The sequence below is a fragment of the Streptomyces sp. NPDC042002 genome (assembly GCF_055588305.1).
The window spans coordinates 57,672-113,588 of the sequence record NZ_JBVJCT010000022.1 but is presented as its reverse complement, the minus strand read 5'-3'; the positions used below and the strand labels follow the sequence as shown (position 1 = coordinate 113,588).

Here is a 55,917-nt window from a genome sequence, read left to right as displayed (position 1 = left end):
TGGAGCTGACCGTCGAGCGCGGTCGCGGCTACGTCTCCGCCGTCCAGAACAAGCAGGTCGGTCAGGAGATCGGGCGCATCCCGGTCGACTCGATCTACTCGCCGGTGCTGAAGGTCACGTACAAGGTCGAGGCGACCCGTGTCGAGCAGCGCACCGACTTCGACAAGCTGATCGTCGACGTCGAGACCAAGCAGGCCATGCGTCCCCGTGACGCCATGGCGTCGGCCGGCAAGACCCTGGTCGAGCTGTTCGGTCTGGCCCGCGAGCTCAACATCGACGCCGAGGGCATCGACATGGGCCCGTCCCCCACGGACGCCGCCCTCGCCGCTGATCTCGCCCTGCCGATCGAGGAGCTCGAGCTCACCGTTCGGTCGTACAACTGCCTCAAGCGTGAGGGCATCCACTCCGTGGGTGAGCTCGTCGCCCGCTCCGAGGCCGACCTCCTGGACATCCGCAACTTCGGCGCGAAGTCCATCGACGAGGTCAAGGCGAAGCTGGCCGGCATGGGCCTGGCCCTCAAGGACAGCCCGCCCGGATTCGACCCGACCGCCGCCGCCGACGCCTTCGGCGCCGACGACGACGCGGACGCGGGTTTCGTGGAGACCGAGCAGTACTGAGCCAGTACTGGGACGGCTTCCGTCCTCCGGGGTCCTCCGGGACCCCGGATCTTCGACGGGCAATCGCCCGCTCGGACACTGTCCCCGGTACCTGATACGGCCGGGGCAGACACCTAGGAGAAACCATGCCGAAGCCCGCCAAGGGTGCCCGTCTGGGCGGCAGTGCCGCGCACGAGAAGCTGCTCCTCGCGAACCTCGCGAAGTCGCTCTTCGAGCACGGCCGCATCACCACCACCGAGGCCAAGGCCCGTCGTCTGCGTCCCTACGCGGAGCGTCTGGTCACCAAGGCGAAGAAGGGTGACCTTCACAACCGCCGTCAGGTGCTCTCGGTGATCACGGACAAGAGCATCGTGCACACGCTCTTCACCGAGATCGGCCCGCGCTACGAGAACCGCCCGGGTGGCTACACCCGTATCACCAAGATCGGTAACCGCCGTGGCGACAACGCGCCCATGGCTGTCATCGAGCTGGTGGAGGCCCTGACCGTGGCCCAGCAGGCCACCGGTGAGGCCGAGGCGGCCACCAAGCGTGCCGTCAAGGAGACCGAGGCTCCGGCCAAGGTCGAGGACACCAAGGTCGAGGACGCCGCTGAGGCTCCCGCCGAGGAGTCGAAGGACGCCTGAGGCACTGCCTTGCTGTGAGCGGGTCCGTCCCTTCGGGGGCGGGCCCGCTTTCGCGTCGCCGGGGAGATGCCCGGGCTTGAGAGGATCTAGGTGTGAGTGACGAAGCGGAGCCCGGGTTCGTGCGGGTGCGGTTGGACCTGTCGTACGACGGGAGCGAGTTCTCCGGGTGGGCCAAGCAGGCCGGGGGACGCAGGACCGTGCAGGGCGAGATCGAGGACGCGCTGCGGACGGTGACGCGGACGAAGGACACGACGTACGAGCTGACCGTGGCCGGGCGGACCGACGCCGGGGTGCACGCGCGCGGCCAGGTGGCCCATGTCGATCTGCCCGGGGAACTGTGGGCGGAGCACCGGGAGAAACTGCTGAAGCGGCTGGCCGGGAGGTTGTCGAAGGACGTGCGGGTGTGGTCGCTCACCGAGGCGCCGGCCGGTTTCAACGCGCGGTTCTCGGCGGTCTGGCGGCGCTACGCCTATCGCGTCACCGACGAACCCGGCGGTGTCGACCCGCTGCTGCGCAGTCATGTCCTGTGGCACGACTGGCCGTTGGACGTGGACGCCATGAACGAGGCGGCCGAACGGCTGCTGGGGGAGCACGACTTCGCCGCGTACTGCAAGAAGCGCGAGGGCGCGACGACCATCCGTACGCTCCAGGAACTGAGCCTGGTGCGCGGCGAGGACGGGGTCATCACCGCCACCGTGCGGGCCGACGCCTTCTGCCACAACATGGTGCGGTCGCTGATCGGGGCCCTGCTGTTCGTGGGGGACGGGCACCGGGGGCCCGAGTGGCCGGGGAAGGTGCTCGCCGCCGCCGTACGGGACTCGGCCGTGCATGTCGTACGGCCGCACGGGCTGACGCTCGAAGAAGTCGGTTACCCCGCGGACGAGTTGCTGGCCGCGCGGAACAAAGAGGCCCGGAACAAGCGGACGTTGCCGGGCGCGGGCGGCTGCGAGACCTGCTGACACCTGGGCGGTACCGCCGGGGGGAGCCTCGGCTGGGAGAACCTCAACTGAGGGAGTCTCAGCTGATAGCGCTTCAACTGCCCGGTACCGGGATCCACTTGATGGCCGTGAACGATCGCGAGTGATCGTGGGCGGCGGAGCGGGGCGGCGGCCGGTGTTCGTCGGCCGCCGCCCGGAACCGCTACTGGTTGGCCGCGGCCGACGCCTGGGCCTGGCCCCGCCGGCTGATCTGGCGGAAGGCGAACTCCGCGAGATCGTCGCCGGTCGTGAACACCGCCGTGTCCTTCGCCGTCACGTCCTTGCCGTTGGTGAAGCCGGCGAGGGTGAAGTAGGCGTAACGGCCGTAGGCGTTGGTGGTCGAACGGCAGACCGCCGAGTCGCAGAACGCCTTGATGCCGTTGCCGGGCAGCGAGGCGATGATGCTCTTGGTGTCCGCGTCGGCCTTGGCCTTGTTCGCCTGGGCCTCGGTGTCGAAGACCGCGACGCCGACCGTCACCGCCACCCCGTCCTTGACGTAGGTGACGCGCATGAAGCGGGTGCAGCCGTCCTTGGTGAGGACCGGCGGCAGCGTGCCCTTCGCGGCCGAGGCGCAGTTCTTCGTGTCGGCCGTCGGACCCTTGCGGTACACGCGGTCGCCCATGGTGAGCTGCGTACCGGGGAAGAGGATGTCCGGGCTCAGCGGCGCGGTGTCCTTCTGCGCGCTGGCTATGAACTGCTTCGGATCCAGCGGCGGCGGAGCCGAGGTCGGCGCGAAGGACGGAGCCGGCGTCGTGGCACCCGGGATGTCCGCGCTGGCGGGCAGTTTGGACGGCTGATTCCCCGCCTGGTTACTCCCGTTCGCGTTGGCGACGGCCATGGCCACGGCCGTGCCGACCGCGACGGTGGCCAGGGCCCCGCCCACGATGAACAGCACTTTGCGGCGCCTGTTGCGCGTTTCGGAAGCCTCTGCCATTGCGGCCCAGTCGGGATTCCCGGCAGACCGCTGATTGCCCCACTGAGGCGGTTGCTGAGACCCCGGCTTCCAGGGGTCCCACGGGGGCTGCCCCTGCCCACCCTGCCCATAACTCATGCGCCGCATCTTAGACGGGCGTTGGGGGGTGCCGGTCCGCTCCACCGGGCACTTGAGCCCCTAGCGTGATCTGAATGCGTACGGGCAAAAGCGGCATCTCCGGGTGGTTGGTACGTAGGGCCTCCTGGCGCGCGTGGGCGGTGTCGGGTGCGGTGCTGTGCGCGCGTGTCGTGGGGGCCGCGCGCGACACCGCCACGGGCGGGATGGACAACGCGATCGTCGTACTGGCCGCGCGCCTGGCTGGACGGCGGCTCGCCCTACGCCGACCGGCGCTTCCTCTATCTCCCGAGCGCTGTGCTCGCCGCGGTGCCGCAGACGCTGCTCCCGGCGTACGCGCTGCGGGTGCTGGTCCCTTCGACCGTGACCGCTCTGCTGGTGGCGGGCTGGGTCTGGGCACTGCGGGTGCACGGGGTCCCCTTGCGCAGCCGCCTCGGGGTGCTCGGCCCCGCCGGGCTCGCGCTGGGCTTCGCGCCCTTCGGGCACCTGGTCTCGCTCGGCAACTGGAGGGTGACCGCCGCCGCGCTGCCCCTGGCCCTGCTGCCGGCCGCGCGGGAGCGGTGGGGGTGGGCGGGCGTCGTCATCGGCGCGGCCCTCGCCCTGAAGCCGCTGCTCGCGCCGGTGGCGCTGCTCTTCCTCTTCGCGCGCAGGTGGCGGGGGCCGGCCGCGGTGGTCCTGGTGCCGGCCCTGGCGTCCGGCGGGGCGGCACTGCTGATGCCCGATACTGCGGCGTTCGTCACACGGACGCTGCCGTTCCTGTTGCGCGGCCATGATCGATTCGTACACCTTTACGAAGCTTCTCCGGTGGCCGTGCCGCCGCGGCTCGGGGTGCCGTCCTGGGCGGCGGTGGCGCTCGCGTGCGCGGCGGCGGGTGCCGGGGCCGTGGGCGCGTACCGGCGCTGGTCCCGCGGAGTTCCCGGGCCGCTGCGGCTTGTTGAGAGCGCGGTGCTGCTGATGCTCTCGGCGTTCCTGGTGTCCAGGCCGTCGTACGACCACTATCTGCTCGTCGTGATGCCGCTGCTGCTCGCGGGGCTGCCGTATCCCGGTTCGGCGGCCCGCGGACCGTGGTTCTGGCTGGCTCTGGTGCCCCAGGTGCCCGGCGCCGACTGGCCCTGGCTGGAAGCGGCGACCCGGCGTTCCTTCCGGGACTGCTTTACCCTGTGTGTATTGACTGCATCGGTGGCGCTCCGGCGTCCCCGGCATCTGCCGCTCGGCGGCCCCGAACACTTCGTCGCTCCGCGACAGGGACGACGGGTGTCGAGGGTGTGAGCACTCGCGTTTTGACCCTTCCGGGGCAGCGCGGGTAAGCTTGCAGTTCGTTATGTGTATTGGCTTGCTCATTCTCACGTGAGGGGCCCTTACACCGGTCCACCGGGGCTGATGACCAGCGACCAGCACGCGGTATGCGTCACCGCAGTGCGGTCAGGGCTGTCGTGATCGTCCGTGGTGGCCATGTCAGGACCCACTCACTGAAGAAGCGAAGGCTACGACCGTGCGTACGTACAGCCCCAAGCCCGGCGACATCACTCGCCAGTGGTACGTCATCGACGCCCAGGATGTCGTCCTGGGTCGTCTGGCGACCACTGCTGCGAACATTCTGCGCGGCAAGCACAAGCCGATCTACGCGCCCCACGTCGACGCTGGTGACTTCGTCATCATCATCAACGCCGACAAGGTGCACCTCTCCGGCAACAAGAAGACCCAGAAGCTGGCGTACCGCCACTCCGGTTACCCGGGTGGTCTGCGCTCCGTCCGTTACGACGAGCTGCTGGCGAAGAACCCCGAGAAGGCCGTCGAGAAGGCCATCAAGGGCATGGTTCCCAAGAACACCCTGGGCCGTCAGGTGCTCTCGAAGCTGAAGGTCTACGCGGGCGAGAACCACCCGCACGCTGCGCAGCAGCCGGTCCCGTTCGAGATCACCCAGGTCGCGCAGTAGTTCCGGCCACCCCCTAAGACGAAAAAGAATCTGAGGAGAATCGTGGCCGAGACCACCGTTGAGCAGCCGGTCGAAGAGACTGAGACCGAGCTTGTCGACATCGAGAGCTACACCACCGAGTCCGAGGTGCCCGTCGAGGGCGAGTACACCTCGGAGTCGCTCGCGGGCCGCTTCGGCGACCCGCAGCCGGCCGCCGGCCTGGGCCGTCGCAAGAACGCCATCGCCCGCGTCCGGATCGTCCCGGGCACCGGCAAGTGGAAGATCAACGGTCGCACCCTTGAGGACTACTTCCCCAACAAGGTGCACCAGCAGGAAGTCAACGAGCCCTTCAAGGTGCTCGAGCTCGACAACCGCTACGACGTCGTCGCCCGTATCTCGGGTGGCGGTGTCTCCGGTCAGGCCGGTGCCCTGCGCCTCGGCGTGGCCCGTGCGCTGAACGAGGCCGACGTGGACAACAACCGCGCCGCCCTCAAGAAGGCCGGCTTCCTCAAGCGCGACGACCGTGCGGTCGAGCGCAAGAAGGCCGGTCTCAAGAAGGCCCGCAAGGCCCCGCAGTACAGCAAGCGTTAATCTTCGCTGCTTGCTTCTGCGCGTCAGTACGCGTAGCTCCGAACGCCCCGGCGGCACACCACAGTGCCGCCGGGGCGTTCGTTTATCACAGTGGTTGGGCGTATAACGGCACAAGGTGCTCAAAGGCTCATGTGATCGGATGACATCCGTATCCTTCGGGGGAATTCCGTACTCTGCAGCTTTCTCAGGAGGACAAGTGGGACGACTCTTCGGCACGGACGGCGTGCGCGGTGTCGCCAACGCGGATCTGACGGCCGAGCTCGCGCTCGGGCTCTCCGTGGCAGCGGCGCACGTACTCGCCGAGGCGGGCACGTTCGCGGGCCACCGGCCCGTGGCCGTGGTCGGGCGGGATCCGCGCGCGTCCGGGGAGTTCCTGGAGGCCGCCGTGGTCGCCGGCCTCGCCAGCGCCGGTGTGGACGTCCTGCGCGTCGGTGTGCTGCCCACCCCGGCGGTGGCCCATCTCACCGGGGCGCTGGGTGCCGACCTCGGCGTGATGCTCTCCGCCAGCCACAACGCCATGCCCGACAACGGCATCAAGTTCTTCGCCCGTGGCGGGCACAAGCTCGCCGACGAGCTGGAGGACCGGATCGAGGGCGTCTACGAGGAGCACCGCACCGGCGCTCCCTGGGACCGCCCCACCGGCTCCGGCGTCGGCCGGGTGACCTCCTACGACCAGGGCTCCGACCAGTACATCGCCCACCTCATCGGTGTTCTCCCGAACCGCCTCGACGGTCTGAAGGTCGTCCTCGACGAGGCGCACGGCGCGGCCGCCCGGGTCTCGCCCGAGGCCTTCGCGCTGGCCGGTGCCGAGATCATCACGATCGGCGCGGAGCCCGACGGGCTCAACATCAACGACGGTTGCGGCTCCACCCATCTGGAGCTCCTCAAGGCCGCCGTCGTCGAGCACGGCGCCGACCTCGGCATCGCGCACGACGGCGACGCCGACCGCTGCCTCGCCGTGGACCACACGGGCGACGAGATCGACGGCGACCAGATCCTGGCCGTCCTCGCGCTGGCGATGCGGGAGCGTTCCGCACTGCGCTCCGACACCGTTGTCGCGACGGTCATGTCGAACCTGGGGTTCAAACTCGCCATGGAGCGCGAGGGCCTCGCCTTCGTCCAGACGGGGGTCGGCGACCGCTACGTCCTGGAAGAGATGAAGCGGCACGGCTACGCCCTCGGCGGCGAGCAGTCCGGGCACGTCATCATCCTCGACCACGCCACCACCGGCGACGGCACGCTGACCGGCCTGCTGCTCGCCGCCCGCGTCGCCCAGACCGGCCGTACGCTCCGCGACCTCGCCTCGGTGATGGAGCGGCTGCCGCAGGTCCTCATCAACGTGCCCGACGTCGACCGGTCGCGGGTGAACTCCTCCGCCGAGCTGGCCACCGCGGTGGCCGACGCCGAGCACGAGCTCGGCACCACCGGACGCGTGCTGCTGCGCCCCTCCGGCACCGAGCCGCTCGTCCGTGTCATGGTCGAGGCCGCCGACATCGACCACGCCCGGTCGGTGGCCGCCCGCCTCGCCGACGCGGTGAAGTCGGCGCTCGGCTAGTCCCTCCGCCTGAATACGTGAGGCCCGGCACCCCCAGGGGAGCCGGGCCTCACTGCTGGGAGCGGCGGGTACCGCAGGGCGGTCCGCTACCGGGCGGGTTCCGGCCGGACGACCCGGCGCCTGCGCTGCATCGCCCAGAACCATTTCTGGGCCATCAGCGTGAGTGTGCCGGCGACCACGATGCCGAGCAGGTTGAACAGCAACTGCTTGGTGGAGCCCCAGGTCTGGCCCATGTCGCCGTAGCTCAGGGCCACCGCGGCGTTCGCGGCGGCCGGGACCGTCGTCACGGAGATCGCCACACCGACCAGGGCCCCGGACTTCGCCGAGGTCAGCGACAGCATGCCGGCGGCGCCCGCGAGCACCGCGACGACGAAGGAGAACCAGTCCGGGGCGTAGACGAACCCGGTGTTGGGGCGCGGCCCCTCCAGTTTCGCCTCGCTGAACAGCCCCACCCCGTCCATGAACAGGCTGAAGAGGACCGTCATCGCCATGGCGATCGCGAAACCGGCCAGCAGTGCCGTCAGGGAGCGCAGGGCAAGGCGCCGCCCCCGCTGCACGATCGCCGTGCACAGCCCGGCCAGCGGGCCGAACTCCGGCCCCACCGCCATGGCGCCCACGATCAGCACCGCGTTGTCGAGCACCACACCGCAGGCCGCGATCATCGTGGCGATCGTGATGAAGGCGACGTAGGTGACCGACAGCGTGGACTCCTCGTGCGTGGCCTCCTCCAGGTGCTCCCAGAGCACCGCGTCGACGCCCTCGCCCGGAGCCTCCTCCTCGGCCTTGTCGGCCCGCTTCGACAGGGACAGGTCGATGTCCTCGACCGCGATCGAGCCCGTGCGGTCGATCCCCATCTCCCGCAGCCCGCCGATGAGCTCGTCACCCGCCTCGCGGGCGACGTCGCACATCACCACGTCCCCCACCGGACTGCGAGCAGCGCCGGGGAGCACCACGAGGTGAGCGGTGCCGACCGTGCGCTCGATGAGGCCGACGACGTCGTCGGTCAGGTCCGGGGGCGTGATCAGGCGCAGGTGCAGCATGGCCGCACAGTAGCCGCACGTGCCGGAGCCGGTCCCGGGGGTCTACAGCTTGCGCAGGCTCAGGCGCTGCACCTTGTGGTCCGGGCCCTTGCGCACGACGAGGGTCGCCCGGCCGCGGGTGGGGGCCACGTTCTCCAGCAGGTTCGGCTTGTTGATGGTGCGCCAGGTCGTGCGGGCGTAGTCGAGGGCCTCCTCCTCCGAGACCTGGGTGTACTTGCGGAAGTACGAGTCGGGCTTCTGGAAGGCCGTCGCGCGGAGCTTGCCGAACCGGTTCAGGTACCAGCGCTCGATGTCCTCGGGGCGGGCGTCGACGTACACACTGAAGTCGAAGTAGTCCGCGAGGCCGACGCGGGTGCGGCCGTCCTTGCCGGGCAGCGCCGGCTGGAGCACGTTCAGGCCCTCGACGATGAGGATGTCCGGGCGGCGGACGGTGAGCCGCTCGCCGGGCACGATGTCGTAGATCAGATGCGAGTAGACAGGCGCGGTCACCTCGTCCTTGCCCGCCTTGATGTCGGCGACGAACCGGGTCAGCGCCCGGCGGTCGTACGACTCGGGGAAGCCCTTGCGGGACATCATCCCGCGCGCTTCGAGCTCCTTGGTGGGGAGCAGGAACCCGTCCGTGGTGACCAGCTCGACGCGGGGGTGCTCGGGCCAGCGGGAGAGCAGCGCCTGGAGCAGCCGGGCGACGGTGGACTTGCCCACGGCCACGGAACCGGCGACGCCTATGACGAAGGGGGTGCCGGACTGCGAGCCCTTCTCACCGAGGAAGGTGTTGAGCGCGCCTCGGAGCCTGTCCGTGGCGCCGACGTACAGATTCAGCAGCCTGGACAGCGGCAGATAGATGTCCCGCACCTCGTCGAGGTCGATGACATCGCCGAGGCCGCGCAGCTTCTCGAGCTCCTCCGCGTTCAGCGTGAGCGGCGTCTTTTCGCGCAGCGCGCTCCACTCGGCACGGGTGAGATCGACGTAGGGAGTCGCCTCCGGCCTGGACCGGTGGGCGCTCCGCGGCAACGGGGAGACCGGAGAGATCACAGTCCATTGTTAACGGAGTTTGAACGAGGTGGGAGGTGGGGTGCGTCACGTGGGTGCCGGGCCCCCGACGTGCGGGGGTGCGTCACATGGGTGCCGGACCCTCGACATGTCGATCGCTGGGGAGCCTCGTGGCTGCTTGGAAATTTCCGATATCGGGCACGGTCGGCCTGATTCGGGAGGGCGATGAACCGTACGCTGCCGCCATGTGCGGAATCGTGGGTTATGTGGGGTCGCAGTCTGCGCTCGACGTGGTGATGGCCGGGCTGAAGCGGCTGGAATACCGGGGATACGACTCGGCGGGTGTCGCCGTCCTGGCGGACGGGGGGCTCGCCGTCGCGAAGAGGGCCGGGAAACTGGTCAACCTGGAGAAGGAGCTCGGCAGTCGGCCGCTGCCGGCCGGAACGACGGGGATCGGGCACACCCGCTGGGCCACCCACGGGGGACCCACGGACGCCAACGCCCATCCGCACCTCGACAACGCGGGCCGGGTCGCCGTCGTCCACAACGGCATCATCGAGAACTTCGCCCTGCTCCGCGCCGAACTGGCCGAGCGGGGCCACGACCTGGCCTCCGAGACGGACACCGAGGTGGTCGCCCATCTGCTCGCCGAGGAGTTCTCCTCGTGCGCGGACCTGGCGGAGGCCATGCGGCTGGTGTGCCGGCGCCTGGAGGGCGCGTTCACGCTGGTCGCGGTGGACGCCGACGATCCGGACGTGGTCGTCGGCGCCCGCCGGAACTCGCCGCTCGTGGTGGGCGTCGGAGAGGGCGAGGCCTTTCTCGCCTCGGACGTCTCCGCGTTCATCGCCCACACCCGCTCCGCGATCGAACTGGGCCAGGACCAGGTGGTCGAACTGCGCCGCGACAGGGTGACCGTCACCGGGTTCGACGGCAGCCCCGCCGAGGTCCGCTCGTACCACGTCGACTGGGACGCGTCGGCGGCGGAGAAGGGCGGCTACGACTACTTCATGCTCAAGGAGATCGCCGAGCAGCCCAAGGCGGTCGCCGACACCCTGCTGGGGCGGATCGACGCGGCCGGTTCGCTGACGCTCGACGAGGTACGCATCCCGGTCCGGGCACTGCGCGAGGCCGACAAGGTCGTCATCGTCGCCTGCGGGACCGCGTTCCACGCCGGGCTGATCGCCAAGTACGCCATCGAACACTGGACGCGCATCCCGTGCGAGGTGGAGCTGGCCAGCGAGTTCCGCTACCGGGACCCGATCCTGGACCGCCGTACGCTCGTCATCGCGATCTCGCAGTCCGGCGAGACCATGGACACGCTGATGGCGCTGCGGCACGCCCGCGAGCAGGGCGCCCGGGTGCTGGCGATCTGCAACACCAACGGCTCGACGATCCCGCGCGAGTCCGACGCGGTGCTCTACACGCACGCAGGTCCCGAGGTCGCCGTCGCCTCCACCAAGGCGTTCCTGACCCAGCTCGTGGCCTGCTACCTGGTGGCGCTGTACCTGGGCCAGGTGCGCGGCACCAAGTGGGGCGACGAGATCCAGGCCGTGATCCGGGAACTGTCCCGCATCTCCCGCGAGGTCGAGCGGGTCCTGGAGACCATGGAGCCGGTACGGGAGCTCGCGCGCTCCCTCGCCCACAAGGACACCGTGCTGTTCCTCGGACGACACGTGGGCTATCCGGTCGCGCTCGAAGGCGCCCTGAAACTGAAGGAGTTGGCGTACATGCACGCCGAGGGCTTCGCGGCGGGCGAGCTGAAGCACGGCCCGATCGCGCTGATCGAGGAGGACATGCCGGTGGTCGTCGTGGCCCCCTCGCCGCGCGGGCGCTCGGTCCTGCACGACAAGATCGTCTCCAACATCCAGGAGATCAGGGCCCGGGGCGCCCGCACGATCGTCATCGCGGAGGAGGGCGACGAGGCGGTCGTCCCGTACGCCGACCACCTCATCCGCATCCCGGCCACCCCCACTCTCCTCCAGCCGCTGGTGTCGACGGTCCCGCTCCAGGTGTTCGCCTGCGAACTGGCGACGGCCCGCGGCAACGAGGTGGACCAGCCGCGCAACCTGGCGAAGTCGGTGACGGTGGAGTGAGCGGGGCCCCGGCGTGAGGCCGTGCCGCGGCCCCGCCCTCTAGGGTGCGGACATGAGCATCATCGGGGTCGGTATCGACGTGGCCGAGATCGACCGGTTCCGGGCTTCGCTGGAGCGGACGCCCGGGCTGGCCGAACGCCTTTTCGTGGAGCGTGAGTTGCTGCTGCCCAGCGGTGACCGGCGGGGCATCGCCTCGCTCGCGGCCCGCTTCGCGGCGAAGGAGGCGCTCGCCAAGGCGCTGGGTGCCCCGGCGGGACTGCACTGGACGGACGCCGAGGTCTACGTCGAGGACAGCGGCCAGCCGCGACTTCGCGTCAAGGGCACGGTGGCGGCCCGCGCGGCCGAACTGGGCGTGCGCTCCTGGCATGTGTCGCTCAGTCACGACGCCGGGGTGGCCTCGGCGGTGGTGGTGGCGGAGGGGTAGCCGGGGCGGTCCGGGGGCCGGCGGTCTGGCGCTCTGGCAGTCCGGCGCTCCGGGAAGGCGCGGCAGGGCCCAACAGGCGCCCAGGAGCGCGGGTATGACGAGGTCCCGGGCCCGTGGTCCGGGACCCGACGCTGTCGTCCGGCCGCGCGCCGGGACCGAGGTCGCCGGCGAAGGGGCGAGGGGGCGAGCGGGCGAGGGGGCCGGTTCGGCGGTCCCGCTCCACCCGTCCGTCCCCGCCCCGGGCGCGGCCGGGTCCGGGTAGGTGTTCTGGACGGGGCGCACGGCGTGTGCCGGTGGGGGAGACTCGGCTGCATGCGTACTGCGTACAGCGTGGAGACCGTGAGGGCCGCCGAGCGGGAGCTGATGGCACGGCTCCCCGAAGGGGCGTTGATGCAGCGGGCGGCCGCCGGGCTCGCCGCCGCCTGCGCGGACCTGCTCGGCCGGGTGTACGGCCGGCGGGTGGTGCTGCTGGTCGGCAGCGGGGACAACGGCGGCGACGCCCTCTACGCCGGGGCGCGCCTCGCCCGGCGCGGCGCCGGCGTCACCGCGGTGCTGCTCGCCCCCGAACGGACCCACCCGGGAGGACTCGCGGCGCTGCTGCGCGCCGGTGGCACCTCGGCCGCGCCCGGCGCCGCCGAACCGCTCGTGCGGCGGGCCGATCTCATCGTGGACGGCATCCTCGGGATCGGCGGCAAGGGCGGCCTGCGGCCGGATGCCGCGCGGCTCGCCGAACTCGCGCACGCGTCCCGTGCCGCCGTCGTCGCGGTCGACCTCCCGAGCGGGGTCGAGGCGGACACCGGAGAGGTGCTCGGCGCGGCCGTCCGCGCCGACCTCACCGTCACCTTCGGCACCCACAAGCCGGGGCTGCTCGTCGATCCGGCGCGCGGGTACGCCGGTTCCGTACGCCTTGTCGACATCGGGCTCGACCTGCCCGACCCGGCCGATCTGGAGGCTCTCCAGCACACGGACGTCGCGGCCCGGCTGCCGCTGCCTGGGGCCGAGAGCGACAAGTACCGGCGCGGAGTCGTCGGGATCGCCGCCGGGTCCGCCCGCTACCCCGGAGCGGCGGTGCTCGCCGTGTCCGGGGCGCTGCGGGGCGGGGCCGGGGCCGTTCGCTACGTCGGGCCCGCCGCGGACGCCGTCATCGCGCGCTTTCCCGAGACGCTGGTGTCCGGCACGGGGCCGTCGAAGGCGGGCCGGGTGCAGGCCTGGGTGGTGGGCCCCGGGGCCGGGGACGACGCCTCGGCGGTCGCGGAGGTCCTGGACGCGGACGTGCCGGTGCTGGTGGACGCGGACGGGCTGCGGCTCGCCGAGCGGGAGGCCGTACGGGCCCGCAGCGCGCCGACGCTGATGACTCCGCACGCCGGGGAGGCCGCCGCGCTGCTCGGGGTGGCCCGGGAGGCGGTGGAGGCGGCCAGGCTCGCTTCCGTACGGGAACTGGCGGGGCTGTACGGGGCGACCGTGCTGCTCAAGGGGGCGACGACGCTGGTCGCCGATCCCACCGGCGGCGCGGTGCGCGTCAACGCCACGGGGACGGCGTGGCTGGCCACCGCGGGGAGCGGCGACGTGCTGTCGGGGCTGGCGGGCTCGCTGCTCGCGGCGGGGCTCTCCGCGCTCGACGCGGGAAGTGTCGCCGCGTATCTGCACGGGCTCGCCGGCCGCTTCGCCGCGGACGGCGCGCCCGCCGGCGCCCACGACGTGGCCGCCGCCATCCCGGAAGCCTGGCGCGACACCCTCGGCTGACCGCCGCCCCACGAGGCTCGGCCCTCACCGCCACGAGGCTCGACCCTCCTCGCGGTCCGACGCCCACACGGTTCACGCCTTCGCCGTCCCGTCGTCCCCCGAGGCTCGGCCTTCGGCGTCCGCTGTCCCACGAGGTTCGGCCCTCGCCGTCCCACGCCCGCGAAGGTTCACTTCCTCGGCGTTCGTGGCCCCGCGCGGGGCTTGTCCGTAGGTGTGGGGCGGGTCGGGGATCGGGTGGGCGGACGCGTTGCCCAGATCGGGGGACCTTTTCCGCGCGGCTCACCCGGGGGCGGCGCGTTGTTGCGTATGGCTGTTCGCATGATGAGCAGACGAAGGGTGTCCCGGGGGATCGCGGTGCTGCTGGCGGTGGTGGCGGCCGTGCCCGTGGGGACGGTGGCGGCCGCGTCCGCGCCGCCGGTGCCCGCCTCCGGGCCCGTCGGCGAGAAGCTGCCCGGTGCGGCGAGAGGACCGTTCCCGTCCTGGCAGGGCGAGATCCCGGGCCTGCCGGTGCCGCCACCGGCCGTGGACACCGACGTGGACACCGGCATGGACTCCGCCGGGGAGAACGCGCGGGACGCGCCCGAGGGAGCGGACGTGCCGATCACGTACGTGCCCGTCGAGAAGGCCGGAGCCCGTCCGGCGGCGGCGTGCGACGGGCGGAAGGGCCCGTACCAGCGGCAGGTCGAGCGGTGGCTGAAGCTGCGGGTGGACGGGAAGCAGTCGGCGGCCGACTGCCGGGCCATCCGTGCCTTCCAGAAGAAGCACGGCATCGAGCCGGTCACCGGAATCGCCGGCCCGGTGACCTGGGCCCGCATGCGGGTGCTGGACGCGCGGAGCGCCCCGCACGTCACCCGCGGCTGCCCGGCCCGCTCCTACCGGGTCGCCTGCGTCGACCTCACCCACGGGCTCACCTGGGTGCAGAAGCGCGGCCGGATCCTGTACGGGCCGGTGCCGATGCGCAGCGGCGGAGTCGGGCACCGTACCCGGACCGGCTGGTTCAGGATCTACTGGAGGCACCGGTACCACTGGTCGACCCTGTACAACACCCCCATGCCGTACGCCCAGTTCTTCAGCGGCGGGCAGGCATTCCACGCCGTCTACGGCAGCATCCGCACGGTCGGCGGCTCGATGGGCTGCGTCAATCTGCGGCTCGCCGACGCCCGCGCCCTCTGGAAGGTGCTCAGGACGCGCGACCGCGTCTACGTCTGGGGCCGAAGGCCCGGCAGCTAGGCCCCGCAGCTGGGCCCGGCAGCTAGGCCCGACCGACCGGACAGGTCCCCGTGCCGTCGGTCGGGCCGAGACCGGCACGGGACGTCCCGGGACCGGTGCCGGAGGGCTGTCCCGCGCCTCTGAGAGACTGGGGCGCGATGACAGACACAGCACACCCGCGGACAGCGCCCCTGCGCGCCCGCGCCGAGATCGATCTGGCCGCCCTGCGAGCCAACGTGCGGACCCTGCGTGCCCACGCGCCGACCGCGGCCGTGATGGCCGTGGTCAAGTCCGACGCGTACGGCCACGGCGCGGTCCCGTGCGCCCGCGCCGCGCGCGAGGCGGGCGCCACCTGGCTCGGCACGGCCACCCCGGAGGAGGCGCTCGCCCTGCGGGCGGCCGGCCTGCCGGGGCGCGTCATGTGCTGGCTCTGGACCCCGGGCGGCCCCTGGGCCGAGGCCATCGAGGCCGATGTCGACGTGTCGGTCAGCGGGATGTGGGCGCTGCGGGAGGTCACGGCGGCCGCCGAGGCCGTCGGCGCGCCCGCCCGGGTGCAGCTCAAGGCCGACACCGGCCTCGGCCGCGGCGGCTGCCAGCCCGCCGACTGGCCGGAGCTCGTCGCCGAGGCCCTGGGCGCCGAGGCACGCGGGCTGATCACCGTCACCGGCCTCTGGTCGCACTTCGCCTGCGCCGACGAGCCGGGGCACCCCTCGATCCAGGCCCAGCTCGCGCTCTTCCGCGAGATGGTGGCGTACGCCGAGGAGCAGGGGGCACGCCCCGAGGTGCGGCACATCGCCAACTCGCCCGCGACGCTGACCCTCCCCGAGAGCCACTTCGACCTCGTACGGACCGGGATCGCGGTCTACGGGATCTCGCCGAGCCCGGAGCTGGGCACCCCGGCCGACTTCGGACTGCGCCCGGTGATGACACTGAGCGCGTCGATCGCGCTGGTGAAGCACGCCCCTGCGGGCCATGGCGTCAGCTACGGCCATCACTACGTCACCCCCGGCGAGACCACCCTCGGCCTCGTCCCCGTCGGTTACGCGGACGGCATCCCGCGGCACGCCTCCGGCACCGGCCCCGTCCTGGTCGGCGGCAAGTGGCGTACGGTCGCGGGCCGGGTCGCCATGGACCAGTTCGTCGTCGACCTCGGCGGTGACGAGCCGGAGCCCGGCGCCCGGGCGGTCCTGTTCGGGCCAGGCGACGGCGGTGAGCCCACCGCCGAGGACTGGGCACGCGCGGCGGGCACGATCGCGTACGAGATCGTCACGCGCATCGGAACCCGCGTTCCGCGCGTCTACGTGAATGTGAAAGAGGAACAGGACGGGTAACACCCTTTAGCCGAACAGGCGCGCGGGGCCCGGCGAGCGGAGAGCGGCGGGCGGCCGGCGGCACCCGGTGGGCGAGAGCCGCACCGGCGCGCGCACAGCCAGAGTCGACAGCGGACAGCGGACAGCCGACAACGGACGGCCGACAGCCGGAGCGAAGAGGAGCGGGACGTGAGCGAGAGCAGCGCGGAGGCCGTCGTGAGCGCGGCCTCGGCGGCCGCCGCCTCCGCCGGGAACTGGCGCAGGGCCGGAGTCGCCGGCGCCGCGATAGGCGTGGTCGCGGCGGGTGCCGCGGCCGGGGTCGCGATCGAGCGGCTCACGGTCGGCCGCGGCATACGCAAGAAGGCGCGCCTCGCCCTCGACTCGACCGGCCCGTACGGCTCGCTGCGCGGCATGCCCGGCAAGGCGTACGCCGACGACGGCACCGAGCTGTACTACGAGGTCGACGAGCCCGAGCCGGAGGCCTCGCTCGCCCCGCGCCGGCGCAGGCTCTTCGGCCGCAAGGCCCCCGCCCCCGTCACGGTCGTCTTCAGCCACGGCTACTGCCTCAACCAGGACTCCTGGCACTTCCAGCGTGCCGCGTTGCGCGGTGTCGTGCGCACGGTGCACTGGGACCAGCGCAGCCACGGGAGATCCGGGCGGGGTGTCGCCCAGCTGGAGGACCGGTCGCCCGTCACCATCGACCAGCTCGGCCGCGACCTGCTGGCCGTCATCGAGGCGGCGGTGCCCGAGGGTCCGATCGTGCTCGTCGGGCACTCCATGGGCGGTATGACCGTGATGGCGCTCGCCGATCACTTCCCCGAGCTGATCCGCGACCGGGTCGTCGCCGTCGCCCTGGTGGGTACGTCGTCGGGGCGGCTCGGCGAGGTCAACTTCGGGCTGCCCGTCGCGGGCGTCGCCGCCGTGCGGCGCGTGCTCCCCGGTGTGCTGAAGGCGCTCGGGCAGCAGGCCGCCCTGGTGGAGCGCGGACGACGGGCCACGGCCGACCTGTTCGCCGGGGTCATCAAGCGGTACTCGTTCGCGAGCCGGGACGTCGACCCGGCCATCGAGCGGTTCGCCGAACGGATGATCGAGGGCACGCCGATCGACGTGGTCGCCGAGTTCTACCCGGCGTTCACCGAACACGACAAGACCGCCGCGCTCGCCCGGTTCACCGAGATGCCCGTCCTCGTCCTCGCCGGGGTCAAGGACCTGGTGACGCCGAGCGAGCACAGCGAGGCCATCGCCGACCTGCTGCCGGACGCGGAGCTGGTGCTCGTCCCCGACGCGGGGCACCTGGTCATGCTGGAGCATCCCGAGGTCGTCATAGACCGCCTCGCCGACCTCCTCGTGCGCGCGGGAGCCGTGCCGGCAGGCGCTACCGTGGGCGGCTATGGAAGCACCAGCAGCAGCGCACAACCCGGCTGAGCCCGCCCAGGACGGCGTCGGCGCGCAGATCACCGTCAACTCGCCCGAACAGATGCAGGAGTTGGGCCGCAGACTGGCCAAGCTGCTGCGCGCGGGCGACCTCGTGATGCTGAACGGCGAGCTGGGCGCGGGCAAGACCACGCTGAGCCGCGGACTCGGTGAGGGGCTCGGCGTCCGCGGCGCGGTCACCTCGCCGACCTTCGTCATCGCCCGCGTGCACCCCTCCCTCGGCGACGGGCCGCCGCTCGTGCACGTGGACGCGTACCGCCTCGGCGGCGGGCTCGACGAGATGGAGGACCTCGACCTCGACGTCTCGCTCTCCGACTCCGTGATCGTCGTGGAGTGGGGCGAGGGCAAGGTCGAGGAGCTGACCGACGACCGGCTGCACGTCGTCATCCACCGGGCCGTCGGGGACACCACCGACGAGGTGCGGCACGTGACGGTCACCGGACTCGGGCAGCGCTGGGCCGCCGCCGATCTGACCACGCTCGCGGCCTGACGGCGACACGCTCGCGGTGCCACCGGGGTTTCGCGGCGCGGGTGCCTTTCGCTCGTACATTCGGCCAACGTTTCCGACAGGGCGTCGGCAAAATATTGCGTTCGGCGTCCCGGCCGTGGTCACATGGACATCAGTACGTAGTTAGGTCTACCTAACCATGCTTGCCCCCGAAGCCCGAGGAGGCGTCCATGTCGGCATCAGAGTCGGCTGCAGTGCCGGCTTCAGAACGTGACGTGCCGGCCGCGCCGCGCGCGATGGCCGGGGTGTCGATGCGGGATCTGCTGGCGGCGTGCGCCGCCGCCGAGGCGGTGTCCAGGCCGCCCCGCGCGCCCCTGAGTGAACCGGACGCCGTGGAACGCCCCCGCAAGGCCGCCTGACGCCGACGCGGGGCTGGAAGGTTCCTGGACTCGATTGGCCGCCCGGGCGCCGACGCGGCAGAGATCGCCCGGGCGCCGGCACGGCAACGTGCCGTTACTTGATGACGACGACCTTGGCGCCCACGGTCGCGAACGCCCACATCGCGTCGCCGTCGGCGCGCGAGGCGCGGATGCCGCCGAGCTTCTTGTCCGGGTCCGGGGCTTCCGTGGAGCCGTCCACCGCGGCGCTGAAGCCGATCGCGATGCCGTTGACGAACGTGAACCGTACGACGTGCTCGATCTGCGTGCCGTCGGACCCGGGGACCGAGCCCGACCGCGACGTGACGTCGTAGGTGCCGACGTCCGGGTCGACCGTGCCCGGGGTGACCTTGAAGGTGCGCCGCACCTTGTTGCCCGAGCCGACCAGCCAGACGCGGTCGCCGCCGGTCGAGTAGACGACCCGCACACCGGTGCCGGACGGGGCCGGCAGCGCGGCCGGGTCCTTCTTCTTCCGGGATGCCTTGGGGGCGGAGGACTCGGCCGACGCGCTCGTGGCCGGTTTGCCCAGGTTGTCCGGAACGTTCGCCGATGCCTGGAAGGCGAGGAAGCCGACCGCCGCGACCGCTGCCACGGTGAGCCCGGCCACGATTCCCGAGCTGCTCCTAGCCACCTTGTGTGCCCACCTCTCGACCTTCGTACGTACTTGCTGTGACGGTAGCAGCCGAGGGACGGGAGTCCCGGGCGGCCTTGCGTCAGGCTCCGGCGCCGTACGCTGTTTGCGTGCTCTTGCTCGCTCTGGATACCGCCACCCCCGCCGTGACCGTCGCCCTGCACGACGGCACGTCCGTCATCGCCTCGTCGAGCCAGGTGGACGCCCGCCGGCACGGGGAGCTGCTGCTGCCGGCCGTCGACCGGGTGCTCACCGAGGCAGGCCTCAAGCTGGACGCCGTCACCGGCATCGTCGTGGGCGTCGGCCCCGGCCCGTACACGGGGCTGCGCGTCGGCCTCATGACCGCCGACACCTTCGGACTCGCGCTCGGCGTGCCCGTGCACGGCGTGTGCACCCTCGACGGGCTCGCGTACGCGGCCGACGTGGAGGGTCCCTTCGTCGTCGCCACGGACGCCCGGCGCAAGGAGGTCTACTGGGCGCGCTACGCCGACCGTCGTACCCGGCTGTCGGAGCCCGCCGTGGACCGCCCCGCCGAGATCGACGGGACGATCACCGCGCTGCCCGCCGTCGGCGCGGGCGCGCTCCTGTACCCCGACACCTTCACGGACGCCCGCGCACCCGAGTACGTCTCGGCCGCCGCGCTCGCCTCCCTGGCCGCGGAGCGGCTGGCCGCGGGTGAGGAACCGGAGCCGCCCCGGCCGCTGTATCTGCGCCGTCCGGACGCCCAGGTGCCCAAGAACTACAAGGTGGTCACCCCCAAGTGACCGTCGTGCTGCGCGAGATGCGCTGGTGGGACATCGATCCCGTACTGGAGCTGGAGAAGGAACTCTTCCCTGTGGACGCCTGGTCCCGGGGCATGTTCTGGTCCGAGCTGGCCCACTCCCGCGGGCCGGAGGCGACCCGGCGCTATCTGGTCGCCTCCGACGGCGACCGGCTCGTCGGATACGCCGGGCTCGCCGCCTCGGGAGACCTGGGCGACGTGCAGACCATAGCGGTGCGGCAGGACCAGTGGGGCACCGGCCTCGGCGGCCGGCTGCTCACCGAACTGCTGCGGGCCGCGAGCGACTTCGACTGCGCCGAGGTGATGCTCGAATGCCGCGTGGACAACGTCCGCGCGCAGAAGCTGTACGAGCGCTTCGGCTTCGAGCCCATCGGCTTCCGGCGCGGCTACTACCAGCCGGGGAACGTGGACGCCCTGGTGATGCGCCTGCGCGACCCATCGACCTCCGTACAAGGAACAGAGACCCATGGCTGACGAACCACTCGTCCTCGGCATCGAGACCTCCTGCGACGAGACCGGTGTCGGCATCGTCCGCGGGACCACCCTGCTCGCGGACGCCATCGCGTCGAGCGTCGACGAGCACGCGCGCTTCGGCGGGGTCGTGCCGGAGGTCGCGTCCCGGGCGCACCTGGAGGCGATGGTCCCGACCATCCAGCGGGCGCTGAAGGACGCGGGGGTGTCGGCCGGGGACCTGGACGGCATCGCCGTCACCGCCGGACCCGGGCTCGCCGGGGCGCTGCTCGTCGGGGTCTCGGCCGCGAAGGCGTACGCGTACGCGCTGGGCAAGCCGCTGTACGGCGTCAACCACCTCGCCTCCCACATCTGTGTGGACCAGCTGGAGCACGGCGCGCTGCCGGAGCCGACGATGGCCCTGCTGGTGTCCGGCGGCCACTCGTCGCTGCTGCTGTCCACCGACATCACCTCCGACGTACGGCCGATGGGCGCGACCATCGACGACGCGGCCGGCGAGGCCTTCGACAAGATCGCGCGGGTGCTGAACCTCGGCTTCCCGGGCGGCCCGGTCATCGACCGGTACGCGAAGGAGGGCGACCCGAAGGCCATCGCGTTCCCGCGCGGACTCACCGGGCCGCGCGATCCGGCCTACGACTTCTCCTTCTCCGGTCTGAAGACCTCCGTGGCCCGCTGGATCGAGGCCAAGCGGGCGGCCGGGGAGGACGTGCCGGTGCGCGATGTGGCCGCGTCCTTCCAGGAGGCCGTGGTGGACGTGCTCACCCGCAAGGCCGTCCGCGCGTGCAAGGACCAGGGCGTCGACCACCTCATGATCGGCGGCGGCGTGGCCGCGAACTCCCGGCTGCGCGTGCTCGCCCAGGAACGCTGCGAGGCCGCCGGGATCCGGCTCCGGGTGCCGCGCCCCAAGCTGTGCACGGACAACGGCGCGATGGTCGCCGCGCTGGGCGCCGAGATGGTCGCCCGGAACCGGGCCGCCTCCGACTGGGACCTCTCGGCGGACTCCTCGCTGCCGGTGACGGACCCGCACGTGCCGGGGCGCGGGCATACGCACACGCATGCGCACTCGCACGATCATGTGCACGAGGTCGCGAAGGAGAACCTCTACCCGTGACCGTCGCGCTGATGTGGGAGGCGCGGGCCGTCGCCGGCCGGGGCGAGGAACTGCTCGCCTGGGTGCGGGGGCAGGAACTCCCGGGGAACCCGGTGCGGCGGGAGATCCTGCGGGCGCCCCAGGACCGGGTCCTCGTCATCACCTGGTGGGAAGCGGACTACGACGCGGAGCTGCCCGAACTGCCCGAGCCGGACGGGGAGTTGGTGACCCGGGCGGTACACAGGTGGCGCTTCGAGTCGGCGGACTGACGGCGGGCGGCGGCTGGTTCCGGTCGCGGAGTACCCGATCGCGCGACCGGAACCCGGAGTGGTCCGCCCGCCAGGTCACGACATCCGCGTGACCTCCGTCTCGCAGCGCATGCGCCGGTCCGTGCCCAACCGCCGTACCGGACCCGTCAGGTTCAGCCGGGCCGTGTGGCGCGTGTCCGCGCTGGAGGCGGCGAGCCGCAGCTCCAGGGCGCCCGGTTCGACGATCCGAGTGCCGGTGCGGTCGGTGAACGCCGAGAGGTCCGCGTGGAAGCGGAAGGTCACCCGGCGGGCCTCGCCCGGTGCCAGGTCCAGCCGCCGGTAGCCGATCAGCCGCACGTCCGGGCGGGTCACCGAGGCCACCGGGTCGTGCAGGTACAGCTGGACGACCTCGGCGCCCGCGCGCTCACCGGTGTTGCGGACGGTCACCGACACGTCGTACGAACCGTCGGTGTCGATCTCGGCCCCGGGCGTCTCGTCCGGCTCCCAGTCGAAGGACGTGTACGAGAGGCCGTGGCCGAACGGGTACAGCGGTGTCGGGTCCAGGCTGCTGACCTCGCCCGCCAGGCCCAGCGGCGGCTGGAGGTACGTCCACGGCTGGCCGCCCGGGTCGCGCGGCACGCTCACCGGCAGTCGGCCGGACGGGCCGACCCGGCCGGACAGCACGCCCGCCACCGCGGGCCCGCCCTCCTCGCCGGGGAAGAACGCCTGGACCACGCCGCTGAGACGGTCCTGCCAGCGGCCCAGCGCGTAGGGGCGGCCGGTGAGCAGCACCAGGACCACCGGCACGCCCGTGGCGACCAGCGCGTCGAGCAGTTCGCCCTGCACGCCCGGCAGGCCGAGGTCGGCCACGTCGCAGCCCTCGCCCGAGGTACCCCCGCCGAACAGTCCGGCACGGTCACCGAGCACCGCCACGCACACGTCGGCCTCGGCGGCCCGTGCCACCGCCTCCTCGAAACCGGACCGGTCCGGTTCCGAGACCCCGCAGCCCTGCGCGAACGTCACCTTGGCGTCCGGCAGTTCGGCGCGCAGCGAGTCGAGCACGGTCGGTATGTCCACGCCGGTCGGGACCTCGGGGTGGTGCGTGAGCACGTGCGAGGGGAACGAGTAGCAGCCGAGCATCGCCAGGGGGTCGTCCGCGCGCGGGCCGATCACCGCGATGCGGGTGTCCGGGGCCAGCGGCAGCACGCCGTCCGCGTTGTCCAGCAGGATCACCGACTCCTCGGCGAGCCTGCGGGCGAGCGCCCGGTTGGCCGCGGAGTCCAGGTCGACGGGGCGGCCGGTCTCCGGGCGCCAGTCCTCGTCCAGCAGGCCGAGTTCGCACTTCTGGAGCAGTACCCGGCGGGCCGCCCGGTCGATCAGCGACTCGGGGACGGTGCCCGCGCGGACGGCGGCCACCAGCGGCTCGCCGTAGCACTTCAGCGTGGGCAGCTCGACATCGATGCCGGCCTCCAACGCCTTGTGCGCCGCCTCGGCCTCGGTGCCGGCCACCCGGTGCAGCGTCTGGAGGAAGCCGATGCCGAAGTAGTCCGAGACCACCGTGCCGGTGAAGCCCCACTCGTCGCGCAGCAGCTCGGTCAGCAGATACGGGTCGGCCGACGCCGGGACGCCGTCCGTGTCGTTGTAGGCGGCCATCACCGAGCGGGCGCCGCCCTCGCGCAGCGCCATCTCGAACGGCGGCAGGGTGATGTCGGAGAGCTCGCGCACCCCGGCCCGCACCGGCGCCAGGTTCCGGGCGCCCGCGGAGGCCGCGTACCCGGCGAAGTGCTTGAGCGTGGCCACGATCCCGGCCGACTCCAGGCCCCGCACATAGGCGGTGGCGACGGTGCCGACCAGGTACGGGTCCTCGCCGATCGTCTCCTCCACCCGGCCCCAGCGCAGGTCGCGGACCACGTCCAGGACCGGGGCGAGGCCCTGGTGGACGCCGACCGAGCGCAGGTCGTCGCCGATGCGCCGGCCCAGCTCCTCCACCAGCTCCGGGTCGAACGTGGCACCCCAGGACAACGGGACCGGGTACGCCGTCGCCTGCCAGGCCGTGAAGCCCGCCAGGCACTCCTCATGGGCGACCGCCGGAATGCCGAAGCGGCCCGCCTCGGCGATCCGGCGCTGGGCGCGGGCAAGGGCCTGCGCGCCCAGCGCCGGGTCCACGGGGGCGGTGCCGAAGGAGCGGGTCAGCTGGCCGAGCCCGCGGGTGATCAGCTCGTCCCAGTCGTACGAGGAGGCCATCTCGCTCTGGAGCGGGGCGACTCCGCCGCCGTCCGTGGCGGCGCCGACCCACACGCCGTACAGCTGGGCGGTCTTCTCCTCCAGGGTCATCCTGGAGAGCAGGTCGTCGACGCGGGTCGCGGCGGGCAGGGCGGGGTCGCGCCAGGGAGGGGTGGTCATGGAACTCCTGTCGGGGAAAGGGGGGTTCGGGCGCCCCTGGTCGTACACGTTCACTTGCCGCCCACACCCATGAGGCCGCCGACCAGCGAGCGGCGGGCCACCAGGTACACGATGAAGATCGGGACACCGGAGAGGACGACCGAGGCGAGGATCGCGGGAATGTTCACGCCGAACTCGCTCACGTAGTCGAACAGGCCGAGGGTCAGCACCCGTGGCCCGTCGGACTGGGTGAAGATCAACGGGAAGAGGAAGCCGTTCCAGGCCTGGAGCGCCGAGTAGATGACGACGGTGCTGATGCCGCCCTTGGACATCGGGATGACGAGCTGGAACAGCATCCGGGTGGTGGACGCGCCGTCCAGTGCCATCGCCTCGTACATCTCCTCCGAGATGTCCCGCAGCGTGCCGGTGAGGATCAGCACCGACACCGGCATCGCGAACGCGGCCGTCGGCAGGACGATCGCGAGCAGACTGTCGTACAGGTTCAGCTTGGCGATCATCAGGTAGAGCGGCACCACGACGGCCTGCGCCGGGATCGCCACGCCCAGCAGGAACAGCCGGAACGCGGCCCCCGACCAGACGCTGCGGGTCCGCACGGCCACGTAGGACAGCGGGACGCACAGCACCAGGACGATCAGGACGACCCCGGCCGCCGCGAGCACGGTGTTCCACAGCAGGTGGCCGAAGCCGTTGTCCAGGACGGTGCTGTAGTTGTCCAGGGTCGGATGGGACGGCGGCTTCAGGGCGTTGTGGCCCAGCGCCTCGTCCTGGTGGGTGAGCGAGGCCGAGATCATCGCGTAGATCGGGATGATCACGACGGCCAGCCAGACCAGCGTGCCGGCGCCGGCGAGCGGGTTGGCGCGCCGGGACCAGTGCCGGCGGCGGCGCGGGGGCCGCTCGGCGGCCGGGGCGGAGTCCGTCCTCACGGGACGGGGCAGTGTGTCGTGTGACATGTCGTCACATCCCTTCCCGGGTGCTGCGCATCGTGCCGAAGCCGGACAGCTTCACCATCAGCAGGGACAACGCGGTCGCGGCGAGCACCAGGAAGGAGGCGACGGCGCTCGCGTAGCCGAAGTCGTAGCTCTTGAAGCCGGCTTCGTACATCAGGTACGGCAGGATCGCCGTGTCGGTGCCCGGACCGCCCTGGGTGAGGATCAGGACCGTCTCGAAGTACGTCAGCGAACCGACGACCATCAACACCCCTGATGTCGTCGCCGTGTTGCGCAGCTGCGGCAGCGTGATCGAGAAGAACTGCCGCAGGCGCCCGGCCCCGTCGATCGCCGCCGCCTGGTAGAGCACCTCGGGGATCTGTCGCGCCCCGCCCTGGTAGATCAGGGTGTGGAAGGGGATGAACTGCCAGCCGCCGACGAACACGATCGCGAGGAACGCGCCGCTGGTCGTGCCGAGGGTGTCCTGGTGGATGATGCCGAAGTTCGGGTCCAGCAGGGCGTAGAACAGCAGCGAGATCGCCGTCGACGACAGCAGGAACGGCACGAAGAAGATCGCCGAGAGCACCGCGCGGTTGCGCTGCCGCCCTGCCGCCCAGACGCCCAGCAGCAGCGAGATCACCGTCTGGAACGCCCAGCTCACCACGGTCAGCGCGACGGTGACCGTCAGCGACTGGGTCAGCCGTTCGTCGCCCAGCAGCTTGCGCCAGTTGGCCAGACCGGTCGGCTGCGGGTCGCCCAGGCCGTTCCACTTGGTGAACGACAGGTAGAAGGCGAGGAGCATCGGGGCGATGGCGAAGAACGCGAAGAACAGGACGCCGGGGACGGCCAGCGCCGCGCTGGGGCGGCCGGCCCTGTTGCGCCGGGCGGAGCGGGGGCGGCCGACGTCGTTCCGCGAGCCGCCCTTGACCTGCGTGACGCTCACTTCAGCTCCTTGAGCGCCGCCACGAACTGCGTCGGCGAGGACTTGCCCACGAACAGCTTGTTGACCTCGGTGAGCATCGGCGTCGACACGTCCGGGTCGACCGCCTGGTCCCAGCTCAGCGTGAACGCCGGGGCCTTCTGCACCATCTCGTACTGGAACTTGGCGAACTCCGGGTTCGGCGAGGCGTCCAGGAGGGTCGCCGCGTTCGAGGTGGCCGGGACGTCGCCGTTGGCTATGAGTTCCTTGGTGTACGCCAGGGAGGCGGAGTCCCGCAGGAAGGCGATCGCCGCGTCCTTGTTGGAGGTGTGGGCGTTCACCGACCAGTAGTTGGTGGGGTTGCCGACCACGTTGCGGATGTCGCCGGCGCCGCCCTCGATCTGCGGGAAGGCGCACCAGCCCATGTTCTTTCTGGCGAAGTCGGGGAACTTGCCGAGCTGCGTGGAGTACTCCCACGAACCCATCAGATGCATCGCCGCCTTGCCCTTGGCGAAGACCGCGGGAGCGCCGCCGTTGCCGTACCCCACCGAGCTGTAGCCCTTGCCGAAGGCGCCGTCGTCGATCAGCTGCTTGACCGTCTGGGCGGCCTTGAGGACGGCCGGGTCGCCCCAGGCGGAGGCGTCACCGTTCTTGATCTTCTCGAAGACCTGGGGGCCGCCGATCCGGTCGACCAGGTACTCCAGCCACATGAGTTCGGGCCAGATGTCCGCGCCGCCGAGGGCGAACGGGGTGATGTCCGCCTTCTTCAGCTTGGTGTTGATGTCCAGCAACTGGTCCCAGGTGGTGGGCGGCTGGAGCTTCTGCTCCGCGAAGACGGTCTTGTTGTAGAAGAGGATCACGGGCTGCATGCCGCGCATCGGCACGCCGTAGTTCTTGCCGTCCAGTCCGCCCGCCGCCAGCACCGACGGCAGGAAGCCGCTCTTGAGCACCGGGTCGGACGTGATGACGTCGGTCAGGTCGACGAGCTGGCCGGCCTCCCGGTAGGCCTTGATGGAGCCGCCGCCCCAGTTGAAGAAGACGTCGGGCGCGTTGGGCGAACCCATCGCCGTGCGCAGCTTGGCCGGGTAGTCGGTGGCGGGCACCTTCTGGAGCTTGATCGTGCCCTTGGCCTTCTTCGCGGCGGCCGACGCGTTGAACCGGTTGACGGACTTGACCTGGATCTTCGCCGCGTCGTCCCCGTAGACGAACGCGGTGAGCGTCCCGTCGGAGCCCGAGCCGCTGCCGGACCCGCAGGCGGTGAGCCCGCCGACAGAGGCCAGGGCGGCCGTGCCCGCGCCGAGGAACCAACGTCTGCTGTGGGACTCCATAGGACGGCACCTCTCGGTAAGCGCGAAGGATCGCCGATGATCCATCGCGAATGTTTCGAGTCATTTTTCGAATGTTCCGGGAACGTAAGACGATCTGGTGGGTCCGTCAAGGGGTCGCGCAGAGATACGATCGCCCGCATGAAGCCTGGGAAGTCCGCAGAAACACAGACGGCGACGCTGGCCGAGATCGCCCGGGAGGCCGGTGTGTCGGCTCCGACTGTTTCGAAGGTCCTCAACGGACGCGCCGACGTCGCCCCCGCGACCCGGTCCCGCGTCGAGGAGCTGCTGCACGCGTACGGCTACCGCCGCCGGCGGGCCGAGGCTTCCCGCTCGCCGCTGATCGACCTGGTCTTCCACGAACTGGAGAGCGCCTGGGCCATGGAGGTCATCCGGGGCGTGGAGAACGTCGCCCGGGACGCGGGCCTCAGTGTGGTGCTCTCCGAGTCCGCCGGGCGGCTCACCCCCGGCCGGACCTGGGCCGACCAGGTCGCCGCCCGCCGCCCGCACGGCGTGGTCCTCGTCCTCTCGGGCCTCGACGAATCCCAGCGCGCCCTGCTGACCAGCAGATCCATCCCCTTCGTGGTGATGGACCCGGCGGGCGACCCGGGCGTCGACGTGCCCTCCATCGGCGCCACCAACTGGCAGGGCGGCCTCGCCGCCACCCGTCACCTCGTCGAACTCGGCCACACCCGGATCGGCGCCATCAGCGGGCCCTCCCGGATGATGTGCAGCCGCGCGCGGGTCGACGGCTACCGCGCCGCGCTGGAGACGGCCGGGCTGCCCGTCGACCCCTCGCTGATCGTCGCCGGGGACTTCCACCACGAGGCCGGCTACCGCATCGGCCTGGAGCTGCTGCGCCGCCCCGACCGGCCCACGGCCGTCTTCGCCGGCAACGACCTCCAGGCGCTCGGTCTCTACGAGGCGGCCCGCGAGCTGGGGCTGCGCATTCCCGAGGACCTGAGTGTCGTCGGCTTCGACGATCTGCCGGTGGCGCGGTGGGTGGGGCCGCCGCTGACGACCGTACGGCAGCCGCTGACCGAGATGGCCGAGGCGGCGGCGAAGCTGGTGCTCGACCTGAGCCGCCAGGAGAGGCCGTCGGCCGGGACGCGCATGGAACTGGCGACGAGCCTGGTGGTCCGCAGCAGCACGGGGGCGCCTCCGGCGTGAGGCCGGGTGCCTCCGGCAGCTCGCCCGTGTCGTTCGCGGTTCGGTCCGGTGGGGGGTCGGGGCCGTGCCGGTGCATCAGCCCGTCGCCGTTGGGTGAGGCGTGGGCGTCGGTGGCGACGGGCATCGATGTACCGGCACGGCCCCTCGCGCGCGTCGCCGGGTGCGGGTGATGCGCAGTGGCCGTTCTGCCTTTCGGCCCCGGCCGGGGAAATTTCATCCCCTCCGGTGTGTTCGAGGAGCGGGGGTCTGGGCGGGGGCGTGAGGCCGGATCGGTCCGAAGTCGGCCGGGGGGTCGTATTGACGGGTGAGACATCCGCCTCCACACTCCTGCGAAGTCAATCGGTTGTACGACCGAAACTTTCGGAGGCACCCGCCATGAGAACCTCCCGAACCCGCAGCCTGACCCGTCCCTTATCCCGCCGCGTCGCCGCCCTGTTCGCGGGAGTCGTGACCGTGGGCGCCCTGCTCGCGGCCGGTACGACGGTGCACGCCGCCGACGCCCCGCTGCGCGACCTCGCGGCAGCCAAGGGCAAGGTCATCGGCACCGCGGTCACCGGCTCCAAGCTGACCGGGACGTACGGCGACATCGCCGGGTCCCAGTTCAACTCGCTGACGCCGGGCAACGCCATGAAATGGGGCACCGTAGAGCCCGCCCGGGGCACCTTCAACTGGGCCGAGGCCGACCAGATCGTCGCGTTCGCGCAGGCCCACAACCAGCAGGTGCGCGGCCACACCCTGGTCTGGCACAGCCAGAACCCGAGCTGGCTGACGAACGGCACCTGGACGACCGCCGAGCTGAGCGGTCTGCTCCAGGACCACATCACCACCGAAGTCACCCGCTACAAGGGGAAACTGGCCGCCTGGGACGTGGTCAACGAGCCCTTCAACGAGGACGGCACCTACCGCTCGACCCTCTGGTACAACGGCCTCGGCGCCGACTACATCGCCCAGGCGCTGACCTGGGCGCACGCCGCCGACCCGAGCGCCAAGCTGTACATCAACGACTACAACGTCGAGGGCGTCAACGCGAAGAGCACCGCCCTCTACAACCTGGTCAAGTCCCTCAAGGAGCGCGGCGTCCCGATCGACGGCGTCGGTCTCCAGGCCCATCTCATCCTCGGCCAGGTCCCCGCCACCCTCCAGCAGAACATCCAGCGCTTCGCCGACCTCGGTGTCGACGTCGCGATCACGGAGCTGGACATCCGGATGCAACTCCCGTCCGACAGCACCAAGCTGGCGCAGCAGGCCGCCGACTACAAGGCGGTCTTCGACGCCTGTGTCGCGGTGACCCGCTGCTACGGGGTGACCGTCTGGGGCTTCACCGACTCCGACTCCTGGATCCCGGACGTCTTCTCGGGCTACGGCGCGGCGACACCCTACGACGAGAACTACGCGCCCAAACCGGCCTACAACGCCATCGCGGCCTCGCTCGGCGGCGGAACCTCGACACCGCCGCCCACGGGTGCGTGCACGGCGACGTACAGCGTCCAGAGCCAGTGGAACACCGGGTTCACGGGGCAGGTGCGCATCGCGTGCTCCGGGGCCGCGCTGACGTCGTGGAAGGTGAACTGGACGTACGGCGCGGGCCAGCGGATAACCCAGGCCTGGAACGCGACCTGCACCCAGACCGGCACGGCGGTGAGCTGTGTCAACGCCTCCTACAACGGGACAGTCCCGGACGGCGGTTCGGTGACGTTCGGGTTCAACGCCTCCTGGAGCGGCAGCAATCCGGCGCCCACGGTGACGCTGGGATGAGGTCGGGCCGAGGTCTGCCGAGGTCGGGCTGAAGCGGGGCTGAGGCCGGTCTGAGAAGCGTGAGATTTTTCGAAGAAAATCGTTTCATGCCTCTCTCCCTAACAGTCTCCTAATAATTCGGACTTACGTTCCTCCTTGTGACGGGACACAAGGACATCGGGGTCGGGGACGGGGTCGGGCCGGTGGGCCGGCGGTCGCGGGTACTGAAGGCCGTCGGCCTCACCCTGGCGGGAGTACTGGTGCTGGGCATCGGCACGGCGGGCTGGGCCTACTGGCATCTGAACCAGAACATCAAGAGCGTCGACATCGACAGCGCGCTCGGTGACGACCGCCCGGCGAAGGCCGTGTCGACGCCCTCGTCCCCGGCGTCCGCCTCGGCCTCCGCGTCCCCGCTGCCCAGCGGCGCCCTCAACATCCTGGTCCTGGGCTCCGACTCGCGCAGCGGCAAGGCGAACGCGAAGCTCGGCGGCGGCGACAGTTCGGGCGCCCGTTCCGACACGGCGATGGTCGTGCACATCGACGCGGGGCGCACCCGGGCGACCGTGGTGAGCATCCCCCGGGACACCCTGGTGACCCGGCCGTCCTGCCCCACCTCCTCCGGGGGGACGACGGCGGTGGCGTACGACGCGATGTTCAACAGCGCCTATTCGATCGGCGGCCCGGTCTGCGCGGTGAAGACGGTCGAGTCCCTGACCGATGTCCGCATGGACCACTACATCGAGATCGACTTCTCCGGCTTCGCGAAACTGGTGGACGCGCTCGGCGGCGTCACGGTCACCACGGACGAGAGCATCGACGACGACAAGAGCCATCTGCACCTCGCCGCGGGCGAACACCACCTCGGCGGCACGCAGGCGCTGGCGCTCGCCCGCACCCGGCACGGCATAGGCGACGGCAGTGACCTGGGCCGCATAGGTCTCCAACAGAAGCTCGTCAAAGCCCTGTTGACGCAGATCTCGTCCGCCGGCCTGCTCACCGACCCGGCCAAGCTCTACGACGTCGCGAACGCGGTGACCGGCAGCCTGACGACGGACACCGGCCTCGACTCGCTCGGCGAGCTGACGAGACTCGGCCAGAGCCTCAAGTCCCTCTCCTCCGACGAGGTCAAGACGGTGATGATGCCGGTGGTGGCGGCCCCCTCGGACCACAACCGGGTGATCGCGAACGAGCCGGAGGCGAGCGATCTGTGGGCCTCGCTGAAGTGACACTCCGACTCGGGTGACGCTACCGGGGGACGTCCGGCGGGACTTGAGCTTCGGGAATCGGGATTCGAGCCTCTTTTATGTGGATTGGGCGGGAGGTTCAACCCACCCACCCTCCCTTGCCGGCGGCCGAAGTGCCGTCCGGGCCAGGGGATATGACTTTTCGTGACCGGGTCGCGGCGGAGCGTGGCCGGCGTGTAGCGTGCGCCGGGAAAACTTCGACCCCCGCAGGTGTTAGCAGCACCACGCGGGGGTCTGACCGATGAGAGCGAAACGAGACTTCGACCCATGGCTGTAACTCAGCTTAGTGCTGCCCCGCGCCCCTCCGCCCATCCCCTCGCCAATCCGGGCTATGGAAAACGGTCGGCGCCCGACCAAACCCCACGGACGGGTCGGGACTTCGCACATCTGCCCACCCGCGAGGCATCGATCGCGACGTACATCGACCGGCTCGCCGACGAGTCCGACCTCTCGATCAAGACCCTCGCCAAGCACCTCCCGTACGGCCAGTGCGCCCTCTCCACCGCCCTCAACAACCTCTCCGCGGCAGGCCATTTGCGCAGGGTGCGCCGCCCCGTGACCGTCGACGGCTGCCCCCGCTGGGTCTGGCACACCTTCTTCTCGCGCACCGCGCACGACGACACCTGGTGGAACTCCTTCCTCGCCGGGGAGACGCCCGTGACCGAGCGGCCCCCGGCGCAGGCGGCGCGCTCGACGGCGTACGGCGTGCTGGCGCGGCTCGGCCGGATCGACGCCCGCTTGACGTTGTCGGCGGGGGAGTGCGCGGCACTGGAGGGGGAGGCCGCCGAGTGGTTCGCGCGGGGCGCGGGTGAGCCACAGCTCGTCCAGGCGCTGACGTCGGGGCTCCCGGAACGCGTGGCGCACGCCTACGCCTTCGTACGGGCCCGGCTCCTCGCCAAGCTGCCGCCGCGGCCCGAGCCGCAGCCACCGGCGCTCCGCTACGAGGTGGTCTGCACAGCGTGCGGGGAGCCCGGCGGGGACGGTGTCGAGCTGCGGGGCGGGTTGTGCGGGGTGTGCCGGGGCGGGCGGCCCGCTCTCGCGGCGCATGAGGTGCGCGCCCATGTCGGACGGCTGCGCGCCGCTCTCCGTACCGGGACCCGCACGGAGGAAACCGAGAAGGGAGCAGGCACATGACGACCTTGCGGCACGGTCCGCCCGTGACCGGGGCAGGATGGACGGGAGGAGGCGAAGCCATGACCCCCAGCACGTCCGACCGGCCCCAGATGCTCGTCGAGGAGTTCGAGGAGCTCGCCCACAACGCGCCCGAACTTGTGCGGCTGGAGTTCATCAACGGAAAGGTCGTGGTAAAGCCCATGCCGGACGGCAATCACGGCGAGATCGTCGCCTGGCTCCTCAAGCGCTGCATGCAGCACCGGCCTGAGCTGTTCCTCTATCCGGAGCAAGGGTTGAAGGTCGAGGCCTACCGCAAGGGGCGGGCCAAGCCGGACGGGGTCTTGGCGCCCGAGGAGTACTTCGCCGGAAAGGGCGAGTGGTCCGAGCCCTCGGGTGTCCTGATGGTCGTCGAGGTCACCTCGCACGACCGGGACACCGACCGGCGCGACCGGATCGAGAAGCCCGACGGATACGCGGCCGCCGGCATCCCCGTCTACCTCCTCGTCGACCGGGACGCGGGCAGCGTGACCGTGCACTGCGACCCCGAGGACGGCGTCTACCGCTCGCTCACCACCCGGGCGTTCGGAGCGGTGATCGAGCTGCCGGATCCGGTCGGGTTCACGCTGGACACACAGAAGCTCAAGGACTTCGCCGACTGACCCGATCGGCCCGTCTGGCCCCGCCCGGGGAAAGAAACCAAAGAAATCCGGGGACCGTGTCGAAGCAGGTGTCTCCCGTTCGACGCACGGGTGAGAGGCAGGGAGAAGCCCCGCCTCCGAGGCATCGAAGACACGAGGAGTCACCATGCCCCGCTACCTTTCGCTGGTCCAGATCGACGAGAGCACCGCGCCCGCCGAGGGTCCCAGCCCCGAACTGATGCAGCGGATGGGCGAGCTCATCGAGGAGATCACCAAGGCGGGCGTCATGCTGGAGACCGACGGCCTGACGCCCACCGCGCAGGGCAAGCGCGTCCACTGGTCGGGTGGGCAGCTGTCCGTCACCGACGGGCCCTTCACGGAGTCCAAGGAGGTCGTCGGCGGCTACGCGATCATGCAGTGCAAGGACATGGCCGAGGCCGTGGAGTGGACCAAGCGCTTCCTGAAGACGCACGAGGAGTTCTGGACGGTCACCTGCGAGGTGCGGGAGATCGCCGGGAGCTGAGCCGTCTTACCGGCCTGAGCGGTCTCCTTGGTCTGACGCCGCCGCGGGTGTCTGATGGTGAGCTGTGGAACAGCAGCCCGGCCGAACCCCCGCCGGCGGCGTCGACACGGCCGTCGAGACCATCTTCCGTATCGAGTCGCCCCGCGTCATCGCGCGCGTCGCCCGGATCGTCCTCGACGTCGGCATCGCCGAGGAACTCGCCCAGGACGCCCTGGTCGCGGCGCTGGAGCAGTGGCCGCGCGACGGCGTGCCGGACAACCCGGGCGCCTGGCTGACGGCCACGGCCAAGCACCGGGCGATCGACCTCGTACGCCGCCGGGAGCGCTACGCGCGCAAACTGGAGGAGGTCGGGCGGGACCTCTCGTTGTCGGCGCCGCACCACAACGACGAGCCCGCCGATCCGGACGACATCGACGACGACCTGCTCCGGCTGGTCTTCACCGCCTGCCATCCCGTCCTGTCCGCCGAGGCCCGTATCGCGCTCACGCTGCGGCTCCTCGGCGGGCTGACGACGTCCGAGATCGCCCGCGCCTTCCTCGTCCCGGAGCCGACGATCGCCCAGCGCATCGTGCGGGCCAAGCGGACGCTGGCGACGAAGGGGGTCGCCTTCGAGGTCCCGTACGGACCCGACCGCGAAGCCCGGCTCGGGTCCGTCCTCGAGGTGATCTACCTCGTGTTCAACGAGGGGTACGCGGCCACGGCGGGCGACGACCTGCTCCGTCCGGCGCTGTGCGAGGACGCGCTCCGGCTGGCCCGGGTGCTCGCCGAGCTGATGCCCAAGGAGCCCGAGGTGCACGGGCTCGCCGCCCTGCTGGAACTCCAGGAGTCCCGGGCTGCCGCCCGCACCGGGCCCGATGGTGAACCCGTCCTCCTCAAGGACCAGAACCGCCGCCGCTGGAACCGCATGCTGATCCGCCGGGGCTTCACCGCGCTCGGCCGCGCCAACGCCGTCGCCACCGGCAGCCCGGGGCCGTACGCCCTCCAGGCCGCCATCGCCGCCTGCCACGCGCAGGCCTACACGTACGAGGACACGGACTGGCGGCGGATCGCCACCCTGTACGCCCTGCTGGCGGCCCGCACTCCCTCTCCGGTCGTCGAGCTGAACCGTGCCGTGGCGGTCTCCATGGCCGACGGACCCGGCCCCGCCCTGGAGATCGTGGACACCCTCGCCGGTGAACCCGCGCTGCGCGACTACCACTTGCTGCCCAGCGTGCGCGGTGATCTGCTCGCCCGGCTCGGACGTACGGCTCAGGCGCGGGCCGAGTTCGAGCGGGCGGCCTCGCTGGCGCGCAACGAGCGGGAGCGGGAACTGCTGGCGGCACGGGCCCGTGAGCTGCGCGGCTCGTGAGGTTCCCGTTCGGTAACCCCGTTCCCAACGTGATCGGCAAGGGCTTACAGTGGCGCCGCTGCCGTACACGGGAAGGACGCTCTCCGTTCACCCGTAGGCCCCCGCGAGGCGCGGTCCGGCAGCCCATCGCACCTACCTGGGGGGTAGACCCTTGAAAATTTCCGCGCGCCACAGACTCGTGGCGCTCACCGCGGCGACGGCCCTGGCCGCCGGCACCGCGACAGCCCTGGCACCGGGGGCGTCGGCCGACGTCACCGGGTGGCCGGCCGCCGACGGCAGGATCGCCGTGTCCGGCGACGGCATCATGTCGGTGGACGTCGACGGCAACGACGAGAAGCGTGTCTCGAACGGCTCCGACGACCAGTCGCCCGCCTGGTCACCCGACGGCAGCCGGGTGGTCTTCGAGTCGGCCGGTGTCGTGCAGACCATCAGCGTCACGGGCGGCACCAAGACGACGGTCTACGACGGGATCGAGGACGGCGCCATGGCGTCCCACCCCACGTACTGGGCCTACGGCCGCGAGATCGTCTACTCCGCGTCCAAGAAGCTGTACGCCGTCCTGGCCGGCGGCGGCACCCCGGTCCGGCTGCTGGCCGCCGGCGGCTGCGACCGCGTGCCGAGCGGGGACGCGACCGGAAAGTTCCTGGTCTTCCAGCGCAACGGAACCGGGTGCACCACCACCACGCCGTCGGTCGTGCTCTACAACGCCACCACCAAGACGGAGACCACGCTCGCCGCGGGCGGCTCGCCCGCCGTCTCGCCCGACGGCACCAAGGTCGCGTTCGTCCGCACCGTCGACGGTCACCGCCAGCTCTTCTCGATCAACACCGACGGCACCGGCGAGCGGCGTCTGACCAATGACGCCGGGGACTACGACACCCCCTCCTGGGCGCCCGCGAGCAACCGGCTCGTCGTGCACTTCAACCGGCCCACCAGCGGCGGCCGTCAGGAGAGCAACGTCGTCCTGACGATCACCGCGGACGCGGTGACGGAGGGCCAGCCCTTCCCCTGGGGCGGCTATTCGCCCGCCTGGCAGCCGCTGCGCAAGAACACCGTCTCCCGGGTCTGGGGTGCCGACGTCAACGGCAGCAACATCGCCGCGTCCCGCTGGACCTGGAACACGGTAGGCAAGAGCGAGCCGGGCCTGATGAACGCCTCGTCGGCCGTGCTGGTCTCCCAGGACAGCCAGTCGTACGCGCTGACCGCCCCCGCCCTCGCGGGCAAGAAGCACGGGCCGGTCCTGCTGACGTCCGCGACCTCGGTCTCGTCGTCCGTGCAGGCGGAGCTGAAGCGGGTCCTCAAGCCCGGCGCCCCGGTCTACCTCGTCGGCGGCACGTCGATCCTCAGCAGCTCCGTCTCCTCGAAGATCTCCGCGCTCGGCTTCACCCCGAAGCGGCTGGCCGGCACCTCGCGCTACTCGACCTCGGTCGCCGTCGCGAAGTCCATCACCAGCGCGCCGGACTACGTCTTCATCGCGACCGGCACCGACTACCACTCGGCGCTCGCCGCCGCGTCGGCCGCGGGCGCGGACGGGACGAGCGGCAAGGCGGTCGTCGTGCTCAACGACGGCAACACGCTGACCTCGTCCGTGAAGGCGTACCTCAACAGCCTGGACCCGCGCGACACCTACATGATCCCGGTCGGCGGCTCGGCGAAGTACGCGCTGACGCACACGTCGTTCTCGCACTGGCCGTCGTCGTACACGTACTACCCGATCGCGGCGAGCACCAACGCGGGCAACGCGGCTCTCCTCGCGCGGTTCTGGTGGGGCGGTCCGGGCAGCGTGGCCCTGGCCTCCACCGACAGCTGGCGTGGTGGCACCTCGGCCGCGGCGGCGATGAACGTCTTCGGCCCGATGCTGTGGACGGACGTCGCCACCCTCTCCTCCGAGACCAAGTCCTACCTGGTCCAGGGTGCCGCCAACATCAACGGCATCGCCGTCTTCGGCGGCACCGGCTCGGTGTCGGCGGCGGCGCTGAACTCCGCGGGCGCGGCGATCAGCGCGAGCAGCAGCCAGTGGACGTACACGCCGTATTACAACGGCCTTGTGCCGACGGCGACTTCGTTCTCCTCGACCGGATCGGCGGGGTCGGTCGCGGGTACTCCGGTGGCGCACCCCGGCACGGCGTCGCGGCCTCTCGCCGTGCCGGACCTGGGCGCGCTCAGCACCCGTCACCACCAGTAGACGGTTGAGCGGGGGCCCCCACCAGCATGGTCGGGGCCCCCGCCACCCGGGTCAGGAACACCGTCGCGGACCGGGGGCCCCGCGGCTTGACCTTCCGCCGCAGTTCCTCCGGCTCGACGGCCGACCCGCGCTTCTTCACGGTCAGGACGCCGACCTCCCGCTCCCGCAGCAGCGCCTTCAACTTCTTTACGTTGAAATGGAGTTGGTCGGTGATCTCGTACGCGGAGGCGTACGGCGTCGGGCGCAGTTCGTCGGCCGTGACGTAGGCGATCGTCTCGTCGACCAGGCCGCCGTCCAGGTCCTCGGCGACCTCGGCGACCAGGTGTGCGCGGATGACGGCGCCGTCCGGCTCGTACAGATAGCGTCCGACCGCCCGCACCGCCGGATCCGGCAGCCCGCGTCCGCGCAACTCGCGCGGGCCCGGTAGGAGGGTGGCGCGCACCAGGCCCGGCTCGGTGCCGAACCACAGCACCGCCTCCTTCACGTCCCCGCCGTCCGAGATCCACTCGGCCTCCGCCTCGGCGGGGATCGCCTCGTGCGGGATGCCGGGGGCGATCTTCAGCGCGGCGACCGGAGCCCGCAGGGCCGCGCCGACCGCCCAGGACAGCGGCGGCGAGTACGCCTCCGGGTCGAAGATCCGGCCCCGGCCGCCCCGGCGGGCCGGGTCCACGAAGACCGCGTCGTACGACGAGGTGTCCACCTGCGTCACATCGGTCTCGCGCACCTCGATGAGGTCCGTGAGCCCCAGCGCGTCGGCGTTCGCGCGGGCGGCGGCGGCCGTCAGCGGATCGCGGTCGACGGCGAGGACGCGGATTCCGGCGCGGGCCAGCGCGATGGCGTCGCCGCCGATGCCGCAGCAGAGGTCCGCGACGGAGCGGACCCCCAGCGCGCGCAGCCGCTCGGCGCGGTGTGCCGCCACGGTCGTCCGGGTGGACTGCTCGACCCCGTTCGGGGTGAAGAACATGCGTCCGGCGTCCTCGGCCCCGAACTTCGCCACCGCCCGCTGCCGCAGCCGTGCCTGTCCGAGGGCCGCCGAGACCAGTTCGGCGGGGTGCTCGCGGCGCAGCCGGGTGGCGACGGCCAGTTCCTGTGCCGGTTCGGTGGCGCGGACCTCGTCGAGCAGGGCGCGGCCCTCGGCGGTGAGGAGGGGGGCGAAGGAGACGTCGTTCACCCGGCCATTGTGGGCCAGTCGGTGGACGGTGTGCCTCCGGCGGCGGTGTCGGGGCCTTCGCGGGGTCGGTGACCTGGGAGGATCCGGCTCCATGCGACCCGTACGACAAAATGATAAAAACGGCGCAAACGGGGCCGGTGCGTGCTGGGGAGCCGGTGCGAGCCGCGGAGTCGGTGCGCGCTGGGGAGTCGGCGTGCTCGCCCTCGCCCTCCTCGTATCCGGCTGTGCCGAGACCGGCTCCGCCTCCGGCCCGGGCGCCGACGGCGCCAAGCCGGCCCACGGCCCGCAGGCCGGGTTCCGGGCGCCCGCCGCCCGCGCCCTCGCCGGGTACGCCTCCCGGCTCCGTCAGGCCGAGGCCCGGCGCGCCGCCGTCGCGAAGCGCTGGGGGCTGGCCGAGGTGCCGCTGACGCCCCCGGCGCCGCCCGCCAGGAAGCCGGTCATCGGGGCCCGCAAGGGTTTCGAGGTCGACGGTCAGAAGGAGCTGGGGCTGCCGCCCGTCTTCACGACCGTCCCCACCAAGGACAAGGTCGTCTTCCTCACCGTCGACGACGGTGAGGAGAAGGACCCCGTGTTCCTGCGGATGATGAGCGACCTGAAGATCCCGTACACCGCCTTCCTCACCGACTACCTCGTCAAGGACGACTACGGGTACTTCCGGAAGATGCGCGACCGTGGCATCACCCTCGACAACCACACCCTGCACCACCTCTATCTGCCCGCCCTCTCCTACGAGCGGCAGAAGCACGAGATCTGCGGCATGCAGGACGTGATGGAGAAGCAGTTCGGCAGGCGCCCGACCGTCTTCCGGCCGCCGTACGGCAACTACGACCAGGACACCCTGCGCGCCGCCGAGTCCTGCGGCATCGAGTACGCGCCCATCTGGGACGAGGAAGTCTTCGTCGACCACTGGGAGTACCGCGAGGAGGACCAGGACCTGCACCCCGGCGACATCGTCCTCACCCACTTCCGGGGCCGCGAGGACTGGAACGGCACCATGTCCGACATGGTCCGCCGCTTCCTGAGGACCGTCACGGCCAAGGGGTACGCGGTCGCGCGCCTGGAGGACTACCTGTGAGGGTGCGGGTGCCGGTCGCCGGGCTGCTCGTGGCGGTGCTGCTCAGCGGCTGCGCGCAGTCCGTCGACCCCATCGAGCGGCTCGGGAAGAAGGCCGCCCAGCGGGTGCACCCGCAGGAGTCGGCGTACCGCCGCTGGGGTCTGGCCGCCCCGCTCGTCCCGGCGCCGAAGGTGCCCGCCCGGACCGCCGCGCGCACCGCGGGTCCGGGACTTCCGCCCGTCGTGGACCGTGTGCGCACCCGCGACAAGGTGGTCTTCCTGACGTACGACGACGGGGCGGAGCGCGATCCGCGGTTCGTCGACATGGTCCGCGAACTGCGGCTGCCGGTCAGCATGTTCCTCACGGACAGTGTCGTCGGGCCGGGGTACGGGCACTTCGCCCGGCTGCGCGCGGTCGGCGCGAGCGTCCAGAACCACACCCTCGACCACGCCTCCCTGCGCGGTCTGCCCTACGCCGGCCAGCGCGCCGAGATCTGCGGACAACAGGACAAGCTCAGACGGCGCTTCGGCGTCCGGCCCCGGCTGCTGCGGCCCCCGTACGGCCGGTACGACGAGATCACCCTGCGCGCCGCCGCCGACTGCGGGGTCGCCGCGATCGTCCTCGGCCGGGCGGCCGACGCGCACCGGTTCCGGCCGGGCGACATCCTCGCCGACTTCGGCGAACCCGATCTCACGGGCGCCACGCTCCGGCTGCTCCGCCGGATCCAGCGGGAGGGCTTCACTCCGGCGCGGCTGGAGAACTACCTCTAGCCGGCGGGACAACTGTCTCCAGGGGGCCGCCGTTCGGCGGGGTCCGGCACTGTTCCGAGGCCGCCGAACGGTGCCGGACCACGCCGTTCGGGGCGCGCCACGCCGACGCCTTTGGCACTCCGCTTGACCGAGTGCTAATCGCAGTCATAGTCTCAGGTCTGGCACTCCCCCCTGGAGAGTGCCAATAGCGACAGGCAGATCCGGCACCCGCGACGACGGATCCACCTGGTCGCCACCTCAGACAGTTAACCCCGTGAGATCTCCGAAGGGGGAGGTCGGATCGTGACGACCACCAGCTCCAAGGTTGCCATCAAGCCGCTCGAGGACCGCATTGTGGTCCAGCCGCTCGACGCCGAGCAGACCACGGCCTCTGGCCTGGTCATCCCGGACACCGCCAAGGAGAAGCCCCAGGAGGGCGTCGTCCTTGCCGTGGGTCCGGGGCGCTTCGAGGACGGTAACCGTCTTCCGCTCGACGTCACCGTCGGCGACGTCGTGCTCTACAGCAAGTACGGCGGCACCGAGGTGAAGTACAACGGCGAGGAGTACCTCGTCCTCTCGGCCCGCGACGTGCTCGCGATCATCGAGAAGTAATTCACCCGGTAAGGGCGTTCGGGGTCATTCCCCGGACAACCCCGCACCAAGCATTGCAGTGAACTGCGCCCCTGGCCCCCGCTACCTCTGATGAACCGGGCGCTGGGGGCGCCGTTCGTTTCTCCCAAGTTTTCCGAGAGGGCTGAACCGCTCCCATGGCGAAGATCCTGAAGTTCGACGAGGACGCCCGTCGCGCCCTCGAGCGCGGCGTCAACAAGCTTGCCGACACGGTGAAGGTGACGATCGGCCCCAAGGGCCGCAACGTCGTCATCGACAAGAAGTTCGGCGCCCCCACCATCACCAACGACGGTGTGACCATCGCCCGCGAGGTCGAGCTCGACGACCCGTTCGAGAACCTCGGCGCGCAGCTGGTGAAGGAGGTGGCGACCAAGACCAACGACATCGCGGGTGACGGTACGACCACCGCCACCGTGCTCGCCCAGGCGCTCGTCCGCGAGGGCCTGCGCAACGTCGCCGCCGGCGCGTCGCCCGCCCTCCTGAAGAAGGGCATCGACGCCGCGGTCAAGGCCGTGTCCGAGGAGCTCCTCGCGACGGCCCGCCCGATCGACGACAAGTCCGACATCGCCGCCGTGGCCGGGCTCTCCGCGCAGGACAGCCAGGTCGGCGAGCTCATCGCCGAGGCGATGGACAAGGTCGGCAAGGACGGTGTCATCACCGTCGAGGAGTCCAACACCTTCGGTCTGGAGCTGGACTTCACCGAGGGCATGGCCTTCGACAAGGGCTACCTGTCCCCGTACATGGTGTCCGACCAGGAGCGTATGGAGGCCGTCCTCGACGACCCGTACATCCTCATCCACCAGGGCAAGATCAGCTCCATCCAGGACCTGCTGCCGCTGCTGGAGAAGGTCATCCAGTCGAACGCGTCGAAGCCGCTTCTGATCATCGCCGAGGACGTCGAGGGCGAGGCCCTGTCGACCCTGGTCGTGAACAAGATCCGCGGCACGTTCAACGCCGTCGCCGTGAAGGCTCCCGGCTTCGGTGACCGCCGCAAGGCCATGCTCGGCGACATCGCCACCCTCACCGGTGGTCAGGTCATCGCCGAGGAGGTCGGCCTCAAGCTCGACCAGGTCGGCCTGGACGTGCTCGGCAGCGCCCGCCGCGTGACCGTCACCAAGGACGACACCACCATCGTCGACGGTGGCGGCAGCTCCGACGAGGTCCTCGGCCGCGTCAACCAGATCAAGGCCGAGATCGAGAACACCGACTCCGACTGGGACCGCGAGAAGCTCCAGGAGCGCCTCGCGAAGCTGGCCGGCGGCGTGTGCGTGATCAAGGTCGGCGCCGCCACCGAGGTGGAGCTCAAGGAGAAGAAGCACCGTCTGGAGGACGCCATCTCCGCGACCCGCGCCGCGGTCGAGGAGGGCATCGTCTCCGGTGGTGGCTCCGCGCTCGTCCACGCCGTGAAGGTCCTCGAGGGCAACCTCGGCAAGACCGGCGACGAGGCCACGGGTGTCGCGGTCGTCCGCAAGGCCGCCGTCGAGCCGCTGCGCTGGATCGCCGAGAACTCCGGCCTGGAGGGTTACGTCATCACCGCCAAGGTCGCCGAGCTCGACAAGGGCCAGGGCTTCAACGCCGCCACCGGCGAGTACGGCGACCTGGTCAAGGCCGGCGTCATCGACCCGGTCAAGGTCACCCGCTCCGCCCTGGAGAACGCCGCCTCCATCGCCTCCCTGCTCCTCACGACCGAGACCCTGGTCGTCGAGAAGCCGGCCGAGGACGAGGGCGACGCCGGTCACGGCGGCCACGGGCACTCCCACTGACACACACGGAGAGCGCCGCCAGGCCATGAGTCAGCGCTGACGTCCCCCAGCGGGGGTGCCGTCGGCTGAACCGGGCCCGGCGACTTTGCCCCGCCGCTCCGCGGCGGGGCAAAGTGCTGTCAGAAGGTCGGATGCGCATCGGGCAGACAGGCGAAGGCGAGTCGGCTGTTCCCGGCGCTCGCGGCGGGCAAAGGCCCGGCCCGACCGCGGTACCCGCGCCGGGCGCCGGGCCGTGGCCCGGTCGTGCCCACCGTCAGCCGTCGTGCCGCATCAGGAACCTGACGGGTTCCGCGAGCGTTGCCCTGGCCCCTTCCTCGTCCGCCAGTCGCGCCGCGAGGGTGGCCTCCGCGAGGCGCCGGGGCAGGGCTTCGGCGAACTTCAGGCCACGTGCGGCTTGGAGGTCCACCTCCGGGAGCGTGAGTCCTGCCTCGGTGTCCGCCACCGCTGCTCGCCATGTCCGAGGGGTCAGATCGTCGCGCAGCCGGATGAAGCGGTCGTCGAGCTGCCGGTGCCTCAGGTCCACATCCTGTCAGGTCGCACACGGGGGGCGGAGAGGACGGCGGATCCGGGTGAGCGCTGAGCGGCTCGCCGGGTCCGCGTCGGCCGTGTCGAACCGGTTCGTCAGTCGCGGCGGATCAGCTCCGGATCGATCCGGCGGCCGGCCAGCGGCAGTGAGCCCGCTGCCGCGGCCACCACCACTCCCGCCACCGCCAAGGACAGCAGGGGGATGCCGGCGACATCCCAGCGGATCGCCCCGCCACCGGTGACCAGGTAGCTGGACTCGGCGAGTTTCCCGGTGACGGCCGCCAGGGCGAGACCGAGACCGAGCGGCAGTACCACCTGGAGGCACTGCACGGCCCGCATGGTCCGTGTCCGGGCACCGATCAGGGTGATGGCGGTGACCTGCGCCCGGCGTTCGACCGCGCGGTCGGTCACGGACACCAGGAACGCGGCCACGCCGATGACCAACCCCATGATCATGCCTAGGGCCAGCAGGGTTTCGACGACCGATATCTGTTCGAGTCCCTGGACGTTCAGTCCGACCAGCTCCACCTCGGCGATCGGGGCGATCGCCCCGATGCCGTCGAGGACCTTGCGGACCTGGCCAGGTTCCGAGCTGCTGGTGAGCACGAGCTCGGCGTCACGGGGGCGAGTGTGTTCAGGCAGCGCCGACGGAGGAACGAGAAGCACGGCGTCGCCCACGGCGGACGCGGAGTACCCGCTGTAGACGATCCGGGCGGCGGGAAAGCCGATGTCGAGGTGCCCGGCCTTGCTCCCCGAGAGAAGGAACCGGAAGGGCGTGCCCGGCTTCACGCCGGATCCGACGCTGGAATTGGGGTCGACGAGCCGCATCACCTTGCCGTCCACGCAGCCCTCGGAGCGCTGGACCATGCGGTCCAGCTGCGCACAGCCGGCGATCAGGGCGGTGGCCGACGAAGCGAACGCGTCCCCAGGGCTCTTCCTCTCGAAATCGACCCAGGAGTTCATCGTGACGGCGTGGGTGCGCACACCGGCCATGTCGCCCAGTTCCCTCTGCTGGCTCGAGGTGAGGGCGGACAGGGACAGGGAGTAGTCCTGCACGGGTCCGGACGGTCGGCTGACCTGTTCCAGCTGGATGAGAACACCCTGGGCGAGCGAGGCGGCGTAGACGAGGAGCACGAGACCGGTGACGACCCGCATCGTGCTTCCGGGCTCGGCCTCGTTGCGTCGCATCGCCAGGTTGAGCGTGAGGGACTGGGTGGAGGCCGCCACCCGGCGGGCGAGAACGTACGAGATCAACGGGAGCGTGAGCACGAGCCCGACTCCGGTCAGCACGACGCCGCCGACCACGAGCAGCGCGTTCACGCCCACACTCGACGCGGGGTGTCCGAGCAGACCGCTGACGCAGAAACCGGACACGATGCCCATACCGGCGACAAGGAGGAGAGCGCCCCACTTGGACGGTGGCCGCGGGAGCGCGGTGCGGCGTACCGCCAGCGGGTTGGCGGCGGCTTCCCGCGCACTCTTGCGGCCGACGAACCAGGCCAGCGCCGGGCAGCCGATCAGACACACGGCGACGGTCGTCGTGGACAGGGCACCGTCGCCCGGATACCACCGCAGCGCGGGCAGTCCCGTCCGGGACATCACTTGGTTGAGAACCCAGTACTCCCCGAGGCCGAGTACGGCGCCGAGCAGTGCGGCCATCACGGTCTCCGCGGCGTTCACACGCTGGGTGCCCTTGATACTGAGGCCCAGCAGGCGCAGCGCCGCCAGACGCCGCATGCGGCTGGCGGCGGAGAGACGCGCACAGACGGTGAGGAAGATCCCCAGGGGCAGCAGAACCAAGGTGGCCAGAGCGAAGCGCACGTCCGTCAACGTGGACGGTTCCACGGCAGGGGACGGGGCGTAGTCGTATCCGAACCCCTTCAGGATCCGGCCCTCGTGGGCGATCCGGCCGCGCGTGGTGCCGATGTATGCGTACAGCTCGTCCGGGTGCGCGAGCCCGGCTCCCGCGATGGTTCCCTTCTCACGTCCGGGAAGCAGCCCCTTGATTGCGGGTGCCTCGCGCAGGAGGTCGTGGACCCGCGGCGAGACGAACACCTCGCCGGGGGCGGGGAGCCGGGGCAGACCAGGTGGGGCCGACCGTGTTCCCTCGGTGCCCCGGGCGATGAACACGCGGGTGAACGGCCTGGATCCGTACGCGTCGGAGCGCTGGACGACGAGCGTGCCGTCCGCCGGCCCTTTGGAGGAGGTGACGGGCTGTCGTGCCGCGGCCCGGCCGTCGTGGGCGTGCAGGATCGCCGGAACGGTGAGAACGAGGGCCAGGCAGCAGACACCGATGGAGCCTCCGGCCGCCATCAGGAAGAAACGTGTGCGGTTGCCTCGGCCTGCGCCGAGGAGCAGCCGCAGGCCGAGCAGGAATTCGGTCACGCCGCACCTCGCGGCGTGAGTATCCCGTCCGTCATCGTGTAGCGGGTGTCGGCCTGCGCGGCCACCCCGTGGTCGTGCGTCACCAGAATGACGGCGGTGCCCTGTGAGCGGGCCAGCCCGAGGAACTCCTTGAGTACGGCGGAGGCGTTGGCACTGTCCAGGGAGCCCGTCGGCTCGTCCGCGAAGACGACCGCGGGCTGGTGGACCAGGGCGCGTGCCACCGCGGCGCGCTGGCTCTGTCCGCCCGAGACCTGTGAGGGCCGGCGGTGACGCAGCTCGCCGAGGCCGAGCCGCTCCAGCACTTCACCCGCTCTGGCGAGGGCGGGCCGCTTTCGCTGTCCGGTCAGGCGCAGTGGCAGTGCGGTGTTCTCCTCGATGGTCAGTTCCGGCAGCAGTTCGCCGTACTGGAAGACGAACCCGAAACGTTCCCGGCGCAGGGCGCTGATCTCGTCGTCGGAGAGGTCACCGAGCGAGCGCCCTTCGAAGCGCACCTGGCCGCGGGTGGTGGGCAGCACCCCGGCCAGGCAGTAGAGAAGTGAGGACTTGCCGGAGCCGCTCTGCCCTGTGATGGCCACGACCTCACCCGGGGCGACCGAGAGGTGGGCTTCGCGGACAGCCGGCTGGTTGCCGTAGGAGAGGTCGACTCCCGCGGCTGAAATGATGTCTGACGTACTGATGGCTTCCCCCAAGAAGCGAGCGGGCCCAGGAGTATGTGTCCCTGGGCCCGCGGTGCTGTCGAAGCGCCGACTACCTCTGGTAGTGCTTCGTCGACGAACAGTTGTCAGGGTTGAGCGAGCCCTTGTCACGGCAGACGCGGATGTAGGCGTCATCGGTGTGCAGAGCGGCGCCGTCCCAGTTCAGCTTGTCGAGCGGGACGCTGCGCTTCTGCGTGCCGCTGTAGCGGCTCCAGTCGTAGCCCTCGACACGGACCTGTATGTAGACGTTGTGACCGTCACCGTTGTCGGTGTCGTTCAGGTTGCCCGCCCACTCGAAGGCGCCGTGGTTCTGGTTCGAGGGTCAGAAGGCGTACTGGCCGCTGGTGAACGAACCGCCGCCGGTGGTCAGCGGCGTGATGGTGTGCCATGAGACGGCGGCCGCCGTCCCCGCGCTGACGGCGAACAGGCCCGCGGCGATGGCGCCGACTGCCAACTTGCGCATGTTTTCCTCCCGTTGTTGTGCAAAACCCCGGATGGTCAGGTCCGGAGCCGTCGTGAACCTAGCAGCCGTGAAGGAGGGGTAATGGCATGGTCAATTCCATTCCGTCCATTTTCGATCATGTTTCGGGATGGGTGGCTTTGCCTCCGTTTGGCCTTTGCTTGGCTTTGACTTGCCCGCTATCTGAGCTTTTTCTAACGATGGTGACGAATCGTCAGTTGTGAACGGTCGGGAATTCGGTACTGTCGCTCCACTGGCCACGACCGCCCGGACGGTCTTGCCGGAGGCGCCGGGCCGCAGGGTCGTACCCCATTCCCCGGCGAGCGGGGCGACGAGGATGGGTCCCTGCCCGCGGGCGCGACAACCCGGGCGCCGGCGTCGACCGGGCACGCATCGGTTCTCCGGACTCGTACCGGATCCTTGTACCAGTCGAGTGGTACCGTAAGGGTGTACCACTTCTTGGGAGGATGAGTCCATGGCCATCACCGCCAGCGAGGCCCGAGCCAGGCTGTTCCCGCTCATCCAGCAGGTCAACGACGATCACGAGCCGGTCGAGATCACCTCCAAGGGCGGCAACGCCGTACTGATGTCGGCCGACGACTTCCGCTCCTGGCAGGAGACCATCTACCTGCTCCGCAGCCCTGCCAACGCCGCTCGCCTCATGGCGGCCGTCGCCGAGGACAAGGCTGCCGAGACACCGTTGATCACCAGGCCCATGGACGACCTGACGGCCATGGCGGAGGACGGGCAGTGAGGGATGTGCGGTTCCGTCCCACCGGATGGGAGGACCTCCTCTACTGGCAGTCCGCCGACAAGAAGCTGTTCGGCAAGCTCATCCGCCTGATCAGGGAGATCCAGCGCGACCCTTTCACGGGGATCGGCAAACCCGAACCGCTGAAGGGGGAGCTGTCGGGCTACTGGTCACGCCGGATCGATGACGAGCACCGGCTGGTCTACCGGGCCACCGAGAAGGAAATCGTGATCATCAAGGCTCGGTACCACTACTGAGGGATCGCCGCGCACAGGCCCGTGTGGGGCGACTGCGTCGAAGTCCTGCCGCGGTGTTTGATGCCCTGCGGCACCTGGTGCTCGCGTCGGGCAGCCCGGTCCACCTTCGCGCGCTGCTCCTCGGAGGCGGCGGCTCCGGCCAGGTATATACGGACGCGGCCGCTCTCCTGCACGAGCCCGTCGTCACGCACAGCCGGCCGGTCCTCCCGGCCGGGGCCCGCGTCGAGGGCACGGGGTTCGAGTTTCCCGCTCCAGCTGTCCCTTCAGCTCCTTGGCCTTGAGGTCGGTCAGATGGAGGGGATTGCGCAAGGTGCGTACGCGGTCGCTGGGGAACTGCCAGGTGTCGCCGTGGTTCACCACCCTGCCGGCATGGCCCTTCAGTTCCGGCAGGTGAGCCCGCCCGGCACGGCGATCAACACGTCGCACTCGTTGATCCGGCCGGACGCCGCCGTGAACTGGAACGTGGCCCACGCCCGGTAGGGCTCGGTCTTCGGCATCAGCTCGCGGAGATGGTCCAGACCGGCCTGCTCCCAGCCGAACACGGACTGTTGCGGCTGGAACCAACGCTTCCGCGGACAACGCAAGGAAAGTCCGCCGACAACGCAAGGAAAGTACGGACGGTCACGCTCAGAGCCGGTCGTCGCGCACCACGTCCAGGTCCGTGAACGTCGGCATCCCGTCGCAGAGCGCCACCATCTCCTGGAAGATCCTCTCGGTCTCCGGGAGCTTCGAGTTCCGCATCGCCTCTTCGTACGACGGGAACTCCACGATCTCCACGAAGTGGTTCGCGTCGGAGCGGTCCTTGCCGATGACGCTGTGCGTCGCGGTCCGTGTCCCCTTGGTCTTCTCGACCCATGTGTCCATCAGCTGGTTCATCTCGTCGAACCGACTGGTTTTGCAGTCAATCAGCTGTACGAAAGTCATGGCGCCGCCTCCGGCTCCCCTGGTCCGGTCGAATCGGTCAGATCACCCTCAATCCTCCCACCGGAGGGGCGACACCACCCACCGCGCGATCAGCGCGAACACCTGCTCCGCACCCGCGCACCTCGCGCGCCCCGCGTGGTCGCCCCTACCGGGGGCCGTACTTCACTGGGGCCCGTACTTCCGCCCGGTCTTCGACGTGATTCCGCCCAGCAGCGCCCGCGGGGTCACCTTCACCACGCCCATCAGCACCTTGTAGCGCGGATCCGGGACCGACAGGGTTCTTCCGCGCGCGAGATCGGCGAGCGCGGCCGAGACCAGCTTGTCGGCGTCGAGCCACATCCAGTTCGGAATGTTGTCCGTGCCCATGCCGGCCCGCTCGTGGAACTCGGTGCGCACGAAACCGGGAGCCAGCGCCATCAACCGCACGCCGCTGCCCGCGAGATCCTTCGCCGCGCCCTGCGTGAACTGCACGACCCACGCCTTCGACGCCCCGTACGTACCCCGTGGCACGAACGCGGCGACCGACGCGACGTTGACGACGCCGCCCCGGCCGCGCTCCCGCATGGCCTCGGCCGCCGCAGACGTCAGCCGGAGCACCGCCTCGCAGTGCACCTTGAGCATCTTCAGCTCGTCCGCCATCGACACGTCCAGATAGCGGCCCTTGTTGCCGAAGCCGGCGTTGTTGACCAGCAGGTCGACCGGGTTCTTGCGGTCGGAGAGACGGGCGGCCACCGTTTCGATGCCCTCGTCCGTCGCCAGGTCGGCCGTGAGCACCTCCGCCTCGATGCCGTGCCGGTCGTGCAGCTCGGTCGCCTGCTCCCGCAGCCGCTTCGTGTCCCGCGCCACCAGCACGAGGTTGTGCCCGTCCGCCGCCAGCCGCCGCGCGAAGGCGGCACCGATCCCCGCGGTCGATCCCGTAATCAGAGCCGTTGTCATGGCTGAAGGTTAGTGACCGGCCGGGACCCCCGCCGCCCGGTCCCGCCCAACGCCCGGCCGCGCTCCACGCCTCCTCCGGACCACGGCCACACCTCCTCCGCACCCCGGCCCCCAAGGGGACGTGCGCCCGCACGGACACCCGGGGGTCATCGCTCGGGCTGTTCCTGTCCGCCGAACTTCGCCACGTACTCCCGCGCCGTCGCCCGCCACTCCGCGTGCAGTGCGTCGCCCGCCGCCAACAGCCTGGGCAGCAGCTCCCGTTCGGTCGTCGAGGCGCGGAACTGGACGGCTACGGTGACATCGTGGCCGGGTCGGTGCACGATCTCGATCGGGTCCCCGGAGCGGATCCCGCCGGACTCGATCACCCGCAGATACGCGCCGGGTGCGCCCCGCCGCGTGAACCGCTTCACCCAGCCCTTCTCGCCGAGGTGCTCCTGGAAGGTGCGGCAGGGGACGCGCCCGGAGGTGACCTCCAGGACGACATCGGAACCTATCCGCCAGCGCTCGCCGATCAGCGCGCCGGACACGTCGAGCCCCAGCGTCGTGAGGTTCTCGCCGAACACGCCGTTCGGCAGCGTCCGGCCGAGCTCGCGCTCCCAGCCGTCGAGGTCCTCGCGCGCGACCGCGTACACGGCCTGGTCGTCACCGCCGTGATGCCGCAAGTGGCACACCGCGTCCCCGGCGAGCCCGCTCCCGCCGACCCCCTTGGGTCCCGGCGCCGTCACGCGCACCGGTCCGTCGACCGGTCGCTTGTCGATGCCGGTCACGCCCTCCGGCTGGTCCGTGTACTCGACGGCCCGCGCCCGGCCCAGGTTCAGCGACAGAAGCCTCATGCCGCCAAGCTAGGCGATACAGCCCAAAGCGTCGATGCGATATTCGCCGCCGAACCCAAGATTCGCTTATGCTCGAACGGTGATCGAGGCTCGTCATCTCCGTGTCCTGCGCGCCGTCGCCACCACCGGATCCTTCTCGGCGGCGGGCCGCGAGCTGGGCTGCACCCAGCCCGCCGTCAGCCAGCAGATGAAGGCCCTGGAGTCGTCGGTCGGCACCCCCTTGCTCGTCCGGACGGGGCGCGAGATGCGCCTCACCCAGGCGGGTGAGGCCCTGGTCAAGCACGCGACGAGCATCCTGGCCGGACTCACGGCCGCCGAGGAGGAGGTCGCCGCGATCGCCGGTCTGCGCGCGGGCCGCGTGCGGCTGGTCTCGTTCCCCAGCGGCAGTTCCACCCTCGTTCCCACGGCCCTCGCCGCGCTGCGCGCCGCCCACCCCGGCACCCGTGTCTCCCTGGAGGAGGCCGAACCGCCCGAGTCCGTCGAGAAGCTCCGGGCCGGCGACTGCGACATCGCGCTCGCGTTCCGCTACGAGGGCGCTCCGGGCGTGGAGGAGTGGGACGACCTCGTCGTACGGCCCCTGCTGATGGACCGTCTCGTCGGCCTGGTGCCCGAGCGGCATCCGCTGGCGCGGGCGGAGTCCGTCGCGATCGGCGAGTTCGCCGGTGAGTCGTGGATCGCCGGCTGCCCGCGCTGCCGCGGCCAGCTCGTCGAGGTCTGCCGCGAAGCCGGTTTCGAGCCCCGTATCGACTTCGCCACCGACGACTACCCGGCGGTGGTCGGGCTCGTGGGCGCGGGACTCGGCGTGGCCGTCCTGCCGGAGCTCGCGATCGAGTCCGTACGTCCGAAGGGGGCGCGCACCGTGACGGTGGAGCCCGCGGTGCGCCGCGAGATCGTCGCCCTCACCCTCCCGGACCTCGCGGAGGTGCCGGCGGTGGCCGCGACGCTGGACCGGCTGGCACGGGCGGCGGCCCGCTAGGGGCCTCCCCGCACGCACAGCCCTGCATGCCGCAGCCCCATCTATGTACGCCCTGCACGTACGTACGTACAGCCCTGCACGCGCGCTTTAGGCGCCTGCCTCGTACGCGCCTGCCTCATACGCATCTGCCTCGCGCATCTGCCTGTACGCACCTGCCCGTAAGCGCCTGCCGTTGCACCTTCAGGGCGGAAACGTTCCTTCAGCTGTTCGAAGCGGCGGCGTTTCCGGTGGCCGATGCCGAGACCAGTCGGTTGCGTGCCCGCCCCATGAGCTCTTCGCGCTCGTCCTCGGTCAGTCCGCCCCATACGCCGTACGGTTCGCGCACCGCCAGCGCGTGTGCCGCGCACTCCGCGCGCACCGGGCATCTCATGCAGACCTCTTTGGCCGAGTTCTCACGAGCGCTCCGTGCCGCACCACGCTCGCCCTCCGGGTGGAAGAAGAGCGAGCTGTCGACCCCGCGGCAGGCCGCGAGGAGCTGCCAGTCCCAGAGGTCCGCGTTCGGACCGGGAAGGCGGGAGAAATCTGCCATTGCGTGTCCCCTTGTTGCCGTTCTGGGCTGCTCTGTGCCCACCGACCGTACATCTACGATCTAAGGAGATGAAAATATGACTCATTGCGAATCTAGCCTCAGACACCAGCAAATGGGAAGAAAACAGGCTAAATGGGGCATGGGTTGTGATGAAACGTTGAGGGTCGGCGCGCATGTCTGCACCGTGTCCGTGCCCTCACGTACAGTGCCGATGACGGCCGACTGCCCCGTAACTCTTTCGAGTGACCATCGTTGAGATGGCTGAGGCGGTTGAAGGAACAAGCGCTCGGGTAGGCGGTCAGATCCGCCTGCGAGTGTCGACCGCACAGGTGACGATTCGTAACAGCCTGGAGGCTCAAGGTGACGCGCATCAGCTGCGGAGGACGGTCATGACATCCGTCCTCGTCTGCGACGACTCCCCGCTTGCCCGAGAGGCGCTCCGCCGTGCGGTCGCGACCGTGCCCGGTGTCGAGCGCGTGACGACGGCGGCCAACGGCGAGGAAGTCCTCCGCCGCTGGGGAGCCGACCGTTCGGATTTGATTCTGATGGACGTACGTATGCCCGGACTGGGCGGCGTCGAGACGGTCAGGCGGCTGCTGTCCGCCGACCCCGGTGCGCGCATCATCATGCTCACCGTGGCCGAGGATCTGGACGGTGTGGCACTCGCCGTCGCCGCCGGCGCCCGCGGCTATCTGCACAAGGACGCCTCACGGGCGGAGCTGCGCGCCACCGTGACCCAGGCGCTCGCCGACCCGACCTGGCGGCTCGCGCCGCGCAGACTGCGTTCGGCGGAGATGGGCGCAGCGCCCACGCTCACCGCGCGTGAGATCCAGGTACTCGAAGGAATGAGCCACGGCCGCTCGAACGCGGAGATCGGCCGTGAGCTTTTTCTCTCCGAGGACACGGTCAAGACCCACGCCCGGCGGCTCTTCAAGAAGCTCGGCGCCTCGGACCGGGCGCACGCGGTCGCGCTCGGATTCCGGTGGGGCCTGGTCCGCTAGGTGAGCCGTCTCAAGGGTATGACGGTAGTAGCCCCTGCCCGCCGGACGGCGGGTGGGGCCGGGCCCTCGGAGAGAGCCTCTTCGGTGCCCGATCCCCGTTTCCCGGCGGATGCCGCATCCTTGAGGTGTGGAGTTCCTTGGGGACAAGTCGGTCGAGCGGAAGGGGAGGGCGCAGGAGATGAGTTCCGGCGCACCTGCTCATAACGCTTCGGTGCACAACTACGGACGCGGTGCCACGGACAGGACGACGCCAAGGCACCATGGACCGATGCGTGAAGACGAGACGACGGGGATCGGTGCGCTCGTCCATCGCGCGGTCGACGGTGACGAACAGGCCACACACGACCTGCTCGCCCACGTACACCCGCTCGCGCTGCGTTACTGCCGCGCCCGTCTGTCCCGGCTTCCGGGGGACGCGCGGCACTTCGTGGAGGACCTGGCGCAGGAGGTCTGTGTCGCGGTGCTCCTGGCGCTGCCGCGCTACAAGGACACCGGGCGCCCCTTCGAGGCGTTTGTCTTCGCGATCGCCGCGCACAAGGTCGCCGACCTCCAGCGCGCCGCGATGCGCCATCCGGGGTCCACGGCCGTCCCGTCCGACGAGATGCCGGAGCGGCCCGACGACTCCCTGGGTCCCGAGGAGCGCGCGCTGCTCAGCAGTGACGCCGAATGGGCCAAGAAACTCATGGCCAACCTGCCCGAGAACCAGCGGGAGCTGCTCCTTCTGCGCATCGCGGTGGGCCTCACGGCCGAGGAGACGGGCCAGATGCTGGGAATGTCACCGGGCGCCGTCCGGGTGGCCCAGCACCGGGCGCTGAGCCGGCTGCGGGCACTGGCGGAGCAGTAGGAACGCGGTCCGGTCGCGGCGACGCGACCGGGGTGGCATGTTCCGGCCGGTGCCGATCGGATCCCGTTGGAACGACACGTTCCGGTGACGTCGACCGATGTCTCGGACGCTGCCTCGACCGATGTCAGGCCGGGCGGCGCGGTCTCGCGTGCCGCCACGCCGAATCCGTTTCCCTCCGCAAATTGCAGGCAAAAGGTGACGGACCCCGAAGGCGCCGGACCGGCTCTCCCGGGACGGACGGCGCGCTGCCCTCCGGCACGCACGCGGGGGTCCCGGCCGGCAGGGACCCGCCCAGGCAGGGTGGTCCCGACCGGGGCCTCGGCGCCTTCCCCGGACACGGGTCCGGCCTTCTCCGGGCACGGGTCTGAACGGGGATGACCTGCGACCCGTACGAACATACGAAGCCGAAGCCCACCCTCAACCGTGGAATGAGAGAGCCATGCTTCCCGTTAGCATGGACATCCGCACCGATCAAGGCCATTTGGGGAAGGTGTCATGACTGCCAACGTCGACGGAGTGCCCGCCAAGTTCGCGACGCTCGGGCTGACCTACGACGACGTGCTGCTGCTGCCGGGCTCGTCGGACATGGCGCCCGACCAGATCGACACCGCCTCGCACATCTCGAAGAACGTCCGGGTCAACATCCCGCTGCTGTCCGCCGCCATGGACAAGGTCACCGAGTCGCGCATGGCGATCGCGATGGCCCGTCAGGGTGGTGTCGGTGTTCTGCACCGCAACCTGTCCATCGAGGACCAGGCCAACCAGGTCGACCTGGTGAAGCGCTCCGAGTCCGGCATGGTGACCGACCCGATCACCGTGCACCCGGACGCCACGCTCGGCGAGGCCGACGCGATCTGCGCCAAGTTCCGCATCTCCGGTGTCCCGGTCACCGACGGCGGCGGCAAGCTGCTCGGCATCGTCACCAACCGCGACATGGCCTTCGAGACCGACCGCTCGCGCCAGGTGCGCGAGGTCATGACGCCGATGCCGCTGGTCACCGGCAAGGTCGGCATCTCGGGCAACGACGCGATGCAGCTGCTGCGCCGCCACAAGATCGAGAAGCTCCCGCTGGTCGACGACACGGGCGTCCTCAAGGGCCTCATCACGGTCAAGGACTTCGTCAAGGCCGAGAAGTACCCGATGGCCGCGAAGGACGCCGAGGGGCGTCTGCTGGTCGGCGCTGCCGTCGGCGTGGCGGGCGACGCCTTCGAGCGCGCCCAGGCCCTGATCGAGGCGGGCGTCGACTTCATCGTCGTCGACACCGCGCACGGTCACTCCCGGCTGGTCGGCGACATGGTCGCCAAGATCAAGTCGAACTCCTCGGGCGTCGACGTCATCGGCGGCAACATCGCCACCCGTGACGGCGCGCAGGCGCTCATCGACGCCGGCGTCGACGGCATCAAGGTCGGTGTCGGCCCCGGCTCCATCTGCACCACCCGCGTCGTCGCCGGCATCGGCGTCCCGCAGGTCACGGCCATCTACGAAGCGTCGCTCGCCGCCAAGGCGGCCGGCGTCCCGGTCATCGGCGACGGCGGCCTCCAGTACTCCGGCGACATCGCCAAGGCCCTGGTCGCGGGCGCCGACACGGTGATGCTCGGCTCGCTGCTCGCGGGCTGCGAGGAGTCCCCGGGCGAGCTGCTCTTCATCAACGGCAAGCAGTTCAAGTCGTACCGCGGCATGGGCTCCCTGGGTGCCATGCAGTCCCGTGGCGAGCAGCGCTCCTTCTCCAAGGACCGCTACTTCCAGGAGGGCGTCGCCTCCGACGAGAAGCTCGTCCCCGAGGGCATCGAGGGCCAGGTGCCCTACCGTGGCCCGCTCTCCGCGGTCGTCCACCAGCTGGTCGGCGGTCTGCGCCAGTCGATGTTCTACGTCGGCGGCCGTACCGTCCCCGAGCTCCAGGACCGCGGCCGGTTCGTCCGGATCACCTCGGCGGGTCTCAAGGAGAGCCACCCGCACGACATCCAGATGACGGTCGAGGCACCGAACTACAGCCGCCTCAAGTAGTCACCCGTACACGTGAACGGGCTCTCGCGCACGCGTGAAGCCCACGACAAGGGCGGTCCCGGAGGTTCAGGGGCCGCCCTTGTCGTGGGCGTCGGGGATACTGGGAGGCGCAGAAGCGAAGAGGGAAAGGCCACAACGTGACTGAGATCGAGATCGGGCGCGGCAAGCGCGGCCGCCGGGCGTACGCCTTCGACGACATCGCCGTCGTCCCGAGCCGCCGTACGCGG

General features: G+C 70.8%; 54 protein-coding genes and 2 pseudogenes (2 of these 56 running past the window's edge). 38 read left to right on the top strand and 18 right to left on the bottom strand.

What is annotated here, in order from left to right; genetic code table 11:
• The 3 genes from ACZ6KY_RS27545 to truA form a co-directional block, all read left to right on the top strand.
• On the top strand, positions 1-617 hold the 3' portion of the coding sequence (locus tag ACZ6KY_RS27545) for a DNA-directed RNA polymerase subunit alpha (protein ID WP_003966937.1). The gene continues 406 nt to the left of window position 1, outside the view; the window shows 617 of its 1,023 coding nt (coding positions 407-1,023); its start codon lies off the left edge, out of view; it ends in the stop codon at positions 615-617.
• Between the two features lie 125 nt (positions 618-742).
• Positions 743-1,240 carry a 50S ribosomal protein L17 gene (gene rplQ / locus ACZ6KY_RS27540; RefSeq protein ID WP_266761767.1) on the top strand — a complete coding sequence of 166 codons (498 nt, stop codon included), beginning with the start codon at positions 743-745 and terminating at the stop codon, positions 1,238-1,240.
• Between the two features lie 92 nt (positions 1,241-1,332).
• Positions 1,333-2,199: a tRNA pseudouridine(38-40) synthase TruA gene (gene truA, locus ACZ6KY_RS27535; RefSeq protein WP_469312966.1), complete on the top strand. Its 867-nt coding sequence runs from the start codon at positions 1,333-1,335 to the stop codon at positions 2,197-2,199.
• Positions 2,200-2,380: 181 nt separating this feature from the next.
• On the opposite strand, the gene ACZ6KY_RS27530 is transcribed toward truA, so the two are convergent.
• Positions 2,381-3,268 carry a hypothetical protein gene (locus tag ACZ6KY_RS27530; RefSeq protein WP_469312965.1) on the bottom strand — a complete coding sequence of 296 codons (888 nt, stop codon included), beginning with the start codon at positions 3,266-3,268 and terminating at the stop codon, positions 2,381-2,383.
• Between the two features lie 74 nt (positions 3,269-3,342).
• Between ACZ6KY_RS27530 and ACZ6KY_RS27525 the strand changes: the two are divergent.
• The 4 genes and pseudogenes from ACZ6KY_RS27525 to glmM all read left to right on the top strand — a co-directional run bounded on the left by ACZ6KY_RS27525 (position 3,343) and on the right by glmM (position 7,326).
• Positions 3,343-4,534 (top strand): annotated as a pseudogene (locus ACZ6KY_RS27525) (glycosyltransferase family 87 protein).
• Positions 4,535-4,757: 223 nt separating this feature from the next.
• Positions 4,758-5,201, top strand: a complete 444-nt coding sequence (gene rplM, locus ACZ6KY_RS27520; protein ID WP_168529673.1) for a 50S ribosomal protein L13 — start codon at positions 4,758-4,760, stop codon at positions 5,199-5,201.
• Between the two features lie 42 nt (positions 5,202-5,243).
• A complete protein-coding gene (rpsI, locus tag ACZ6KY_RS27515; protein WP_469312964.1) occupies positions 5,244-5,771 on the top strand; it encodes a 30S ribosomal protein S9 in 528 nt (175 codons plus the stop codon).
• Positions 5,772-5,967: 196 nt separating this feature from the next.
• Positions 5,968-7,326 carry a phosphoglucosamine mutase gene (gene glmM, locus ACZ6KY_RS27510; protein WP_469312963.1) on the top strand — a complete coding sequence of 453 codons (1,359 nt, stop codon included), beginning with the start codon at positions 5,968-5,970 and terminating at the stop codon, positions 7,324-7,326.
• Between the two features lie 86 nt (positions 7,327-7,412).
• Here glmM and ACZ6KY_RS27505 read toward each other — a convergent pair whose 3' ends face one another.
• Positions 7,413-8,366: a DUF389 domain-containing protein gene (locus ACZ6KY_RS27505; RefSeq protein ID WP_469312962.1), complete on the bottom strand. Its 954-nt coding sequence runs from the start codon at positions 8,364-8,366 to the stop codon at positions 7,413-7,415.
• 42 nt (positions 8,367-8,408) lie between these two features.
• Entirely contained in the window at positions 8,409-9,398 is a 990-nt protein-coding gene (gene coaA / locus ACZ6KY_RS27500; protein ID WP_469312961.1) for a type I pantothenate kinase, read from the bottom strand.
• A gap of 203 nt (positions 9,399-9,601) precedes the next feature.
• Here coaA and glmS point away from each other — a divergent pair, with 203 nt between their 5' ends.
• The 8 genes from glmS (at position 9,602) to ACZ6KY_RS27460 (ending at position 18,436) form a co-directional block, all read left to right on the top strand.
• Positions 9,602-11,449 (top strand): glutamine--fructose-6-phosphate transaminase (isomerizing), encoded by a 1,848-nt coding sequence (glmS, locus tag ACZ6KY_RS27495; RefSeq protein ID WP_469312960.1) that lies wholly within the window; start codon positions 9,602-9,604, stop codon positions 11,447-11,449.
• Positions 11,450-11,501: 52 nt separating this feature from the next.
• On the top strand, positions 11,502-11,873 hold the full coding sequence (locus tag ACZ6KY_RS27490; protein ID WP_469312959.1) for a holo-ACP synthase: 372 nt from the start codon (positions 11,502-11,504) through the stop codon (positions 11,871-11,873).
• A gap of 312 nt (positions 11,874-12,185) precedes the next feature.
• A complete protein-coding gene (locus ACZ6KY_RS27485; protein ID WP_469312958.1) occupies positions 12,186-13,616 on the top strand; it encodes an NAD(P)H-hydrate dehydratase in 1,431 nt (476 codons plus the stop codon).
• A gap of 318 nt (positions 13,617-13,934) precedes the next feature.
• Positions 13,935-14,846 carry a L,D-transpeptidase family protein gene (locus ACZ6KY_RS27480; protein ID WP_469312957.1) on the top strand — a complete coding sequence of 304 codons (912 nt, stop codon included), beginning with the start codon at positions 13,935-13,937 and terminating at the stop codon, positions 14,844-14,846.
• A 137-nt stretch (positions 14,847-14,983) separates the two neighbouring features.
• A complete protein-coding gene (gene alr / locus ACZ6KY_RS27475; protein WP_469312956.1) occupies positions 14,984-16,156 on the top strand; it encodes an alanine racemase in 1,173 nt (390 codons plus the stop codon).
• Positions 16,157-16,324: 168 nt separating this feature from the next.
• The gene (locus ACZ6KY_RS27470) at positions 16,325-17,560 is read left to right on the top strand and encodes an alpha/beta fold hydrolase (protein WP_469312955.1); all 1,236 of its coding nucleotides are present in this window, start codon (positions 16,325-16,327) and stop codon (positions 17,558-17,560) included.
• A complete protein-coding gene (gene tsaE, locus ACZ6KY_RS27465; protein WP_469312954.1) occupies positions 17,526-18,059 on the top strand; it encodes a tRNA (adenosine(37)-N6)-threonylcarbamoyltransferase complex ATPase subunit type 1 TsaE in 534 nt (177 codons plus the stop codon). Before ACZ6KY_RS27470 ends, tsaE begins: the two co-directional genes overlap by 35 nt.
• A 188-nt stretch (positions 18,060-18,247) precedes the next feature.
• Complete coding sequence (locus tag ACZ6KY_RS27460; RefSeq protein ID WP_469312953.1) at positions 18,248-18,436, top strand: hypothetical protein; 189 nt, start codon at positions 18,248-18,250, stop codon at positions 18,434-18,436.
• A gap of 94 nt (positions 18,437-18,530) precedes the next feature.
• Here the strand turns inward: ACZ6KY_RS27460 and ACZ6KY_RS27455 are convergent, their stop codons facing one another.
• Positions 18,531-19,085, bottom strand: a complete 555-nt coding sequence (locus ACZ6KY_RS27455) for a hypothetical protein (RefSeq protein WP_469312952.1) — start codon at positions 19,083-19,085, stop codon at positions 18,531-18,533.
• 110 nt (positions 19,086-19,195) lie between these two features.
• Between ACZ6KY_RS27455 and tsaB the strand changes: the two genes are divergently transcribed.
• The 4 genes from tsaB to ACZ6KY_RS27435 are packed head-to-tail and all read left to right on the top strand — an operon-like array spanning position 19,196 to position 21,696.
• Entirely contained in the window at positions 19,196-19,849 is a 654-nt protein-coding gene (gene tsaB, locus ACZ6KY_RS27450; RefSeq protein WP_469312951.1) for a tRNA (adenosine(37)-N6)-threonylcarbamoyltransferase complex dimerization subunit type 1 TsaB, read from the top strand.
• A gap of 17 nt (positions 19,850-19,866) precedes the next feature.
• A complete protein-coding gene (rimI, locus tag ACZ6KY_RS27445) occupies positions 19,867-20,340 on the top strand; it encodes a ribosomal protein S18-alanine N-acetyltransferase (protein WP_469312981.1) in 474 nt (157 codons plus the stop codon).
• Positions 20,333-21,448 (top strand): tRNA (adenosine(37)-N6)-threonylcarbamoyltransferase complex transferase subunit TsaD, encoded by a 1,116-nt coding sequence (gene tsaD / locus ACZ6KY_RS27440; RefSeq protein ID WP_469312950.1) that lies wholly within the window; start codon positions 20,333-20,335, stop codon positions 21,446-21,448. Before rimI ends, tsaD begins: the two co-directional genes overlap by 8 nt.
• Positions 21,445-21,696 (top strand): hypothetical protein, encoded by a 252-nt coding sequence (locus ACZ6KY_RS27435; RefSeq protein WP_469312949.1) that lies wholly within the window; start codon positions 21,445-21,447, stop codon positions 21,694-21,696. The genes tsaD and ACZ6KY_RS27435 overlap by 4 nt, the downstream gene beginning before the upstream one ends.
• Before the next feature lie 75 nt (positions 21,697-21,771).
• On the opposite strand, the gene ACZ6KY_RS27430 is transcribed toward ACZ6KY_RS27435, so the two are convergent.
• From ACZ6KY_RS27430 to ACZ6KY_RS27415, 4 genes are read right to left on the bottom strand one after another with little or no spacing between them, the layout of a single operon-like run.
• Complete coding sequence (locus ACZ6KY_RS27430; protein ID WP_469312948.1) at positions 21,772-24,078, bottom strand: beta-xylosidase/alpha-l-arabinosidase; 2,307 nt, start codon at positions 24,076-24,078, stop codon at positions 21,772-21,774.
• Positions 24,079-24,128: 50 nt separating this feature from the next.
• Positions 24,129-25,028, bottom strand: coding sequence for a carbohydrate ABC transporter permease (locus ACZ6KY_RS27425; protein WP_469312947.1), 900 nt, complete (start codon positions 25,026-25,028; stop codon positions 24,129-24,131).
• Between the two features lie 4 nt (positions 25,029-25,032).
• Positions 25,033-25,947: a carbohydrate ABC transporter permease gene (locus ACZ6KY_RS27420; RefSeq protein ID WP_469312946.1), complete on the bottom strand. Its 915-nt coding sequence runs from the start codon at positions 25,945-25,947 to the stop codon at positions 25,033-25,035.
• Positions 25,944-27,251 carry an ABC transporter substrate-binding protein gene (locus ACZ6KY_RS27415; RefSeq protein ID WP_469312945.1) on the bottom strand — a complete coding sequence of 436 codons (1,308 nt, stop codon included), beginning with the start codon at positions 27,249-27,251 and terminating at the stop codon, positions 25,944-25,946. The genes ACZ6KY_RS27420 and ACZ6KY_RS27415 overlap by 4 nt, the downstream gene beginning before the upstream one ends.
• Before the next feature lie 138 nt (positions 27,252-27,389).
• Between ACZ6KY_RS27415 and ACZ6KY_RS27410 the strand changes: the two genes are divergently transcribed.
• From ACZ6KY_RS27410 to ACZ6KY_RS27375, 8 genes are all read left to right on the top strand, one after another.
• The gene (locus ACZ6KY_RS27410; RefSeq protein ID WP_469312944.1) at positions 27,390-28,418 is read left to right on the top strand and encodes a LacI family DNA-binding transcriptional regulator; all 1,029 of its coding nucleotides are present in this window, start codon (positions 27,390-27,392) and stop codon (positions 28,416-28,418) included.
• A 375-nt stretch (positions 28,419-28,793) separates the two neighbouring features.
• Positions 28,794-30,173 (top strand): endo-1,4-beta-xylanase, encoded by a 1,380-nt coding sequence (locus tag ACZ6KY_RS27405; RefSeq protein ID WP_469312943.1) that lies wholly within the window; start codon positions 28,794-28,796, stop codon positions 30,171-30,173.
• Between the two features lie 182 nt (positions 30,174-30,355).
• Positions 30,356-31,378: an LCP family protein gene (locus ACZ6KY_RS27400; RefSeq protein ID WP_469312980.1), complete on the top strand. Its 1,023-nt coding sequence runs from the start codon at positions 30,356-30,358 to the stop codon at positions 31,376-31,378.
• 285 nt (positions 31,379-31,663) lie between these two features.
• Positions 31,664-32,530 (top strand): hypothetical protein, encoded by an 867-nt coding sequence (locus ACZ6KY_RS27395; RefSeq protein ID WP_469312942.1) that lies wholly within the window; start codon positions 31,664-31,666, stop codon positions 32,528-32,530.
• 59 nt (positions 32,531-32,589) lie between these two features.
• On the top strand, positions 32,590-33,168 hold the full coding sequence (locus ACZ6KY_RS27390; protein WP_469312941.1) for a Uma2 family endonuclease: 579 nt from the start codon (positions 32,590-32,592) through the stop codon (positions 33,166-33,168).
• A gap of 145 nt (positions 33,169-33,313) precedes the next feature.
• A complete protein-coding gene (locus tag ACZ6KY_RS27385) occupies positions 33,314-33,670 on the top strand; it encodes a YciI family protein (RefSeq protein ID WP_356468864.1) in 357 nt (118 codons plus the stop codon).
• A gap of 64 nt (positions 33,671-33,734) precedes the next feature.
• The gene (locus ACZ6KY_RS27380; RefSeq protein ID WP_469312940.1) at positions 33,735-35,018 is read left to right on the top strand and encodes an RNA polymerase sigma factor; all 1,284 of its coding nucleotides are present in this window, start codon (positions 33,735-33,737) and stop codon (positions 35,016-35,018) included.
• Between the two features lie 151 nt (positions 35,019-35,169).
• Entirely contained in the window at positions 35,170-37,203 is a 2,034-nt protein-coding gene (locus tag ACZ6KY_RS27375; RefSeq protein WP_469312939.1) for a cell wall-binding repeat-containing protein, read from the top strand.
• Here the strand turns inward: ACZ6KY_RS27375 and ACZ6KY_RS27370 are convergent.
• Positions 37,181-38,374: a class I SAM-dependent methyltransferase gene (locus ACZ6KY_RS27370; protein ID WP_469312938.1), complete on the bottom strand. Its 1,194-nt coding sequence runs from the start codon at positions 38,372-38,374 to the stop codon at positions 37,181-37,183. The two genes, ACZ6KY_RS27375 and ACZ6KY_RS27370, sit on opposite strands and share 23 nt — an antisense overlap.
• Positions 38,375-38,465: 91 nt before the next feature.
• Here ACZ6KY_RS27370 and ACZ6KY_RS27365 point away from each other — a divergent pair, with 91 nt between their 5' ends.
• The 4 genes from ACZ6KY_RS27365 (at position 38,466) to groL (ending at position 42,570) form a co-directional block, all read left to right on the top strand.
• Positions 38,466-39,449, top strand: coding sequence for a polysaccharide deacetylase family protein (locus ACZ6KY_RS27365; RefSeq protein WP_469312937.1), 984 nt, complete (start codon positions 38,466-38,468; stop codon positions 39,447-39,449).
• Positions 39,446-40,198 carry a polysaccharide deacetylase family protein gene (locus ACZ6KY_RS27360; protein WP_469312936.1) on the top strand — a complete coding sequence of 251 codons (753 nt, stop codon included), beginning with the start codon at positions 39,446-39,448 and terminating at the stop codon, positions 40,196-40,198. The genes ACZ6KY_RS27365 and ACZ6KY_RS27360 overlap by 4 nt, the downstream gene beginning before the upstream one ends.
• Before the next feature lie 282 nt (positions 40,199-40,480).
• On the top strand, positions 40,481-40,789 hold the full coding sequence (gene groES / locus ACZ6KY_RS27355) for a co-chaperone GroES (protein WP_261705370.1): 309 nt from the start codon (positions 40,481-40,483) through the stop codon (positions 40,787-40,789).
• Between the two features lie 155 nt (positions 40,790-40,944).
• Entirely contained in the window at positions 40,945-42,570 is a 1,626-nt protein-coding gene (groL, locus tag ACZ6KY_RS27350; protein WP_468820711.1) for a chaperonin GroEL, read from the top strand.
• A 253-nt stretch (positions 42,571-42,823) separates the two neighbouring features.
• Here the strand turns inward: groL and ACZ6KY_RS27345 are convergent, their stop codons facing one another.
• From ACZ6KY_RS27345 to ACZ6KY_RS27330, 4 genes are all read right to left on the bottom strand, one after another.
• Positions 42,824-43,093 (bottom strand): hypothetical protein, encoded by a 270-nt coding sequence (locus ACZ6KY_RS27345; RefSeq protein ID WP_469312935.1) that lies wholly within the window; start codon positions 43,091-43,093, stop codon positions 42,824-42,826.
• A 98-nt stretch (positions 43,094-43,191) separates the two neighbouring features.
• On the bottom strand, positions 43,192-45,480 hold the full coding sequence (locus ACZ6KY_RS27340; RefSeq protein ID WP_469312934.1) for an ABC transporter permease: 2,289 nt from the start codon (positions 45,478-45,480) through the stop codon (positions 43,192-43,194).
• The gene (locus ACZ6KY_RS27335; RefSeq protein ID WP_469312933.1) at positions 45,477-46,169 is read right to left on the bottom strand and encodes an ABC transporter ATP-binding protein; all 693 of its coding nucleotides are present in this window, start codon (positions 46,167-46,169) and stop codon (positions 45,477-45,479) included. The genes ACZ6KY_RS27340 and ACZ6KY_RS27335 overlap by 4 nt, the downstream gene beginning before the upstream one ends.
• Before the next feature lie 328 nt (positions 46,170-46,497).
• Positions 46,498-46,638 (bottom strand): hypothetical protein, encoded by a 141-nt coding sequence (locus tag ACZ6KY_RS27330; RefSeq protein WP_469312932.1) that lies wholly within the window; start codon positions 46,636-46,638, stop codon positions 46,498-46,500.
• 472 nt (positions 46,639-47,110) lie between these two features.
• On the opposite strand from ACZ6KY_RS27330, the gene ACZ6KY_RS27325 reads away from it, so the two are divergent.
• Both ACZ6KY_RS27325 and ACZ6KY_RS27320 read left to right on the top strand, forming a co-directional pair.
• Complete coding sequence (locus tag ACZ6KY_RS27325) at positions 47,111-47,389, top strand: type II toxin-antitoxin system Phd/YefM family antitoxin (protein ID WP_469312931.1); 279 nt, start codon at positions 47,111-47,113, stop codon at positions 47,387-47,389.
• Positions 47,386-47,643, top strand: coding sequence for a Txe/YoeB family addiction module toxin (locus ACZ6KY_RS27320; RefSeq protein WP_355844059.1), 258 nt, complete (start codon positions 47,386-47,388; stop codon positions 47,641-47,643). Before ACZ6KY_RS27325 ends, ACZ6KY_RS27320 begins: the two co-directional genes overlap by 4 nt.
• A gap of 377 nt (positions 47,644-48,020) precedes the next feature.
• On the opposite strand, the gene ACZ6KY_RS27315 is transcribed toward ACZ6KY_RS27320, so the two are convergent.
• The 4 genes and pseudogenes from ACZ6KY_RS27315 to ACZ6KY_RS27300 form a co-directional block, all read right to left on the bottom strand.
• The gene (locus ACZ6KY_RS27315; protein WP_469312930.1) at positions 48,021-48,185 is read right to left on the bottom strand and encodes a hypothetical protein; all 165 of its coding nucleotides are present in this window, start codon (positions 48,183-48,185) and stop codon (positions 48,021-48,023) included.
• 88 nt (positions 48,186-48,273) lie between these two features.
• Positions 48,274-48,567 (bottom strand): annotated as a pseudogene (locus ACZ6KY_RS27310) (ester cyclase); the annotation flags it as partial.
• A 162-nt stretch (positions 48,568-48,729) separates the two neighbouring features.
• Complete coding sequence (locus ACZ6KY_RS27305) at positions 48,730-49,503, bottom strand: SDR family NAD(P)-dependent oxidoreductase (protein ID WP_469312929.1); 774 nt, start codon at positions 49,501-49,503, stop codon at positions 48,730-48,732.
• 146 nt (positions 49,504-49,649) lie between these two features.
• Complete coding sequence (locus tag ACZ6KY_RS27300; protein WP_469312928.1) at positions 49,650-50,336, bottom strand: MOSC domain-containing protein; 687 nt, start codon at positions 50,334-50,336, stop codon at positions 49,650-49,652.
• A 79-nt stretch (positions 50,337-50,415) separates the two neighbouring features.
• Between ACZ6KY_RS27300 and ACZ6KY_RS27295 the strand changes: the two genes are divergently transcribed.
• Positions 50,416-51,312 (top strand): LysR family transcriptional regulator, encoded by an 897-nt coding sequence (locus tag ACZ6KY_RS27295; protein WP_469312927.1) that lies wholly within the window; start codon positions 50,416-50,418, stop codon positions 51,310-51,312.
• Between the two features lie 199 nt (positions 51,313-51,511).
• On the opposite strand, the gene ACZ6KY_RS27290 is transcribed toward ACZ6KY_RS27295, so the two are convergent.
• On the bottom strand, positions 51,512-51,841 hold the full coding sequence (locus tag ACZ6KY_RS27290; RefSeq protein WP_469312926.1) for a WhiB family transcriptional regulator: 330 nt from the start codon (positions 51,839-51,841) through the stop codon (positions 51,512-51,514).
• A gap of 389 nt (positions 51,842-52,230) precedes the next feature.
• Here ACZ6KY_RS27290 and ACZ6KY_RS27285 point away from each other — a divergent pair, with 389 nt between their 5' ends.
• The 4 genes from ACZ6KY_RS27285 to ACZ6KY_RS27270 form a co-directional block, all read left to right on the top strand.
• Entirely contained in the window at positions 52,231-52,842 is a 612-nt protein-coding gene (locus ACZ6KY_RS27285; protein WP_003948568.1) for a response regulator transcription factor, read from the top strand.
• A 268-nt stretch (positions 52,843-53,110) separates the two neighbouring features.
• Positions 53,111-53,686: a sigma-70 family RNA polymerase sigma factor gene (locus tag ACZ6KY_RS27280; RefSeq protein WP_315903658.1), complete on the top strand. Its 576-nt coding sequence runs from the start codon at positions 53,111-53,113 to the stop codon at positions 53,684-53,686.
• 495 nt (positions 53,687-54,181) lie between these two features.
• Complete coding sequence (gene guaB, locus ACZ6KY_RS27275; RefSeq protein WP_469312925.1) at positions 54,182-55,690, top strand: IMP dehydrogenase; 1,509 nt, start codon at positions 54,182-54,184, stop codon at positions 55,688-55,690.
• Between the two features lie 137 nt (positions 55,691-55,827).
• Positions 55,828-55,917, top strand: partial view of a GuaB3 family IMP dehydrogenase-related protein gene (locus ACZ6KY_RS27270; RefSeq protein WP_328553915.1) — the 5' portion only. The gene runs 1,035 nt beyond the window's last position; the window shows 90 of its 1,125 coding nt (coding positions 1-90); it begins with the start codon at positions 55,828-55,830; its stop codon lies off the right edge, out of view.

What these genes read in the sequence shown, in the direction of transcription:
- ACZ6KY_RS27425 (WP_469312947.1), bottom strand. Translation starts at nt 25,028, where the DNA reads ATGTCACACGACACACTGCCCCGTCCCGTGAGGACGGACTCCGCCCCG.
- ACZ6KY_RS27330 (WP_469312932.1), bottom strand. Translation starts at nt 46,638, where the DNA reads ATGCGCAAGTTGGCAGTCGGCGCCATCGCCGCGGGCCTGTTCGCCGTC.
- ACZ6KY_RS27300 (WP_469312928.1), bottom strand. Translation starts at nt 50,336, where the DNA reads ATGAGGCTTCTGTCGCTGAACCTGGGCCGGGCGCGGGCCGTCGAGTAC.
- ACZ6KY_RS27505 (WP_469312962.1), bottom strand. Translation starts at nt 8,366, where the DNA reads ATGCTGCACCTGCGCCTGATCACGCCCCCGGACCTGACCGACGACGTC.
- ACZ6KY_RS27395 (WP_469312942.1), top strand. Translation starts at nt 31,664, where the DNA reads ATGGCTGTAACTCAGCTTAGTGCTGCCCCGCGCCCCTCCGCCCATCCC.
- ACZ6KY_RS27430 (WP_469312948.1), bottom strand. Translation starts at nt 24,078, where the DNA reads ATGACCACCCCTCCCTGGCGCGACCCCGCCCTGCCCGCCGCGACCCGC.
- ACZ6KY_RS27415 (WP_469312945.1), bottom strand. Translation starts at nt 27,251, where the DNA reads ATGGAGTCCCACAGCAGACGTTGGTTCCTCGGCGCGGGCACGGCCGCC.
- rimI (WP_469312981.1), top strand. Translation starts at nt 19,867, where the DNA reads ATGCGCTGGTGGGACATCGATCCCGTACTGGAGCTGGAGAAGGAACTC.
- rplQ (WP_266761767.1), top strand. Translation starts at nt 743, where the DNA reads ATGCCGAAGCCCGCCAAGGGTGCCCGTCTGGGCGGCAGTGCCGCGCAC.
- ACZ6KY_RS27530 (WP_469312965.1), bottom strand. Translation starts at nt 3,268, where the DNA reads ATGAGTTATGGGCAGGGTGGGCAGGGGCAGCCCCCGTGGGACCCCTGG.
- ACZ6KY_RS27405 (WP_469312943.1), top strand. Translation starts at nt 28,794, where the DNA reads ATGAGAACCTCCCGAACCCGCAGCCTGACCCGTCCCTTATCCCGCCGC.
- ACZ6KY_RS27410 (WP_469312944.1), top strand. Translation starts at nt 27,390, where the DNA reads ATGAAGCCTGGGAAGTCCGCAGAAACACAGACGGCGACGCTGGCCGAG.
- tsaE (WP_469312954.1), top strand. Translation starts at nt 17,526, where the DNA reads ATGGAAGCACCAGCAGCAGCGCACAACCCGGCTGAGCCCGCCCAGGAC.
- ACZ6KY_RS27385 (WP_356468864.1), top strand. Translation starts at nt 33,314, where the DNA reads ATGCCCCGCTACCTTTCGCTGGTCCAGATCGACGAGAGCACCGCGCCC.
- tsaD (WP_469312950.1), top strand. Translation starts at nt 20,333, where the DNA reads ATGGCTGACGAACCACTCGTCCTCGGCATCGAGACCTCCTGCGACGAG.
- guaB (WP_469312925.1), top strand. Translation starts at nt 54,182, where the DNA reads ATGACTGCCAACGTCGACGGAGTGCCCGCCAAGTTCGCGACGCTCGGG.
- ACZ6KY_RS27480 (WP_469312957.1), top strand. Translation starts at nt 13,935, where the DNA reads ATGATGAGCAGACGAAGGGTGTCCCGGGGGATCGCGGTGCTGCTGGCG.
- ACZ6KY_RS27460 (WP_469312953.1), top strand. Translation starts at nt 18,248, where the DNA reads ATGTCGGCATCAGAGTCGGCTGCAGTGCCGGCTTCAGAACGTGACGTG.
- ACZ6KY_RS27325 (WP_469312931.1), top strand. Translation starts at nt 47,111, where the DNA reads ATGGCCATCACCGCCAGCGAGGCCCGAGCCAGGCTGTTCCCGCTCATC.
- ACZ6KY_RS27280 (WP_315903658.1), top strand. Translation starts at nt 53,111, where the DNA reads ATGCGTGAAGACGAGACGACGGGGATCGGTGCGCTCGTCCATCGCGCG.
- ACZ6KY_RS27485 (WP_469312958.1), top strand. Translation starts at nt 12,186, where the DNA reads ATGCGTACTGCGTACAGCGTGGAGACCGTGAGGGCCGCCGAGCGGGAG.
- ACZ6KY_RS27365 (WP_469312937.1), top strand. Translation starts at nt 38,466, where the DNA reads ATGCGACCCGTACGACAAAATGATAAAAACGGCGCAAACGGGGCCGGT.
- ACZ6KY_RS27290 (WP_469312926.1), bottom strand. Translation starts at nt 51,841, where the DNA reads ATGGCAGATTTCTCCCGCCTTCCCGGTCCGAACGCGGACCTCTGGGAC.
- ACZ6KY_RS27305 (WP_469312929.1), bottom strand. Translation starts at nt 49,503, where the DNA reads ATGACAACGGCTCTGATTACGGGATCGACCGCGGGGATCGGTGCCGCC.
- glmS (WP_469312960.1), top strand. Translation starts at nt 9,602, where the DNA reads ATGTGCGGAATCGTGGGTTATGTGGGGTCGCAGTCTGCGCTCGACGTG.
- groL (WP_468820711.1), top strand. Translation starts at nt 40,945, where the DNA reads ATGGCGAAGATCCTGAAGTTCGACGAGGACGCCCGTCGCGCCCTCGAG.
- ACZ6KY_RS27390 (WP_469312941.1), top strand. Translation starts at nt 32,590, where the DNA reads ATGACCCCCAGCACGTCCGACCGGCCCCAGATGCTCGTCGAGGAGTTC.
- ACZ6KY_RS27285 (WP_003948568.1), top strand. Translation starts at nt 52,231, where the DNA reads ATGACATCCGTCCTCGTCTGCGACGACTCCCCGCTTGCCCGAGAGGCG.
- alr (WP_469312956.1), top strand. Translation starts at nt 14,984, where the DNA reads ATGACAGACACAGCACACCCGCGGACAGCGCCCCTGCGCGCCCGCGCC.
- ACZ6KY_RS27490 (WP_469312959.1), top strand. Translation starts at nt 11,502, where the DNA reads ATGAGCATCATCGGGGTCGGTATCGACGTGGCCGAGATCGACCGGTTC.